This is a genomic window from Pantoea sp. S62, from assembly GCF_016658625.1.
Classification (GTDB): domain Bacteria; phylum Pseudomonadota; class Gammaproteobacteria; order Enterobacterales; family Enterobacteriaceae; genus Pantoea; species Pantoea vagans.
Map to the genome: position 1 here is coordinate 1 of NZ_JACVVI010000023.1, position 55,452 is coordinate 55,452.

The window sequence follows — 55,452 nt, forward strand, 5'->3', positions numbered from 1 at the left end:
CGACCCCCACCATGTCAAGGTGGTGCTCTAACCAACTGAGCTAAGAGCGCAACATGCTGTCAGGGCGACAGCGGGGACGAATATTAACGGCAGCGCAGAAGCCTGGCAAGGGGAAAATAGTTTTTTCGCCATGACTGAGCAGCAACTGTGCTAACCGTCGTTTTTTTCGTCATTGCGGGCTATAAATAGCCCGCTTTTACAGTTATCGCGCCGCGCGCGCCAGGATGATTTCCGCAGATGCCCGCTGTAAGCGTCTGATGCGCCAGAGCATCATGACCGCCGCTGAGGTCAGACCGATAATAAAGCCGCACCAGAAGCCCGCTGGTCCCATCCGGGGCACCAGCCAGTCGGTCAGCGCCAGCAGATACCCGGCGGGCAGTCCCAGCAGCCAGTAAGCGATAAAGGTAATAAAGAAAATGGACCTTGTGTCTTTATAGCCGCGCAGGATCCCGCTGCCAATCACCTGTATCGAGTCCGAGAATTGATAAATCGCTGCCAGCAGCATCAGTTGCGCCGCCAGTGTGACCACTTCGGGGTTGTCGTTATAGAGCAGGGCAATCTGATGACGAAACGTCACGGTAAAAATCGCGGTCAGCGCTGCCATGCTGATGCCCACACCCTGGGCGGTCCAGGCGGCGACTCTTGCCTGCTCGGTAGAGCCCTGGCCCAGACGATAGCCGACACGGATGGTGGTCGCCACACCCAGCGACAGCGGCATCACAAACATCAGTGAACTGAAGTTCAGCGCAATCTGGTGGCCAGCCACGTCAACGATGCCCAGTGGCGACACCAGCAGAGCCACAACGGCAAACAGCGTGACTTCAAAGAACAACGCCAGTGCTACCGGCAATCCCAGCGTCATTAAGCGGCTCAGAATCGGACGCGAAGGCGGCGACCAACGACTCTCCATCCGGATATCGCGCATGCTGCCCATCCGGCGTACCCATAAGCGCATGCAGATAAACATCACCCAGTAGACCGATGCCGTTGCCACGCCGCAGCCGACGCCACCCAACGCGGGCATGCCGAAGTGGCCGTAGATAAAGACATAGTTCAGCGGGATGTTAAACATCAGGCCCAGAAAGCCCAGCACCATGCCGGGTTTGGTTTTCGACAGCCCCTCGCACTGATTTCGCAGCACCTGAAAGAAGAGATAGCCTGGCGCGCCGAACAGCAGGGCATGCAGATAGCCCTCGGCTTTAAGCGCCAGCGCGGGATCGATGTCATGCATCGCCCGGATAAGATAACCGGCGTGCCACAGCAGCACCATAATCAGCAGCGAGACAAAAAAGGCGAGCCAGTAGCCCTGGCGGATCTGTTCGCCGATGCGTTCGCGGCGGCCTGAACCGTTGAGTTGCGCAACGGTGGGCGTCAATGCAAGCAGAAGACCATGACCAAACAGGATGGCAGGAAGCCAGACAGAGGTGCCGACAGCAACGGCGGCCATATCCGTGGCGCTGACTGCGCCGGCCATAATGGTATCCACAAATCCCATTGCGGTTTGGGCCACCTGAGCAAGGATGACCGGAATCGCAAGGGCCAGCAATTGACGCGCTTCTGTTAAATACTTCTGCACGTTAACACCTGACTTATTAAATGAATTAAAAGGGCAGAAAGCCCGGGGAATAGCGCGAACCAGTGTAACCGGGGTAACAGAATTCGCCAATCTTTGTCACACAATGCGTTTTGAACCCCATTAATGGGGTGAGGTGGGGTGAAATCTATCAGCCGACCGGAGCTGTGATAAACTAGCGTAAACTTCGCAGAGGCAAAGACTATGTTTACCGGTATTGTACAGGGCACCGCAGAAATCGTGTCCATTGAAGAAAAAGAACTGTTTCGTACCCACACTGTCCGACTGCCAGAAGAGCTCCTGCCAGGACTGGCGCTGGGCGCATCCGTAGCCCATAACGGGTGCTGCCTGACCGTGACGGCAATAGAAGGTGACCGCGTCAGTTTTGATTTAATTAAAGAGACATTGCGCGTGACTAACCTTGGCGATTTACGCCAGGGCGATGTGGTGAATATTGAGCGTGCAGCGAAATTCAGCGACGAAATAGGCGGTCATCTGATGTCAGGTCATATTATGACCACCGCTGAAATCTGCAGGATTATCCAGTCAGAACACAATCGCGAAGTCTGGTTTAAAATCCAGGATCCGATGCAGATGAAATATATTCTGCATAAAGGTTTCGTCGGCATCGACGGTATCAGTCTGACGGTAGGTGATGTGACGAAGACCAAATTCTGCGTCTATCTGATTCCGGAAACGCTGGAGCGCACGACTCTGGGCGCGAAGACCTTTGGCGACCGGGTCAACATTGAGATCGATCCGCATACACAGGCAATCGTAGAGACCGTTGAGCGGGTGTTAGCCCAGCGCGATGCCGCGGCGGCAATGAGTATGCTGACCGGGCAGCCTGCCTCCGAGAGTTAATAAAGGGCGTGTAAGCGCCTTTGAGAGTAGTGATAGGATCTGAACTGTTTTGCTGTTTTACCGAGCCATCACAGGGAACAGGGTCAGATCGGAAAGACGCAAAATCTGCCATCCATGGCACGCTCGGCCCGCGCGATTACGCACCTCATCCCTGAGGTGCGCCCGTTGCCGGGCCAACGCGTTGCGTTGTTCAAAAACGCTCCCGGCGTTTTTGTCACAGGCGCGGGACGCTTTCCTCTTCTGACCCTGTTCCCTGCGCGTTGAGCTTATTCGTTGCTGTGAGATTCAATATGATTTGGCATTCGCAGCGTTTGCATGACAGAGCACTACCGCGCCACCCGTAATCCACCCTCAACACCGCGACTGAACACAATCTGCCACAGCTGAATATCACGCGCGCGGAAGGCACCCGCACAGGCATTGAGATAATAGGAGAACATCCGCTTAAAGCGTTCGCCATAGTTATCGGCCAGCTCCGGCCAGGCCTGCAAAAAGCGCTCATGCCAGGCCATCAGCGTTTTGTCGTAATCGGCCCCAAAGTTATGCCAGTCTTCCAGAATAAAATGCGGCTCGCTGGCATCCGCCACGTGACGCACTGAAGGCAGGCAGCCGTTGGGGAAGATATATTTGTCGATCCAGGGATCGACGCTCATATCGGTTTTAATCGCGCCAATGGTGTGAAGCAGAAAAATTCCGTCAGGCTTTAAATTACGATCAACCACATCAAAATAGGTGGCGTAATTCTTCGGCCCGACATGCTCGAACATGCCTACTGAAACGATGCGATCAAACTGCTCATTCAGATCGCGATAATCCTGCAACAGAATCGTGACGTCTAATCCGCTACAGCGCTGCTGCGCCAGTTTCTGTTGTTCGGCGGAAATCGTGACGCCATGCACGTTGACGCCATAATGACGTGCGGCAAATTCCGCGAGTCCGCCCCAGCCACAGCCGATATCCAGCAGCGACATTCCGGGTTCCAGCGCTAATTTACGGCAAATCATATCCAGCTTGGCTTCCTGCGCCGTCGCCAGGGTCGTAGCTTCTTTCCAGTAGCCACAGGAATATTGCATATAGGGGTCGAGCATCAGTGAAAAGAGATCGTTACCCAGGTCGTAATGCTCTTTACCGACAATCCAGGCCCGCTTTTTTGACTGCAGATTGGTTAAGCGGGCAGCGGCAATGCGCAGCGTATCTTTAAAGTGATGCGGGAGTTGCTGATCGAGTTTATGTTTCAGCACCTGATGGAAGAAAATATCCAGCCGATCGCACTCCCACCATCCATCCATATAGCTCTCACCGAGCCCAAGCGATCCCTCCTGCAGAACACGCTTAAAAAAGCCGGGATGATTAATATGAATATCCCAGGGACGTGAACCATTAATTTCAATATCCGCTTTTTCCAGCATCTCGTGGACGATGCGATACCAATGGTTTTCTTCAGGGCTCACTGCTTCTGCATAAGATGAACTCATAGCTTTTCCACCACCTGTCCAATCTGAACCTGAACAAAGAGTAGTCAATTTCGTCAGGCATTGAGAAACGGTACGGATGACTCCGCACACCGGTTGACTGTGTGATACAGAGGACTGGACTAGCCTGCAGCAGGTCGGTCTGGGTAAGAATAACGCGCGCGAATACCGTCCCGGCAACAGGGTGCCAATCAGATTATTACGTTATTATATTGTTGATTTATTACAGATTTGTTGACCCGGATGAGTATATGCTCACGCGGGTCAATATTCAATGACTTATTGTTAGGAGGCTAACGAAAAAGTCAGTGTGTCAGTGATTATCCTGGCAGGCAGGTTGCGCGGAGGCAACAACAGTTTGTGCGCTTGCGGTACGCTGTATGACGTAACCCACCAGCGCCAGCAGAATCGTCACCGTCATCATCAGCGTAGTGGTAAACAGTGCATGTGTTAATCCGGCAGAGACTGCCAGGCTTGCAGCGAAGCAGAGTCCTAGCTGTAAAGTGTTCTGCAATGCGGCCGCTTTACCGGTGGCGTGCGGGAAGGGCGTCAGCGCACTGGAAACCACGATTGGATAGATCGCACCGTTAGCCAGCGCCATACCGCAGAACGGCACCATCAGGCTCACCAGCGTGCTGCCGCCTGACAGCGCGACGGCAAACAGCGCCAGAATGCTCAGGCTGTAAATGCCCAGCAGCCACGGTAACAGCTGAGCGCCATTAAAGCGGTTAAGAAGGGCACGACAGCTGAATCCACCAATCAAAAAGGCGAGCGTCTGGGGCACATAACTCAGACCGATATCGGCGGGTGAAAGGCCCAGATCCGCCAGAATAAACGGCGAGCCGGTCAGCCAGGCAAAAAAACTGGCTGAACAGGCGGAGTAGACCAGCACGTTGCCGCTGTAAACCCGTGATTTCAGCAGAGTGAAAAAGCCAGGCTGGGCTCCTTTCTCGCGTGCTTCCTGGCGTACGGTGGGCAGGCGCAGCGTGGTCAGAATCAACGCCACCGCAATCAGCGTCAGCACCAGGAAAATCGAACGCCAGTGGAAATGGCCGATGAGCCAGGCACCCAGCAACGGGGCCAGCGCCGGGGAGAGCGCAACCAGCGGCATAATCGTGGCAAAGACTTTGTTAGCGCGCGCGGCAGGATAGCGATCCACTACCAGTGCCTGCCAGCTCACGGCCGCAGCACAGACGCCAATCGCCTGCACAAAGCGCAGCGCCAGCATCAGAGTGATATCATTCACCCACAGCATGCCCGCACAGCCGATGCCAAACATGGCCAGTCCGGCCAGCAGCACCGGTTTACGTCCAATGCGATCGGAAAGCGGTCCCCAGAAGAGCTGCCCACAGGCGAAACCCGCCAGAAAGAGACTCATACTGGCGCTGATCAGGCCCGGCGAGGTATTAAACGTTTGCTGCATCGCACCAAAGGCGGGCAGGTACATATCTGTGGCTAAAAAGCCGAGCATGCTCAGCAGGGCAAGATAGGGCATAAATCCTTTATTAGACAGCATCTCATTCTCATTTTTGCAGGATAAACGCGGCAGAGTGTAAAAGGTGCGTTTGCCGCTGTGAAACGGTAATATTTGCCGATTGCTGTTAAAATTTTTGAAGGCAGATTATGTGGTCAGAATATGCATTAGAGGTCGTTGACGCGGTCGCCCGCGGGGGCAGCTTCAGCGCCGCTGCTCAGGAGCTGCATCGGGTGCCCTCTGCCATCAGCTACACGGTGCGTCAGCTGGAGAACTGGCTGGCAGTGCCGCTGTTCGAACGCCAGCATCGCGAAGTGGTGCTGACACCAGCAGGCGAACATTTTGTCCGGGAAGGGCGCAGCGTCATCAAAAAAATGCTTGCCACCCGGCGGCAGTGTCAGCAACTGGCCAATGGCTGGCGCGGGCAGCTCAGCATTGCCGTTGACCGCATCGCCAAACCTCAGCGCACCCGGCAGCTTGTTAAAGATTTTTATCGCCACTTTCCCGATATGGAACTGATCATCAGCTATGAAGTTTTTAACGGCGTCTGGGATGCACTGGCCGACGGTCGGGTGGAAGTTGCGATTGGGGCCACCCAGGCGATTCCGGTAGGCGGACGGTTTGCATTTCGCGATATGGGTACGCTCAACTGGCGCTGCGTGGTCGCGCCCGATCATCCTCTGACTCAGGCGAACCAGATCGATGATGACACGCTGCGTAGCTGGCCGTCACTGGTGCTGGAAGATACATCACGCGCACTGCCGCGTCGTATGACATGGACGCTGGATAACCAGCGCAGGCTGGTGGTGCCGGAGTGGCAAACCGGACTGGAGTGCGTGCAGGCAGGCTTGTGTGTGGCGATGGTGCCGGGTCATATGGCCAGACCACTGCTCGACAGCGGCGAGCTGGTCGAACTGACGCTGCCGGTGGCATTTCCGGATAGCCCCTGTTGCGTCAGCTGGGCAGAAGATCGCGCATCACCGGCGACAGGCTGGTTGCTCAGCTATCTGGGTGATGCGCAAACGCTTAATCAGGAGTGGTTAAGCGAGGATTAGCGGCGATAGTCGCGGAACGGACCATCTGCCACTGAACGGCGCTCAATCAGCGTCGGATGGACTTCAATCGTTTGTGACACTTCGCGCTTACTGGTGATGCGGTCAAGCAGCATATCCAGCGCTTTCTCACCCAGCTGGGCTTTTGGCTGATGCACCGTGGTCAGGGCAGGGGCGAAATAGCGGGCGTTGCGCACATTGTCATAGCCGATGACCGAAATATCCTGCGGCACGCGCAGACCCATCTCGTCGGCGGCGCAAATGGCCCCCATCGCCATGATATCACCGCCGCAGAACACCGCCGTCGGGCGCTGCTTCTGCGACAGGATCTGCTGCATCGCCTGATAGCCCGACTCCGGCTCAAAGTCACCCTGTACAATCCACTCGGCACGCGGCTGAATACCCGCTTCTTCCAGTGCCTTTAGGAAACCGGCATGGCGTCCGCCGCCGGTGTTACGCTCCATCTGACCGGGGATAGCACCAATATCACGGTGTCCGCGTTCAATCAGATAGCGTCCCGCCAGATAGCCGCCCTGGAAAGCATTATCCAGCACCGTGTCAGTAAAGTCGGCGCGCGATTCGCCCCAGTCCATCACCACCATCGGGATATTGCGGTTCTCTTCCAGCATCTGCAGCAGATCGTCCGGATACTCAGAGCACATCACCAGCAGACCATCGACGCGCTTCTGCGCCATCATGCTGAGGTAAGCGCGCTGTTTTTGCAGATCGTTATGCGCATTACCCAGAATCAGCGTATAGCCTTTGTCAAAACAGTGGTTTTCAACCGCTTCAATAATTTCAGCGAAATAGGGCGCTTCGCTGGAGGTGGCAAGCAGGCCCAGCGTTTTGGTGTGGTTTACTTTCAGGCTGCGCGCCACAGCACTTGGCGAGTAGTGCAGTTCCTTAATTGCCTGCCAGACCGCCTCGCGTGTTTCTTCAGCGACAAAGCGGGTTTTATTGATGACGTGCGAAACGGTGGTCGTTGAGACGCCGGCGCGTTTCGCCACATCTTTAATTGTTGCCATGAAAATCGGACTCCAGTGCTTACCTAACTCTATGATAAGCGTAATGTTAAACGTTTGCGTCTGCTCAGGGTTTTTTCCGCAAAAATGCGGCTTTTCTGGCCGGTTAACAGGCGGCTGGCGGAGAAAAAACGCCTGAAAAGATGCGCAAACGGAATCAGGGTTGCGCGCGTTGCGCAACAAAGGCGGGATTCTAACAAGGCTGAACGGATAAAACGAGATTTTTACCGGACCCTGTGGGAAAATGCTATATCCCTGCAAAGCGTGTGACTAAGGAGCAAGCAATGAGTACCGATTTGAAACTGGCTTTGATGACCACTGTCGGCTGTCTGCTGATGATTGTGGCCTTTAGTTTTACTGCCATTCTGCACTAATAAAAAAAGCCGGGATTATCCCGGCTTTTTTCTGACTGTTCTGCTGCTCAGCGTATCGTTTTCGGCGTCATCACCCGACGGGCACCAATATAGTGGCGCTGCCAGTAATCTTCCCCTAATGCACTGATCTGAATATCTTTGCCGGTACGTGGCGACTGAATAAACTTGCCATCGCCCAAATAAACGCCGACGTGGTCCGCTGTGCCGCGGCCATTAATACGGAAGAAGACCAGATCGCCTTTCTCCAGCGACTCACGCTTGATCGGCGCGGCGTCACGCAGGTGATACATCTCGTTAGCGGTACGCGGGATCTTAAATTTCACCAGGTCTTTATAGGCATACCAGACCAGACCGCTGCAATCGAAACCGGTATGTGGAGAGGTGCCGCCCCACTGATAGGGTTTACCCAACTGCCCCATCAGCTTGGTCATTGCGGTCTCACGCGCCTTCTGATAGCGCTGGCGGTGGGATTTGCTCATTTTAATCGTGCCTGGCTCGCGGGTGGTGACCTCAGCGGTTTTCAGCTGGCGCTGATGCCCATAGCGTTTCTTCTCTTTATTTTTTTCTTTGCTTTTGCTGATACGGGCGGTTTTGAGCGAGGTCTTCTTAGCAGGCGTCTGTTTAGCAGTGAGTTCGACTTTTTTTTGTTTTTTCGTTTTAAGTTTTTGGTCAGGGCTGAGACGAGTTTTTTTCGTCACCGTTTTTACCGGGCGACGCTTGCGGCGTTCATCGTCGCGCGCACTCTTTTTCTCTGCTTTATGCGTATTGACGTTCACCGGCGCGTGAGGCGACGCAGCGGCGATGTTGAAAAACAGTTGCGCAAAGGCCAGCATAAAAAGCGTAATGATTAAACGCATAGTCCATTAATTAGTTAAGTTGTCAGGGCCACTACGCACCGCGACAAAGTTGAGATTAATCTGATCCAGGATCAGTGCCCAGGCCATTCTAGTCCAGTTCGCTTAAAAACTGTAATGCCTTTTAATGTTAATCTTTGCAGCCCACGTGATTGCACTGAAAATGAACATTTTCAGCATGTTATACCAACGGAATTATTACGAATTATTAAACTGTTACCAGCTGTTAATACCTGAAGTTAAATGTCCTGCGCACGGGACTTAACAATGATGGTCATTTAATCGGGCAGGGAGCAAAATCTCATTTTCAGTCACGCTGTGAAGTCGCTACAATAAACAAACACGAAGTAACGAATTAAGGAAGGCAATTATGAGTACTGTAGAAAAAATTCAGCGCCAGATCGCAGAAAACCCGATCCTGCTGTACATGAAAGGTTCCCCGAAACTGCCAAGCTGCGGTTTCTCTGCACAGGCGGTGCAGGCGCTGTCAGCCTGCGGTGAGCGTTTTGCTTACGTGGATATTCTGCAGAACCCGGACATTCGTGCTGAGCTGCCGAAATACGCTAACTGGCCGACCTTCCCGCAGCTATGGGTGGATGGTGAACTGGTTGGTGGATGCGACATCATCGTCGAGATGTTACAGCGTGGTGAACTGCAGTCGCTGATCAAAGAGACCGCAGAAAAATTTAAAGAAGCAGAATAAAAAAAGGCCGACATTATGTCGGCCTCTTTCATTGTGGCATCCCTTATGCGGATGTCGTGGCGTCTGCGTCGCCCCCGGCGAAGGGCAGAGGCCAGCCACCTAACCGTTTCCAGCGGTTCACCAGCTCGCAGAACAGTGTCGCCGTCTGCTGAGTGTCATAGAGCGCTGAATGCGCCTGCGTACTGTCAAACTCCATTCCCGCCGCAATACAGGCTTTCGCCAGCACCGTCTGACCCAGCACCAGTCCGCTCAGCGCTGCGGTATCAAAGGTGGCAAACGGGTGAAACGGATTGCGCTTCAGGCTGGCACGTTCTGCTGCCGCTGACATAAAGTTCAGATCAAACGTGGCATTGTGCGCCACCATAATGGCGCGATTGCAGCCGCTATCTTTAATGCCCTTGCGCACCATTTTGAAAATGGCGTGCAGCGCCTCATATTCACTCACCGCGCCGCGCAGCGGATTACTCGGATCGATACCGGTAAAGGCCAGCGCTTCCGGATGCAGCAGCGAGCCGACAAAGGGTTCGACGTTGAAATGCAGCGTCTGGTCAATCTGAATCCATCCCTCTTCATCCATTTTCAGCGTGATAGCGGCAATCTCCAGTAACGCATCGGTTTGCGCGTTGAAACCAGCGGTTTCAACGTCGATCACCACCGGATAGAAGCCACGGAAACGTTGATTGAGTGCATTAGGGGAATTCGATTCAGACATCAGGATCTCGTTGCAGAAAAAGGGCAGCGCGTATTATGGCAAAAAACGGGGACGGGTGCAGCAGATGAAGCGCAGAGAAAGGGATTCAGCCCACCGGGTCAGGCGGGCTGAGGGGCAGGTTTAGTTGCCCAGGCCGTTACCGGCATCTTTGTTTTCGATCAGCTCAATTTTGTAGCCATCGGGATCTTCAACAAAGGCAATAATGGTGGAGCCGCCTTTAACCGGGCCCGCTTCACGGGTCACATTGCCGCCATCTTTGCGGATACGTTCGCAGGCTGCTGCTGCGTCATCGACGCCCAGCGCGATGTGACCATAAGCATCGCCGAGGTCATATTTATCAACGCCCCAGTTGTAGGTCAGCTCGATCACCGCACCTTCGCTTTCGTCGGTGTAGCCTACGAACGCCAGGGTATATTTATATTCGGTGTTTTCGCTCTGACGCAGCACGCGCATGCCCAGCACACGGGTGTAGAAATCGATTGAACGTTGCAGATCGCCAACGCGCAGCATGGTATGAAGTAAACGCATAACATCCTCTTTTAAATAAAACGCCATCGCCGGATGACCCAGGCGCTAAGTATAGCGACGAAAATCGCCATTGAATAATGGCTGCCGTCATCGTCCCGGACGGCAGCCCAAACAGATTACAGTGTCGGGTAGTCGATATAACCTTCCGCGCCGCCGCCGTAGAAGCTTTCCGGGCGCTGTGGGTTAAGTGGGGCATCCTGCTGCAGACGCTCAACCAGATCCGGGTTAGCAATGTAATCACGACCAAATGCAACCGCATCGATCAGACCGCGACCAATCAGATCATCCGCTTTCTCAACGGTGTAAGCACCGGCACCAATGATGGCGCCCGGGAAGAGATCGCGCACTTTCTGACGGAAGGCGTCGGTGTAAGGCTTGCCGCCGGCCCAGTCTGGTTCAGAGAGGTGCAGATAGGCGATGTTGCGTTTTGCCAGCTCACCGATGTACCACAGCGCCGCTTCTTCTTCATCCGGACCGTTGTCCAGATTCTGGAAGCTGCCGATAGGCGAGACGCGGATACCAATGCGATCGGCTGACCAGTTGGCGATCACCGCATCGACCACTTCCAGCGCAAAGCGACCGCGTTTTTCGATGCTGCCACCATATTCGTCGGTACGCTGGTTTGAACCCGGTGACAGGAACTGGTGCATCAGGTAGCCGTGCGCGGAGTGCAGCTCGAGCAGGTCGAAGTCTGCTTCACGTGCATTCGCCGCAGCCTGACCAAAATCGGCCACGATCTGCTGGATCTCCGGCACCGTCAGTTCGCGCGGTACAGAGGTGTCTTCGCGATAGACGCTGCCATCTTCAGCACGCAGTGACGTACGCGTACCCGCAGCAATGGCGGATGGCGCTACCGGTGCTTTGCCTTCCGGCTGCACGCTATTATGCGAGATACGACCGGTGTGCCATAACTGTACGGCGGTATGACCGCCTGCCTGATGGACACCTTCGTTAATCACTTTCCACGCGGCAATCTGTGGCTGCGTATGTAAGCCTGGCGCACCGGCATAGCCTTTTGCCTGGAAAGAGATCTGGGTTGCTTCGGTGATAATCAGACCGGCGCTGGCGCGCTGACGGTAATACTCCGCCATCATCGGGGTAGGGATGTCGCCTGGCTCAATACTGCGCAGACGGGTCAGCGGTGCCATAAATACGCGGTTTGGGACAGTAATTGCGCCGACTTTCAGCGGACGAAACAGCTGGGTACTCGCCATAATAGCTCCTGATTAGTAGACCAGTCGTCTACAAACACGTTTTTTAAAAATCAGTGGCTTTCAAGCCACTGTTCGATGGTACTCAGTGCCAGACGCAGTGGCTGCGCCTCGCGGGAAATTTTGCTCTGCAGACTGGCGCCCAGCCATAACAGCGACAGCAACTCTGCCATCTGCGCCGGAGGCTGCGGCAGGCTCAGCGACTCCTGCAGCTCTGCGGCAATCAGCGTCCGGGCATAGAGCGCGGTAATCTTTCCTGCACCCTGCTGCAGTGCGTCTCGCATCGGCTCTGAAAGATCGCAGACCTCAGCAGAAACTTTCACGCCCAGACAACCGACAATGTGTCCCTGCTGCACAAACAGCTCAACCGCAGCACGAAAATGATTTAGCAGACGTTCACGCGGTGTGCCGTCTGTCTGGTTGAGCTGTAACTCAACATCCTGCAGATAACGCGCAAAGTAGCGTTCCAGTAACGCCACGCCAAACGCCTCTTTAGAGCGGAAATAGTAGTAGAAGGAGCCTTTCGGCACCGCCGCCTGCGTCAGCAGTTCGCTGAGGCCCATTCCGGTAAAGCCGCGTTGCAGACAGAGCTGTTCACCTGTCTGGAGCAGGTGTTCGCGGGTTTCATTGCGTTGTAGCGTCTTATTCATGGCAGAGAGAGTAGTAGACCGGTTGGTCTAATGCAACGCTGCACCGTGCATTTGGCACAGAGTGTTAACTCACCCGTGAGAGAAAAGGATAATTCTGACGGGGCAAAGCTTAATTCCTGTGCATCCAGGCTACGCTTTTTACTGGACTGTTTATTCTGTTAATCCGGAGTCATGGTGGCCGAGCAGCTTGAGTTTTTCCCGGTTCCCAGCCCCTGTCGCGGCATCTGCCAGACCGATGCACGTGGCTACTGCCTGGGATGTTTACGCAGCCGCGATGAGCGGTTCAACTGGCTGCGCTTCAGCGATGCGCAAAAGCGGGAAGTCATTCGTCTCTGTCAGCAGCGTCGTCTGCGCCTGCAGCGGCAGCAGAAAGGCGAAGAGCCACCCGAGCCACAACAGCCGGAGTTATTCTGACGACTTTCCGCTTTCCGTTATACTCTCTGACACATTAATTACAGCCAACGCGCAACAGGGAGAACGTCATGTTAGAACCGCAGGCCATCGCTTTACAGGGCCCCGATTTTTCACCGCTGGTTATGGGGTACTGGCGTCTGATGGAGTGGGGCATGTCGCCGCAGGAGCGGGTTGCGTTTATTGAGCACCATCTGAGGCTCGGCATTACCACCGTTGATCATGCGGACATTTACGGCGACTACCAGTGTGAGGCGGCCTTTGGCGAGGCGCTGAAGCTGGCTCCCGGACTGCGCGATCAGCTTCAGATTGTGACCAAGTGCGGCATTGCCACCCGCGCCCGACCTGAACATCAGATTGGCCACTACATTACCGACAAAAATCATATCCTGCAGAGTGCTGAAAACTCGCTGCGCCATTTCCACACCGATCGTCTTGACCTGCTGCTGATCCATCGTCCCGATCCGCTGATGGCGGCTGACGAAGTGGCTGAAGCCTTTATGGCACTTCATCAAAGCGGCAAGGTGCTGAATTTTGGCGTCTCGAATTTCACACCATCCCAGTTTTCACTGCTGCAATCCCGTCTGCCGTTCTCGCTGGTCACGAATCAGCTGGAGATTTCACCCGTGCAGCAAAGCGTGCTGCTGGATGGATCGCTGGATCAGTGCCAGCAACTGCGCATTCGTCCGATGGCCTGGTCCTGTCTCGGCGGCGGACGTCTGTTCAACGATCCTCACTTCCAGCCCCTGCGTAATGAACTGGAGGTGGTGCGGCAGGAAACCGGTGCCACCAGTCTGGAGCAGGTGGTCTATGCCTGGATACTGATGCTGCCGTCGCGGCCTCTGCCGATCATCGGCTCAGGCAAAGCGGCGCGCGTTAGCGAAGCCGCCGGGGCACTGGATTTATCCCTGTCGCGGCAGCAGTGGTTCCGTATTCGCAAAGCGGCGCTGGGATTTGATGTGCCCTGAAGCGTAAAACTGCGTCAATCTTCGGCAAAATAGTGCAACAGCGACCAGACTTATCTCAAACCCTGGGATACAAATGGAGTCAACATGAAAATGAAAGCAGTTGCGCTTTTTGCGCTGATCGCCTGCGGCTCAGCACAGGCTGCCAGCGAGCAGGTTACGATCCATCAGGTTACCGCTGAAGGGATTGGCAAATCGCTGGGCACCGTTAAGATTGACGAGACCCAGTATGGTCTGCAGTTTACGCCGGACCTGCAGGGACTGAAGCCGGGCATTCACGGTTTTCATGTCCATGCTAAAGGCAGCTGTGAACCGGGTGAATCTGAGGGGAAAGTGGTCGCCGCCGGTGCGGCTGGCGGTCACCTGGATCCGGCTAACAGCGGCAAACATCTGGGGCCGTATGCTGAAGGTCACCTGGGCGACCTGCCCGCGATCTATGTTGATGAGAAAGGCAGTGCCACCTATCCGGTGCTGGCGCCACGGCTGAAGTCGTTAAAAGAGATCAAAGGCAAAGCGCTGATGGTGCATGCTGGCGGAGATAATCATGCCGATCATCCTGCACCGCTGGGCGGCGGCGGGGCACGTTATGCCTGCGGCGTTATCTGAATTTCCGGGCGGCAGGCAATAGCCGCCCTTTTTATCCCGCCTGTTTATGAATTGTTATACCATCCCCGTCATTTCCCCCCTATGATATTGATTCAGGTAAGAAAGCGTGATGAGGAAAGGAGCGGGAAAATGAAATTCAAGGGTGCATTACTGCTGTGTCTGCTGCTGGTGGGATGCGATAAACCCAATGATACGCAACTGGTCACTGAAACCGGACGGGAGCTTCAGCGCACCATTGATACCAGCAAGATGCGTGTCACCTGTGAAAAGCTCGCCAAAGGTCGTGAATGGCTCAGTCGGAACATGGTGCGCAAGCTGGAAGCGCAGGGGTGCGATCAGGTTTTTCGCAGCGCCACTGAAACCAATTTCACTGACACCACAATTTATCGCCGCACCATGACCATGGTGTGCGGTGGCATTCACGGTCAGAGTTTTACCGGCACCGAACTGACGCGTCGCTTTATCTTCTCACCTGATGAGAAAGCGCTGGTGATTGAACCGATGACCGAGATGGATAAAACCCGCTTCGAGGGCCATAAAACGCTGCAACAGCTGCAGGATGATTTTAACCGTCAACAGCAGCAGTATTGCCAGTAATCACTCCGGCACAGCCTGCTTCAGCTGTGCCAGCGAACAGCGTAATCGCCAGATAATCCCTGCCAGTTCGCTGGCCTCATTGTTTTCCAGCGCCAGTAACGCGGTAATGGTCGCTTCCAGTTCCGTCAGCATCTGTTCCAGCGAACTGTGTCGTACGCCGCGGCTGCTGATAATCTGCTGTAAATTTTGCAGGCTGTTATCGCGAAATGCCATCAGCGTTGCTGAACCGGCGCGCCATTCACGCAGCTGCCAGACGATATGCGAACAGTTGAGCAGCACCACGCCCCAGCGCAGAAGCCAGACGCGCGCCTGCTCATCCCGGCTATGGCTGAGCTGGCTGATGCGATGATAAATCTGCGATTCAAAGCGGCTCTCGCTGAGCCGGGGTCGTTGCCGCAGCTGATCGAGAAACGCCAGCCGCAGTGCCCGGATATGCCGCCGGCTGCGCCGCGCATCGGAGCTGGGCCGCAGGATCTGAAACGCCAGCCAGGCGAGCAGCACTCCGCAGACTTTGGCGATGTTATCGTTAAAAAAGTCCTGATAATCCCACGTGGGCGGGTTAGTCACCGCGATAAACGAGCCCATAAAGACGATGAACTGCCCCCACATCCCGGCGCGCTGTTTCTGCTGCAGCTTGAAGAGTTGCAGCGTCACCAGCAACGGAAACAGAAACAGTAAAAACGGCCATAGCTGACCGATCTGCACCATCAGGCCAAACTTCATCACAAAACTAAATGCAAACAGCCACAGCAGCGTTTTCAGCAGCAGCGTGACGCTGCCCCCGGGTGAAGGGGCAGAGGCATAAAGCACGCAGGCAATGGCGGTCAGGGTGAGCGCCGAGGCCCCGGAAGACCATTGCGTATTAATCCAGAAGGCGCAGCCCAGTACGATCACGCAGAAGGTGCGCAGGGCGCTCCAGCCCGCTTCGGCACTGTCACTGTCACGCGCCAGCGCCGGAACCGGCGGTGGCTGAAAGCGGGTATCGGCATCGGCGCGATCCAGCAGACGGATCCAGCGCAGCACGTTGAGGTACATCCAGCAGAAGTAGCGCAGCCGCTGACAAAAGGCGCGCTGCCGGTAGTCGCCATCCGCTGCGGGTGTCACGCTGCGCAGGATTTGCGCCAGACGATATTTATCACACGCCGGTTTTGCCAGCTCCGCCAGCAGTTGCTGCAGCGCCTCAAACAGCGCCTCTGGCGCGTCAGGCCAGTTGAGCAGCATGCGGCGCAGGCTGGAGAGCACGCTGGTAAGTCGCAGCTGCTGGTGCAGCACATAGTTCAGGACGTTGTTCTGTCGGCGAAAACGGTAGTGGCTCCAGAACGCCTGAATGCGCAGCAGGTTCATGGTGAGGATCTGGCTGATGACGTTTTCATGTGCGGTGCGAATGGTATCGCTGGCCGAGGGCTGCAGCAGTAATACCGCATGTTCCAGCAATCGCGCATGCATCTGTTTCAGGGAGGTAATCAGCGTTTCGCCATCGGAGGTGCTCGGCAGCACCATCATCATCAAACCGGCGCACAGAATACCGGAGATCACCTCACAGACGCGAGCCTGGGCGATCGTCCACAGCGAGGTGATATCAGTGATGTTGACGCTGCTGAAGGCAATAATAGCGGCGGTGTAACCCGCCAGCGAAAAGGCATAGGCGACATTGTTCTGGTAGTGGTTTGCAATGCCGGTGCAGAGCGCCAGCCAGCCGGCAATCGCAAAGGTAAACAGCCAGGGCTCATTCAGAGTATGTCCGGCAATCAGCAGCGCGGCGGTGGCCCCGAGCAGACTGCCGACGATGCGGCCCAGACTTTTACCGATCGCGCCGCCCACGGTAGGAAAGCTGATCACGGCGGCGGAGGTCATCGCCCAGTAAGGCTCATCAAGATCCAGACCATAGGCGATGCTCAGCGCCAGACACATCGCGATAGCATTACGCAACGCATAGCGCCACTGACCGCCGTTCGCCTTAATCCAGGGCAGTTGATCCCAGGCCAGCCACTGAACATTCATGGCTGGATGGTGATGGTGCAGCTGGTGCCCGCAACCAGACTGGCATCAGCCGGGAGCGGATCGAGACGAATGCGCACCGGCACCCGCTGCGCCAGCCGCACCCAGGGCACGTTGGGTTTGATATCGGGCACCAGACCGCTGTCGGTCTCAATGCTCTGGTCATAAATAGCGCGGCCAATGCTATCCACCTGGCCCTGCAGCCGCATGCCATTGCTGTAAAGCACCACCTGAGCCGCCGCACCAGCGTGAATATGGCGCAGCTTGGTCTCTTCAAAATAGCCTAAGACGTAATAAGAGTGGCTGTCGACCAGCGCAAACAGGGGCGACCCCGCTGTCGCATAGTTGCCGGGACGAAGCGTCAGATTCGTGATCCAGCCATCTGTCGGTGCGGTCAGCGTCGTCTGCTGCAGATTCCAGCGCGCCCGCTCCAGCTCCGCCTGTGCGGCTTTGGCACTGGCGGCGGCGGCTTCCGCGCTTAAGCGTGCCGCATCCAGATCCTCGGCGGAGATGATGTTACGCGGCAGGCTGCTGCGCCGGTGATATTCATGCTGCGCTTTCGCCAGGTCCGCCTGCGCTTTGCTGAGCTGAGCGGCAGCGTTGTCGAGTGCAATCTGCCATGGCACCGGGTCCAGTGTTAACAGCAGCTGGCCCTGATGCACGAACTGATTGTCTCTGACCTTCAGTTGCGTAATCCGGCCCGACACCTGAGGCGTAATATCCACCAGTTCTGCCCGCACTTTTCCGTCACGCGTCCAGGGCGACTGCATGTAGTAGTTCCACAGCCAGCCACCGGCCAGCAGCGCCAGCGCAAACACAATCAGCGTTGAAAAGTATTTTACCGCGTTAAATTTCATATCGATTATCCGTGACCGATGAGCCAGAGTGCGGCGGTAACGCACAGCACAAACAGGGAGAGATCAAACAGGGTGGGATGCCAGACGTCGCCGGAGTAGATCCAGCCGCGCACCAGCGGGTGAATCAGCAGCCAGAAAAAGAAGCCGAGCAGCACCGCTTTGAATATCGGCGGGAAAAAAAGCGAGGCACCCACGACCAGATCGGTTAGCGGTTTAGCACCTGAAAAAGCAGGAGTGAGCACGTGATAACATCCTTCGTTAACCCAGACGGCAGACTGAACGCGCTGCCGCGTAATCGTAGCCTGGTCCGGGATTTGTAATTTGTCCTGTAAACTCGCAGAATAGTGTAAAATCTGGCTTGATAGCTAGCAAGCTAATTATAAGGAGATGAAATGGATACGCCCCTCGGAACGGATTTATCTCGCCTGGTGCGCATCTGGCGCGCGTTGATTGATCAGCGGCTCAAGCCGCTTGAGCTGACTCAGACTCACTGGGTGACGTTGCACAATATTCATCAACTGCCGCCCGAACAGTCGCAGATTCAGTTAGCCAAGGCGATTGGTATTGAACAGCCTTCGCTGGTGCGGACGCTGGATCAACTGGAAGAGAAAGGATTGATTACCCGTTCGACCTGCGCCAACGATCGTCGCGCCAAGCGCATTAAGCTGACGCAGCAGGCGGAGCCGATTATCGAACAGGTTGAGAGTGTGATTGATGAGACGCGGGATGACATTCTGTCCGGCATCAGTCGGGAAGAGATTAGTCAGATGGTGACGCTGATCGCCCGGCTTGAGAAAAACATTCTCGAACTTCAGCACAAAGAGAAATAAAAAAACCGACGCCCGGGCGTCGGTTTTTTGTTTTGCAGCCTTAGCGAGGTGAAACCGTCACCTGGCTGCCGTTGGACGCCATGACAACACGCTGGCCAACGGAGTAACGCGAGGCGGCCTGTTTCTGAACCACCATGATGGTGTTGCCATCATCCTTACGGATTTCCAGCTCAACGCCATCGGTTTTATTGATTGCGCCCTGAACACCCTGGCCTGCTACGCCACCCAGAACCGCACCACCGGCTGTTGCCAGGCTACGTCCGGTGCCGCCACCAATGGTATTACCCAGGAAGCCACCCAGCACCGCACCACCGATTGCACCGATGACGTTGCTTTCATCACCGCCCTGGATTTTCACCGGACGCACAGAGACTAACGTACCGTACGACACGCTCTGCACCTGCTTGGCTTCACTGGCACTGTAGGTGTCACCCGACAGCGTACTGGTATTGCTACAACCTGCCAGCATCGCACCGGCCAGAGCGACCACAATTACACGCTTAATCATTTGAAACTCCTTTAGTCGAGAAGGCGCCACGTTTATCGCTATATCCTGCACACAGTATAAGACACAAAACTGGCAAATTAATCCCTGTCCGAATAAAACACGGTTGGACGAAGCATAGACTATGTAAGATCAACAATAATTCAATCGTCGTTTAAAAATAGTCCCGTAACGTTACTGGTCAGCACGATCGGATAAAAAGAATTTAATCATAGAATTAGCGATCATTATTTGTCAGGCTAACCGCAGATGAATCGCACTTCCCGCCGGAAGTAAGGAATGGTTATGAAATCAGGACGCTATATCGGGGTAATGTCAGGCACCAGCCTGGATGGCGTGGATGTGGTGCTGGCCGCCATTGATGAGAATATGGTGGCGCAGCAGGCGAGTTACTGCCATCCGATGCCACCTGCGCTGCGTCAGGCCATTCTGGCGATTTGCCAGGGTCAGTCCCTGACCCTGTCACAGCTCGGTCAGCTTGATACCCGCCTCGGCCAGCTCTTCGCTGAAGCCGTCGTGACATTAATGAAGCGCGAATCGTTGGAGGCCAGCGATATCACGGCGATTGGCTGTCATGGTCAGACCGTCTGGCATGAGCCCCAGAGTGACGCGCCAAATACGCTGCAGATTGGTGACAATAACCAGATCGTCGCGGCAACCGGCGTCACCGTGGTGGGCGATTTTCGCCGCCGTGACATGGCGCTGGGCGGGCAGGGCGCGCCGCTGGTGCCTGCTTTTCATCAGGCGCTGCTGATGGATGCCGCAGAACGCCGCATGGTGCTGAATATTGGTGGCATCGCCAATCTCTCGCTGCTGATCCCGGGACAGGCGGTGCGCGGCTTCGATACCGGTCCCGGCAATATGCTGATGGACGCCTGGATATGGCGCAATCAGGGTCAGCCTTATGACAAAGATGCGCAGTGGGCGCGCAGCGGCTCGGTGATCCCGGCTCTGCTGGAGGCGCTGTTGCGCGAACCCTGGTTTGCGTTGCCGCCGCCGAAGAGCACCGGGCGCGAACACTTCAATCTGGGCTGGCTGGAGCAGCATCTGCGCTATTTCCCGGGTCTGGCACCGCAGGATGTGCAGGCCACGCTGGTGGAGCTGACCGCCATCACCATTACACAGCAGGTGTTACTCAATGATGGCTGCGATCGTCTGCTGGTGTGTGGCGGTGGCAGTCGCAATCCGCTGCTGATGGCGCGGCTGGCAGCACACCTTCCGGGAACGGAAGTGGCGACCACCGATGCGGCGGGTATCAGTGGTGATGACATGGAGGCGCTGGCGTTTGCCTGGCTGGCGTTCCGTACGCTCTCCGGTCTGCCGGGCAATCTGCCTGCGGTGACGGGCGCACGAGAGAAAAGCGTGATAGGCGCAATTTATCCGGCCAATTCCCTCTACCGGCGTTAAGCGGGGGATTGCGGGGGCCAGTTTGCCCCCGCAGGCGAGCAGGCGGCCGTCAGGCGGCGCCGGAGAGATGCGTCAGATTACGAACCCCGGTAATCACCGTGGCTACCATGGTTTCACGTCGGGTAATGACCTCAACCTGATAAAACCGGCTGCGGTATGCGATGGAATAGATGATGGGATGGTACTTATTACCTTCTCCGTAGCGGGCGTAGTGCGCTTCGAGCGCACGGGTCGCTGCCAGAATATGGGAGGGTTCTTTATCACCGCGGATGATTTGCTTCATTCAGTTCCTCAAATGCTGTCCCTGGAGTCACGTCGCACGCATGGCGCGTAGCGCTGGCCTAAACACTGAACATCTGACTGCTAAACATTTAATCACTGATGGGGTCATGACTGACTGTGACGCGGGAAGATGACAGAAAGATGATCCTCCGGCGCTGTTAATTATTTAGCAGCCGCCGGGTGATCCAGCAAGGCAGGGAGACGTAAAATCATCCAAATCGCAGGAGGTTAAATCAGCTCCGGCCAGGCCACGGCCGCAACGCCATTCAGTTCAGGCTCCGAGAACAGGAACCCCTGGAACTGGGTCACGCCCGCGGCTTCCAGCCACATCCACTCTTCCGGTTGTTCAATGCCTTCGGCGATCACACCGATCTCCAGTGAGGCGCAGCATTTCAGAATGGCGTGGATGATCGCCTGTTTCGGCCCACTTTTATGCACGTCAGAGATGATGGCGCGATCGATCTTAATTTTGTCGGGCTGAATGCGGGTCAGTAGCGACAGCCCGGCAAAACCGGCACCGAAATCATCCAGCGCCAGGCTGATACCGGCCGCTTTCAGCTGCCTGATGGCGGCTTCAAACGCTTCCGGCTGCGAGATGATTTCATTCTCGGTGAACTCAACCATGACCTGCTCGGGCACCAGCCCATGGGCCGCAATCTCATCCAGCAAAAAGGGGACGGCGTCGGGCACTTCTACCAGCGTCATCGGCAGCAGATTGATCGACAGGGTCATCCCCTCAATCCCCAGCTTCTTCGCCTGCGCAAAGGCGATCTTTTTCGACTGCAGATCGACCTGATAAAGCTGCTCGCGTGTCAGTCGGGCAAAGTAGTCGAGCGGCGATTCTCCCTGCGGACCGCGCAGCAGTGCTTCCAGTGAAACGATCTCGCAGGCGAAGGGATCAACAATAGGCTGAAACGCAAAGCTGACTTCATCCGTAGCCAACAGCGCCGCATCGCCTTCGCGCTGCTCTGTCTCATTACGAATAAACGTCCAGCCGCTGGCGGCAGGGATCTCGAAATAGTTCTCTTTTTCGCGCGCTTCAACAAAGGTGCGCAGGAACTGCAGTGCACGATCGGCATAGGTCATCTGATATTTCGTCGTGCATTTTTCCAGCACTGACTCCAGCACGGTTTCCTGATCGTGCAGCCGCAGATCAAAGAGCTCCATACCAACATGACCAAAACGTCGCGCCGGAGCGTAATCGCGCAGCAGTTCGACCAGATTGTGGTGGCGCGGATCCTGGCAAATCCGGCTATAGACCGCCTTAACCGCCGCCTCCGGGCCTTCCAGAAGCTGGAAAAAATGCGTGCCATTGAACAGTAAAATTCCGGTGACACTGGACGATTTGTTGATTTTATTCGCTTTCCGCGCCAAATCATTCAGGGTCTCGAGCTGCACATGTTCAGTGATGTGGCTGCGATAGATGATTGTCGACAACATAAAGGTTTCCGGAATTTTTTATTTTTTGTTAAGGCACCTTACCAGAAGCTTCTCCTTGGGAAAACGAGGGCCAGTATGACTTTCTTGTTCTGACGCTAATATTTTAGTCAACTGGCGGCGTGGTATCGCCTGTTCCCAGAGAACGTTGCATAAAAACGGTATCCAGCCAGCGGCCCTGTTTAAACCCCACCGAGCGCAGAATGCCGGTCATTTCAAATCCTGCTGCCTGGTGCACGGCAATCGATCCCCTGTTCTCGCTGTCGCCGACGTTGGCGATCAACTGGCGGTAGCCTTTCTGCTCCGCCCACTGGATGGTATGCTCCAGCAGACGTGAACCGGCACCGCGCTTCTGAAAGCCGGGGTCGATATAAATCGAGTCTTCCAGCGTATGGCGGTAGGCGTGGCGCGGGCGGTAAGGTGCCAGATAGCAAAATCCACGTACGTCGCCGTCGCTGACAGCGATGAACCACGGCAGCTCCGCCTGGTGTATCTTACGCATTCGCTCGCCCATCTCTGCAGCGTCAGGGGGCACGGTCTCAAATGAGCCGGTGCCGTTAAGGACATGCCAGGCGTAAATCTGCTGAATCGCCGGGATGTGGCGTTCATCTGCATCAAAAATTTCCATCATGAGGTTTGCCCTGATCGTCTGCACCTGTTGAAAAACAACGGTATAGCGGGCGCTCAGAGCGCGCAATATAAATCTCGTGCGCGTCAGCAATTTTAATACGGGCGCTTCCCCCAGGACTATGCCTGGCGAAAAGGGAATACTCATCTCTGCCGGTGAACCCCGCTTCTGAATGGCGGTTAAGCCTATTCTGAAAACAGCGTCAGCCGGATGATCCGCAACGGGGTTAAGGCTATTATCTGTGCCGTTCCGATTGAGTGAGTTAATTGACGGGAGGCGCAGCGTGATGCGATTTGTTGATTTTCTGAATAGTAAGCAGGGGCTGCGTGCAGCACGAAATCACTGCTTCGAATTAAATGGGGTCGTGCTGGGCCATTTTACGGCGTTATTCCTGCAGGATAACCAGATTATTTTTACCAAAGATGGTAAGCAGTGTGCGGTGCCTTATTATCTGGGTCCCGCTGAAGATTTACTTCAGCAAAAGGTGAATCCACGGATTAAAAATATCCGCGCGATCTGAAAAACTTCGGGGCTGCCTTTATCCGTTTAATTATAAAAGTGACATTATTATTTCTGATGAGCCGGGTAGTTCTGTTTTACGCTGTCTGGTAAATAACATTATCAGTTAATTCCCGCCACGATTTATGACGCTGTTTGTAATTGACGGCTTATTTATCTGATGCGTCACTATTCTGCGATGGTGTAATAAATAGCAGGAGCAGGGCGCTGAGCGCAAACAGCGTTAATGCCGTACCGGCACCCAGCGCGGCGTAAAGCTGACCAAACAGCAGCGATCCCGCAACCTGACCGACTGCCAGCATAAAAAACAGGATACCGACGCCTGTCGCGGGCTCTTCAGCCGTGGCCTGTGCTCCCCATACCAGCAACACGCCCGACAACGTCACGTATCCTGCGCCGCAGCAGGCCACCGCAACCCGTAAACCGGTAGATTCACCGTGACTGAAGGCCAGAACCAGCAGTGGCAATGCCATTCCGCAGAGTGACAGCCGGTAAACCGCGTTCAGCCCGATACGGGCAGCGACCGGGCCGGTTGCTGCACCCACAATGCCTGCACCTCCGGCAACCAGCCAGAGTAAACGGGCGGTCTCTGCATCAACGCCGACATGCTGGCGCAGCAGCGCCGACCCAAAGCTCCACCAGGCCGCACTGATCAGACCTGAAACCAGCGCTATGCCCATCAGCCGGCGCATAGCGCGACGGTACAGACGCTGGTGCCAGCGTCGCGCTTTAGTAGCGCTGCCGACAGCATGAACCGACAGCACGCGGATTACCGGCAGCATACAGGCCAGTGACAGCAGGGCGAACAGCATGCAGGCTGCCCGCCATCCGCCTGGCAGCACGCTCAGGATCACCACGGTCAGAATGATACCTGCGCTGGTGCCGGCGTTAATCAGGGTATTGATGCGCGGCTGATCTACAGCCGCAATCCTGTTACTGACAGCCGCGGCCAGTGCAGGCGAGGCCAGCCCTGAACTCAATCCGGCAACAAACAGTCCTGTCGCCAGCAGTAGCGGTGAGGAGGCGCAGGCAAGCAGCAGCAACCCCGATGCGGCACTCAGGGCCGCCAGCAGCGCGGTCAGTCGGGCACCATAGCGGTCTGCCAGTGCGGCTGCGGTGAGAATAGTGAGGCAGTAGGCCACAAAGCTGCAGGCTGACAGCAAGCCTGCCTGCTGCGGGCTGAACGGGATATCGGCTGAGATCGAAGGCAGCATCAATCCCCACGAGAAGCGCGCCATGCCGTAAGTCACAGCAATCAGGCTAAAGCCGGTCAGCGCCAGCGCGGCGGGTGACCTCATCTGACCTCACCACGCTGCAATAACTGGCTGGCGACCTGTGCCGCCTGTCGTACAGCGGCAGGACCGGTAATCAGCGCGGTGGTAATCGCTCCCTCAAAGAGTATCCAGATGGCATCACTCAGCTGCTGATTAACTTCGCCGCCCAGATGCGTCACGCATTGCGTAATGTAAGCGCGCATCGTGGCGCGAAAGGCCAGTGCCTGAGATGCCAGCCCGCTATCCCGCTCGGCATATTCCCCCCAGGCTTTCAGAAAGAAGCAACCACGCGCGCCATTTAACGTCGTCCACTCACCCAGCACCATAAACAGATGGGCGATTGCCTCAGGCTGTTGCGCTGGCAGGAGCGCCGCCATGAAGCGCTGCTCGCGGGCGTCAAGCACCGCGGCGGTAAGTGCTTCACGCGAGGCGAAATGATGATAAAGCGTGCGTGTCGAAACGCCCGCTTCGCGACAGAGTTGGTCGGTACTGGTGGCGTGGAAGCCGTGGGTATAGAAGAGCCGCTCGGCGGCCTGAAGGATATCATCTCTCTTTTTCATTCTTTAAAAGTAAACCGATCGTTTTACTTTTTCAAGCCACTCGCCGTTAATTACGCCCGCCGTTATTGATAAACCCCCGACTCTGCATGGCCCAGCGCTTCGCTAAAAGAGAGACGCTCTGCCGCGGTCACGCTTTTTCAGCCTCAGTTTATCAATACTCATAAGTACCCCTGCGGCGGCTAATGTCGTTTGTTGCGGCTCTAATCATAACTGCCGTAACCTATCTGGCCGTTTACAGCGACAGTCTAATCAACCTTCTGTTTTGTAACGATTAATCTGAATTTCAGTTTTTTATTGATGCATTAGTACCTTAAATGAAAGCGGGGCTGCAAAGCGGGACGGGAACGTTAAGCGCGCTGAATGACTGAAGCGATAATAGAGACCGAAAAGGGCATATTCTCAAAGTCGGTTTGCGTTACGCAATAAAGTGGTTTTAGGGATAATTCTCAGTTAGTTTAATAAAGCTTCAGATTACAAATAAAACCTCTTACGAATTTTGGTTCGTTTTTTTACGACACATACAGCAACTATCAGGATGACTACCATGCTCAAAGCCAGCTATTATTATCTGTGCCCGCGTCCCATGGGTGGATGGATTTTACACAAAGAAGGTTGCGTTAATCTGTCAAAGAACGATAAACGCGTTTTTATTGGTTCGCTTTATACCCGACAGCAGGCGCTGGCGGTGGCGAAAGTCCATCACGCTAATGCCATATTGTGTAATGCCTGCCTGAGCACCTTTATTTGCCCGACCACGACCAGCACGGCAATTAAACCAGCGCGCGCGGCAACGCCAACCCGCCATACGCCAAAGCATTAATTCACTGAAATTAAATGGCAGCAGTAAAAGAGAATAAAGGGAATTTACAGGGCGGGGCGTTCAGAATAAAAAAGGCAGCGTAATACGCTGCCCTGATACTTATGCCTGTTTAGGCTGGCCATTTGAGGCGGTAAGCCCGCCATCAACCGGCAGATTGACGCCGGTAATATAACTGGCTTCATCGCTGGCAATAAAGAGAATTGCACGAGCGATATCATCCGCTTCACCGGCACGACGCAGCGGAATGCGATCGTAAAAACGCTCCAGCAGTTCCTGATCCTTTTTCGCATCTTCGGTCAGATCGGTAAAGGTGAAGCCGGGGCAGATGGCATTGACCCGCACGCCATCCGCACCGTAATCCATCGCCAGCGCACGGGTGAAGTTAGTAATTGCCCCTTTAGCGGCGTTATAGATGCTCATACCCCAGTCACCGCCTAAGCCGGAAACGGAGGAAATGTTGACGACGTTACCTTTGCTCTTCAGCAGCGCTGGCATGAAGTAGTGAACACCGTGGAAAACGCCATCAAGGTCAGTTTTCATCAGGGTTTTCCATGCGTCGAGGTCGACTTCATGGATGCGGCCCTGCACGATAACGCCCGCATTATTTACCAGCACATCTACACGGCCATACTTCTTTAGCACCGTTTCTGACAGCTGTTTAACCTGTCCGGCTTCTGAGACGTCGCAGGCCGCCACCAGATGATCACCCGCCGTCATTTCAGCCAGCGTCTCTTCCAGTTTCTGTCGGGTGCGTCCTACCAGCACCACGGATGCCCCTTCTTCAGCAAAGCGCTTTGCGCTGGCTTCGCCAATGCCGGATCCGGCACCTGTCACAACCACAACCTTCTGTGTAAATCTGGACATTATGCCTCCTTATCAGCATCAATTCTTACTGTTAACAACCGGTTAAGCCTGGCAGCGATTTGCAAAAAAACAAGCGCAGCGCGAAATGCGCTACGCCTGTTGCCTGATTGTTAACCTGTTCAGTGACTAGGGACGTCTGAACAGAGCGAAGCTGCGTCCTTCCAGCTCGAAATCTTTTTCTTTGGTGATTACCAGACCCCGCTTCGCCACATCGCTGGTGGTCAGCTCCAGCACCCAGCCACCTTCGCCAAACTGCGGAATGCGGAACGGCACATTGCCTTCGAACGGGTTAAGCAGCATCAGCACGTCATGCCAGATGCCTTCCTCGGTCTGCAGATCCGGCCGGCCGATATAGACGCCCAGCGTTGAGCCTTCATCCCACTGCTCACTCTGCTGGAAGCCGCCACCGGCGTTAAACCATTTGATATCCATGCCGTCGCGCCAGTTTTCACGACGCAGCAACGGCTGCTGAGCACGCAATGTCAGGATCTGACGGGTGAACTCGCGCAGCGCCTCCGCGGACTCTGGCAGGTTATCCCAGTGTACCCAGGAGATTTCGCTGTCCTGGCAGTAGCCGTTGTTGTTGCCCATCTGGCTGCGGCCAAACTCGTCACCTGCCAGCAGCATTGGCGTGCCGTGAGAGAAGATCAGCGTGGCGAGGAAGTTGCGTTTCTGTCGCTCGCGCACCGCGTTAATGCCTTCGTCATCGGTCGGGCCTTCAACGCCGTAGTTATAGGAGCGGTTGTCGTTGTGACCGTCGTTGTTGTCTTCGCCATTCTCATCGTTATGTTTGTCGTTGTACGACACCAGATCGTTGAGCGTGAAGCCATCGTGGGCAGTGATGAAGTTGACGCTGGCCCACGGACGACGACCGTGCTGGTCGTAGAGATCGCCGGAGCCCAGCAGGCGGGCGGCGAAGTCGGTGGAGACGTTGTTGCCTTTCCAGTAGTCACGCACTGTGTCACGGTACTGATCGTTCCATTCTGCCCAGCCTGGCGGGAAGCTACCCACCTGATAGCCACCCGGACCGATATCCCAGGGTTCACCAATCAGCTTTTTCTGCGACAGGATCGGGTCCTGCATCACGGCATCGAAGAAGCCGCCGCGCGGGTCGAAACCATCCGGTTCGCGGCCCAGAATCGTGCCGAGATCGAAACGGAAACCGTCGATATGCATCGACTCAGACCAGTAGCGCAGCGAATCGAGCACCATCTGCAGCACGCGCGGATGCGAAGTATTCACGGTGTTGCCGGTGCCGGTATCGTTGATGTAGTAACGATGCTGGTCGGGCATCGTACGGTAATAGGAGAAGTTATCGATGCCTTTAAACGACAGCGTCGGACCCAGCTCATTACCCTCGGCGGTGTGGTTGTAGACCACGTCGAGGATGACCTCAATACCGGCGTCGTGGAAGGCGCGCACCATGTCACGGAAGCCCTGAATGCCGCGTGGCCCGAAGTAGCGGGTCGCGGGCGCAAAGAAGCCCAGCGTGTTGTAGCCCCAGAAGTTTTTCAGTCCCTTATCCAGCAGATGCTGATCGTCCGGGAACCAGTGCACCGGCAGCAGCTCGACGGAGGTAATGCCCAGGCTTTTGATATAGTCGACGGTTGCTTTGTGACCCATACCATCAAAGGTGCCGCGCAGTTCCGGCGGCAGTGCGGTGTTGAGCTGCGTAAAGCCTTTCACGTGGGTTTCATAAATGACGGTTTTAGGCCACGGCACATTCGGGCGGTTTTTATCCTGCCAGTCGAATTCATTCGGGTCGATCACCCGGCACTTAGGCGTAAACGGGGCGCTGTCACGAGTGTCGAACGTCAGATCTTTATCGTCATGGTAGAGATCGTACGCGAAGTGCGCCTCGTTCCACGCGATGTCGCCCGCCAGTTCACGGGCGTACGGGTCGAGCAGCAACTTGTTCGGGTTAAAGCGATGACCATTTTCCGGGTCATAAGGGCCATAGACGCGGTAACCATAGAGCGCGCCGGGCTTCAGGCCCGGAATATAGCCGTGCCACACTTCGTGGGTATATTCCGGCAGCTCCAGCCGGGCAATTTCCGTTTTACCGCTGGGATCGTACAGACAGAGTTCAACCCGCTCGGCGTGGGCGCTGAACAGGGCAAAGTTCACGCCCTGGCCATCAAAATTGGCCCCCAGCAAATGGCTGTAACCCGCCGTAATTTCAAAACGCTGACTGTTTGACATTTATGCCTCGTTATTCAGTGAACAGATTGACGCGTAATAAACTAAATTCTTCCCGACACTCACTGTGCCACCAGCATGGCGCACCACTGCGATGCCAGTTCTGTCAGCGGCAGCTTGTCGCCTGCATCAAAGGTTTTACCGCTCAGCACATCCTGATAGCGGCGCTGGCCGAGGGCGGCGGGCAGGGCGATATGGGTATCAGCCCAGCGCGCCTCGGGCGGCTGATCGAGATTCTCCGGCAGTGAGTTAAAGACCCGCCGTGAGACAATCACGATGACCGCCTGATCCTCGCGAGTGCGGGCAAAGGCGAGCACCTTGTCCTGATGCTCACCCTCTGTCGACAGCGCCACATAATCACCGTGGCGGAACAGCTCTGGCTGCTGCTGACGCAGCGTTAACAGCTTCACAATCGCCTGTTGATTGACCTGACCGCGCAGCCAGTGCGCCTCACTGCCGTCCTGCTGCGGCGCGTTAAGCATCGCCGCCAGCGCATCAAAATCGGGTTCGCGGCGGTTATCGGGATCGACCAGGCTGAAGTCCAGCGCCTCGCTGCCCTGATAAATGTCGGGTACGCCTGGTGCGGTAAGCTTCACCACGGTCTGGGTCAGGCTGTTGACCAGGCCGGCGCGCATAAAGGGCTGCAGTGACTGGCAGAAATCATTGAGGAAGGCGCTGTTGCCAGGCGCAAGCAGATGACGGGCATAGCTCAGCACCGCCTCTTCATAGTCATCGTTATTGTCGGCCCAGTCGGTGCGCAGTTTGGCTTCACGCATCGCTTTCTCAACATAGACCACAAAGCGGGCTTCCAGCGCCGCCAGACCTTCCGCATCCTGTGGCTGCAGGGTGGTCGGCCAGACGCCGGCCAGCGCTTCATACAGCATCCACTCCACGGCCGGTTCCGGTGCCGGGCCATCTTTCAGGCGTACGACGTGATCCTTGTTCATCTCCCGCCAGCGGCTGACGCACTCCGCCCAGCGTTGTGGCGCTTCGGTCAGGGTATAGAGCCGCGCACGGGCATCTTCGCCGCGCTTAGTGTCGTGCGTTGAGGTGCCCGACAGTGCATCGGGCTGATGTTCGCGCCGCGCCTGCATCTCTGCATGGAACTGATCCAGTGAGAAGTGGCGTGCCAGCGGTTCAGCGCCGACTTCATTCAGCGCCAGCGCCATGTGCTGGCGGAAGAAGAGGGTGTCCTCGACCGATTTCGCCATCAGCGGACCGGTCAGCTGCTGGAAGCGGGTGCGGAACTGCGTGGCATCGTCGCGGGCGGAGTCGGCAATCTCTGCACGCAGAATGCGGGCCAGGAAATCCAGCGCCTGGGTGTCGGGCGCATGATCGCTCGTTTTAACTTCACTGACGACCTGTTGCAGCAGCGCCGTGTCGGCGGATGTCAGGCCCTGCGGCGTTCCGTAGGTGCGGTAAACCGGGAAGGCCACCAGCAGCTCACGCAGCGCATTTTTCAGTTCCGCTTCCGGCTGAGTCGCGCCGTCGGCGTCAGCAATCTTCAGTGCCAGCTGCAGTAAACGGTTAAATTCACCGGCAAAATTGCGGTTCGCCATCAGCAGCTTAGCGGCACGCAGCTCCGCTTTCATGTCGACGGTTTTGCCAATCACCGCCTGATAGGCTTTACGCAGTCCGCTCAGGCGATCGCTGTCAACCAGCAGATTGGCGAGCGCGGCCATAAACTCATAGCCGGTGGTGCCGGAAACCGGCCACTCATCAGGCAGCTGTTCATTGTCGCCGAGGATCTTCTCCACGGTGAGATAGCAGTCGGGACCGGCCGCCTGGCGTAACTGCTCCAGATAGCCGCGCGGATCGGCCAGGCCATCCACGTGGTCGACGCGCAATCCCTGCACCGCGCCGCTGTGAACCAGTTCGAGGATCAGCTGATGCGCGGCATCAAAGACGGCTTTGTCTTCCACGCGCACGCCCACCAGACCGGTCACTTCAAAGAAGCGGCGGTAGGAGAGGTCGTTGGGCGCGTCGCGCCAGGACATCAGTCGCCACGGCTGCTGGTCGTGCAGCTCGGCGATCTCTGCGGCATCGCGCAGGGCGAGCACCGACTCTTCGCGATCCTGCCAGGTCTCAGGTTTCAGCGGATAGAAATTGTCGAAGTAGGCCAGCGCCGGTTTGCCGGTCTGCGGATCGCGCTGCACGCTGATATCACCGTTTTCCAGCACCGCCTCAAAGGTGTCACCGAGGAACGGCAGCGTCAGGCGGCGAGACCAGTCGATATCGAAATAAGTGGCATAGCGACTCTGTTCGCCATGTTCAATGACGTCGCGCCACCAGGGGTTCTCCAGCGAGGCGGCCATATGATTCGGCACGATGTCGAGGATCAGCTCCAGCCCGGCCGCTTTCAGCGCGGCCACCATGCGGTCAAAACCTTCCCGGCCACCAATCGACGGCTCAATCTGGTTAACGTCGGTCACGTCATAGCCGTGGGTTGATTCAGCGGTGGCGCTGAAGATCGGCGAGGCGTAAAGATGGCTGATGCCCAGCTGTTTCAGGTAGGGCACCAGCGCCGCCGCGCGGTCAAAGGTCATGCCGTTGCGGAACTGGATGCGGTACGTTGCGGTTGGAATAGTCATTCTGCTTCTCTCTTAGCCAGACGCACCACGATAGCGTTGGGAATCAGTTCGGTTGCGGTCTGCGGCCAGGCAAACAGCGTTTCACCCGGCAAATCGGGAATCGGCTGCGTGCTGTCGCCGACGTTCAGCGCCAGTGACAGCGTGCCCTGCGGGAAGTCCCAGCGCACCGCCAGGAAATCGTCTGCGGTTTTCACCACCTGACCGGCATCACCGCCGGCGGTCTGCAGCAGCGGCACGATATGTTCCTGACGCAGCGCCAGCAGATGACGCGTCAGCGCCAGCCACTGCTGACCTTCCGGCGTTTCTGTGCGCTGCCAGTCGAGTTTCGACTGTTCAAAGGTGGTGACATCGTTAGGATCCGGCACCGTTTCGCCGTGACCGGCATGGCCTTCAAACTCCCGGGCGCGACCTTCACGCACCGCTTTAGCCAGATCGCCGTGGAAATCGGTGAAGAACAGGAATGGTCGGGTTTCGCCATACTCTTCGCCCATAAACAGCAGCGGAATGTGTGGCGAGACCAGCAGCATGGCCAGCAGCACCTGTGTCCGCTCTGCACCTGCCAGCGAGACCAGCCTTTCGCCCTGCGCGCGGTTGCCCGTCTGGTCATGGTTCTGGATGAAGTCGACAAAGGCGACTGGCGGCTGGCTGCTGCTCTTCACACCGCGTGCCTCGCCCGACTGTGCTGAGACTTCGCCCTGATAGACAAAGCCTTCTGCCAGCGCCCGCGCTACCCGCTGCGCCGGCTGGTCAGCGAAGTCCTGGTAGTAGGCGTGGGTTTCACCGGTTGCCAGCACATGTACGGCGTTATGAAAGTCATCGTTCCATTCGCCGGTAAACAGCGGAGCATCTCCGTTCTCGTCTCGCGGATGCAGGAAGGTGACGTTTCGGCAATCTTCGGTAGTGAGGTGAATGGGGCGATCGGTAATGGTGGCGCGGATGCGCTCGGCAATCTCAACCAGCACATGCTTTTCGCTGGGATCGTCAATCTGATCGATGGCATCAAAGCGCAGGCCATCCAGATTAAACTCCTGCAGCCAGTAGAGCGGTGCTTCCACGATATAGCGGCGCACCGCATCAACGTCATAGGCGATACCGGCGCCCCACGGCGTCTGGCGCTCTTTATGGAAGAAGTCCGGCGCGAGCAGCGGCAGATAGTTGCCCTTCGGGCCGAAGTGGTTCAGCACGATATCCAGCACCACCGACAGGCCGAGACCGTGCGCCGCATCGATAAAGGCTTTAAAATCATCCGGCGAACCGTAAGCCGCATGCGGTGCATAGAGCAGCACGCCATCGTAGCCCCAGCCACGATTGCCGCCAAACTGCGACACCGGCAGCACTTCAATCATGGTGATGCCGGTTTCGGCCAGCATCGGCAGCTTTTCTATTGCTGCCCGGAAGGTGCCTTCCTGGGTAAAGGTGCCGATGTGCAGTTCATAGACCACTGACTCCGTCCACGGACGACCCTTCCAGCCTGTGTTCTGCCACCGATACGCGTCAGGATCGATCACCAGGGAGGGCCCATTGACCTCCGCTTTCTGGGCACGGGCAGCGGGATCGGGCACGGCCGTGCCATCCGCCAGCACAAAATCATATTCGGCATTCGCCGCCACACCGGCGACCTGGGTTTCAAACCAGCCGTCCGCCTGCGGTGTCATCTCAATGTCTTTACCGGCGAGACGCAGCGTCACGCGTTGCTGACCGGTTGCCCAGAGGCGGAAACGCACCTCGTCACTGGCAACCCGTTCAGCGCCCCAACTTTTAGAAAAAGATTTGGATTCCATTCAGTTGCCTCATTTAGCCTGGAAATACGCGATGGTGACCACCGCGCGAATAGGATGTCGATGACGTAAGCGTCAAAAATCGTAAAGCTATCAGTGAGACCCGGATGCCAGGTGGGCTGGCGCGCCTCTTCAGCCAGGAAGCTGGACTGGTATTCAGCGTGATGCGGCGGGAAGGGAAAAGTGAGACCGCTTCCACGCGGCATACAGAGAGTAATCATAGACTAAGATGTTGCAGTCGCAGGGCGGCAGGCGGTTCAGGCGCATTAATTTGCGTTAATTGTTCTGAATCGGCCTCTGGCTGGGGAGAATCATGGGGGGCAGGCCCAGAAAACCCTGCCGGATGGCGCGGATTCGCTATAAGCTTAAGCGCGATCGCGCAGGTCACGCTGGAGGATCTGCGGCGCTGAACATTTCAAAAGGATATTACGTGAGGAAACGCGTTCTGTTAGTCACACTGCTGCTGTTGATTTCCGCCTGTTCTAACCGGGTCGGACACCGACTGGACAACCGTAATCTGCAGCACATTCATGCCGGTCAGACGACCAAAGCCCAGCTGATTGCGCTGTTTGGTCAGCCTGACAGTGAGACGCCTTACCCGGACGGTCAGCGGTTGCTGAAGTGGACCTACAGTGAGGCGCGCACCCTGAATACCACCGAAGGGCAGACGCTGACCGTGCAGATGAAGAATGACAAAGTGCTGAACTATGCGCTGAGTAAGAGTTAATGACCTGAGCTACCGTGGCGGTGCGGGACCGCCACAGCAGGTCACGGGTTACGGCATGCCGTTTGGCTCTGCATCCCCGCTGACGGGACGCGGCTGCGCCAGACGGGCGAAATCAGACCCGGCCGGATGCTGATAAATCTGCAGTTCAAAGAACCGGGACATGGCATAGATATACTCAAAAATCGCCGCCTGGGTATTCTCATAATCGGCCCAGAAAATGGATGAGGTGAAGCAGTAGATCTCCACCGGCAGCCCATCCGGCGACGGCTTCAGCGGCCGCACCACGATATACATCTCTTTCATAATGTCATCGCGCTGGGCCAGCCAGGCACTCAGGAATTTACGGAACACCATCAGATTGGTGATGCCGTTCTCCATAAACCAGCGGTCGCCGACAGCATTGATATCCCGTCCATCCAGCAGCTCAGTGATCGTTTCGCCCGCGAGGCGGATCTGGCTCATCGCCTGCAGCATCTCCTGATTCACAAAGGTGATCGACTTCTGATCAAGATAAAAGCTGCGCATGATGCGGCGCGCGCCTGAGGAGAACATCGCCTGCCAGTTGGTGTAGGTTTCGGTCAGGAAGTTCTTGGTCGGGATGCGCGAAATGGTGTTATCCCAGTTGCGGATGGTGATGGTATGCAGCGCAATATCGATCACCTCGCCGCTGATGTTTCTGTCCGGCATCTCAATCCAGTCGCCCAGTTGCAGCACATCGTTGGAGGAGAGCTGAATATTCGCCACCAGCGACAGCAGCGTATGCTGGAAGATCAGCATCAGTACCGCGGCCACCGCACCCAGCGAGGAGATAATAATCGCGGGCGACTTGTTGGACATAATCGCCAGAATCATGATCGCGGCGATAATATGCACCAGGATCTTACCAATCTGGATATAGCCCTTGATCGAGTGATTCTTGCGCTTGGATTTGCGCGAGTAGGAGTTGTTAACAATCTCCAGCACTTCGTTGAAGAAGATCGACAGATAGACAAAAAACAGGATGCCGCAGATGGTCTGAATCGCCACTTTCAGATTTTCAGGCAGGCCCGGCATAAACTGCAGGAAATTGTAGACCACAATCACCGGCACAAAATTTGACAGCTTCTGAGAGAGGCGGACATCTTTATCCAGCGGAACGTCTTTTTTATGACTGCTGAAAAAGACCTTCCTGATCACTTTGACGATGAAAAATTTGCAGATCAGGTGAGTGACCATCCCGGCCATAATCAGCAGCAGCAGGCTGAAGCCGATCGACAGCACCCGGTTCCCCTCAATAAAACTCATCAGACTCTGAATGTAATGCATGTTAACCACGTGCTAAAAATGTAAGGGGCGAATTCAACCACAGCACGGGGTCGCTTGTTAAGCGCCGAATGCGTTCAGGCGGCGTCACACTCTTTTTTCAGCGCAGTACGACGTGCTGGCTGCATCCGGCGTGGTGCGGAGAGCAGGCTTCTCTGCGACTGCGCTCAGATAAATCCCTCGCTGGCCGATAACAGCTTTATCTTCTCTGATATGAGTCTGCGGACATGCTTAAAAATCTTAAAATAACTCACGGTATTCTGGCGGTGCTGGCCGTCTTTATTACGTTACTGACCCTGACCGGATTTCTGTTCTACAACGGCGTGTCAAAAGCCGACAAAAACTTCGTGGCGGCCGAGCAGCTGACGCTGCAGCAGCAGCACCTGAGTGATGCGGTGAAAACCCTGATTAAAACCCGCGTCACCATCAACCGCGTGGCGATCCGTTTCCTGAAAAATCAGCAGGACCCTAAATCGCTGGCGGCGATGGCGGCGCTGCTGGAGCAGGCGGGTCAGTCAGCGGAAAAGGCGGATGCAGATTTTAAATCGTGGCAGGCGATGCCGCGTAAAGCAGGACAGAGTGAAGCCCAGTCGACGCAGGTTCAGACTGCTTATCAGCAGATGCGTGACACCATGCTGGCCTCTGTCACCTTTCTGAAGCAGGGCAACTACCCGGCCTATGGCAACCTTGAAGCGCAGGCGGCACAGGATCAGCTCGACACGGCCTATGAGGCCTGGCGTGCAGTGAACATCCAGCTGATGAAAGATACCTCTCTGCACAACCAGCGCAGCCTGACAGATGCACTCTGGGCGCTGCTGGCCATCGGCCTGATCACCGGCGTGATTGGGGTGGCAGTCTGGATGGGACTGCAGAAGCTGCTGATTAACCCGCTGGCCAGACTGACCGCTCATATGCGCGCTATCTCGGCCGGTGATTTAACCTCTGCGATTCAGCATGAGGGCCGCAACGAGATGGGCCAGCTGATTCAGGAGTTGCAGCAGATGCGTGATGCGCTGGTGGTAACCATTACATCGGTCGATGACGCCACTCGCTCAATCTTCACCGGTGCCGCGGAAATTTCTGCCGGCAGCACCGATCTCTCTTCCCGTACCGAGCAGCAGGCAGCCGCGCTGGAACAAACCGCCGCCAGCATGGAGCAGCTCACCTCGACGGTGAAGCTCAACGCAGACAATGCCCAGCAGGCGACCACGGTGTCGAAAGAGGCGTCAGCTACGGCCCTGCAGGGCGGTGAGACCGTTGCCCGGGTGATTGCCAACATGGATCAGATCAGCGAAAGCTCGAATCAGATCGCCGGTATTATCGCCATTATCGACAGCATCGCCTTCCAGACCAATATTCTGGCGCTGAATGCTGCGGTTGAAGCCGCGCGTGCCGGTGAACAGGGGCGTGGATTTGCGGTGGTGGCGGGTGAGGTGCGCTCGCTGGCCGGACGCAGCGCCAGCGCCGCGCAGGAAATTCGTGGACTGATCGACCGCTCAGCAGAGCGCATCAAAACCGGTGCCGGCCATGCTGCGCAGGCGGGCACCGCGATGGAGAGTATTGTGAAGTCGGTGAGTCGTGTGACGCAGCTGATTGAAGAGATTGCGGCATCCTCGACCGAACAGACGCGGGGCATTGAGCAGGTCTGCATTGCAGTCTCAGAAATGGATGGGGTGACGCAGCAGAACGCCGCGCTGGTGGAGGAGTCCGCCACTGCCGCCGCCTCGCTGGAAGAGCAGGCGAGCTACCTGCGTAAAACGGTGTCGGTATTCAAAACCGGCACGCTGCACGCAGCGTTCTCTGCCGCACCGGTTGCGAAGGCGATTGCTGTGCCAAAACGTCAGCCTGTCGCTGTGACAGACAATGAGAACTGGCAGACCTTCTGATAACGGAACGTCTGACGGATCACCGCGCACGCGACTGTGCTACGCTTTCCGGCATAAAAAAAACCGCCCCTGGAGGCGGTTTTTTATTTACTCAACGCATCAGGCCGGAACGGACTGTGCCTTCTGGCTACGGGACCAGACGCGGTGCGCTTTCATCGCCTGCGTGAAATCCGACATCAGCGCGATCTCAGCGGAGTCGCCCTGCACAATGCCTTCTTCCTGATCGGCATCTTCCAGGCCGAACTGCGCTTTAAAGCGGCGCGCGTCGCCCACCAGACCAATCACCTTGAGGTGTTTATAGGCTTCCAGCAGGAAGTAACGGGCATCGCCGCTTAGCAGCAGGGCATCGATATTGCCATTCGGCACGATGACCGCATCAAAGGTCAGAGAAGGCAGACCGGCAAAGGTGGCATCAACCGGCAGCACTGAGCCGTCATCCGCACGCACCTGGCCCATATGCGGTGCCAGCAGTTTGGTGTGCACACCTTCCGCTTTCAGCGCCTGCAGAATCGCCAGCACATCAGCCGCTTTCACGCCATCGCTCAGCAGCAGTGCCACCTGACGACCTTTGATCTCGCCATCCGGGATGGCATAAAGGCTCAGGCTGTCATCTTTAGTCAGGCCGTTCACTGCCGCCGGCGGCTGGATATTACGCTGCTCATCGGTCAGGGCGAGTCCAAGGTTATCCGCCACGCCCTGCGCCAGCTTAGTATCGATGCGTGCCAGATGATCGACTACGCGCTCACGGATATAGGCGCGACCCACTTTACTCAGCTCAAACGAGTAGGCACCAATGATGTGCTGCTGCTCAACCTCTGTCTGGCTGTTCCAGAACAGACGCGGCTGCGCATAATATTCACCGAACGACGGGCTGCGCTCACGCACTTTATGACCTTCAACCCGCTCCTGATAGCTCTCGAAGCCGCCACCGGTTGCAGCAGGTGGGGTTTCGCGCGGCCAGTTGTCGTTGATCGAGTTCGGCTCGTAGTTTGCCGGATTGGTGTCGATATCCTGACGATGCATGCCCTGACGCTGGAAGTTATGGTATGGGCAGGTCGGACGGTTGATCGGGATCTCATGGAAGTTCGGTCCGCCCAGACGACTGATCTGCGTGTCGGTATAGGAGAAGAGACGACCCTGCAGCAGCGGATCGTTGGAGAAATCCAGACCCGGCACGATATGACCTGGGTGGAACGCCACCTGCTCGGTTTCGGCAAAGAAGTTGTCCGGATTACGGTTAAGCACCATCTTACCGACGATCTCAACCGGCACCAGCGCTTCCGGGATCAGCTTGGTGGCATCCAGAATATCGAAGTCGAATTTGAACTCATCTTCTTCCGGGATCAGCTGCAGACCCAGTTCATATTCCGGGAAGTCACCCGCTTCAATCGCTTCCCATAAATCGCGACGATGGAAATCGGGATCTCGACCGGTCAGTTTCTGCGACTCATCCCACAGCAGCGAGGCTTTACCGGCCACCGGCTTCCAGTGGAATCGGACAAAGGTCGCTTTGCCTTCGGCGTTAATCAGGCGGAAGGTGTGGATACCAAAGCCTTCCATGGTGCGATAGCTGCGCGGAATGCCGCGGTCAGACATCGCCCAGATGACGTTATGCATGGTTTCCGGCTGCAGAGAGACGTAATCCCAGAAGGTGTCATGGGCGCTCTGACCCTGCGGGATTTCGTTGTGCGGCTCTGGCTTCACGGCGTGCACAAAGTCAGGGAATTTGTGCGCATCCTGAATAAAGAACACGGGCGTGTTGTTGCCGACCAGGTCAAACACACCCTCTTCGGTGTAGAACTTGGCGGCGAAACCGCGGATATCACGCACGGTATCGGCAGAACCTGCGCCGCCCTGAACCGTGGAGAAGCGGACAAAGACGGGGGTGGTCTGCTCGGGATCGCTGAGGAACTGCGCTTTGGTCAGATTTTTCAGGGAGCGATAAGGCTGGAAATAGCCGTGTGCGGCAGAGCCTCGGGCGTGCACGATACGCTCCGGGATACGCTCATGGTCAAAGTGCGTGATCTTCTCACGCATAATAAAGTCTTCCAGCAGCGTCGGACCACGCGAACCGGCACGCAGTGAGTTCTGATCATTGGCGATGCGTGTGCCCTGGTTAGTGGTCAGAGGGCGGTCGGTGCCGTTTTTGCGGCTGGCTTCAAGCTGATCAAGTTTGGCGTTGTGTGTCTGTGGCGCTTTCAGGCTGCCCGGGGCGGTAGGCTGTTTGCCTGGCGGGGTCGGTTCGGCTGGGGGCTGATGTGAACCATCTTTCGGTGCCAGCGATCCCAGCCCCGGCTCTGATGATTCCGGGCCGGTGGTCGGCGCGCGCTCGCTCAGGGGTTTCTTCTCGGTTTCTTTCGACATTAATCCATGCTCCAGCTGTTATTTTACGTTCGGCGACACTAAATATAGAACAACCTGAACAATGCTGAGGTTAAATCCGCGATTTAAACCACCCCGCAGCGCCTTTTTTGTCGGGTTCAAAACGCGCGCTTATCTCTTCGCCCTCATTATCGCTTCGCTTATTCACGCCTTGTGCCGTCTGGCTTAGCGGCCTGTCAGTCCGCGCCCGCTATAGTGGCAACCCGCTTTGATGCCACGGCAGTTCCGCTTATTACCGGTGAGTGGGATGTACCAGAAGAGGCCCCTGACCATTAAATAAAATTAATGCCGGGAAGTGTTCATCAGAGTTGAATTGTGAAATGTTATATCATAACATTTCTGGCTGTTACATTAATCGGGGATCAAGCTTTGAAAAATCATGCAGGTAAATGGATGGGAATCGTCGGCGCGCTGTTAATGAGTCAGCAGGCGCTGGCACATGGTACGCATGCCCATGGAAAACCGTTGTCAGCGATGGAGCAGAAGGCGGCTGAAGGGGTTTTCGCTGACAGCGATGTGAAAGATCGTCCGCTTTCTGACTGGGACGGAATCTGGCAGTCGGTCTATCCGCTGTTGCAGAGCGGCGAACTGGACCCGGTCTGGCAGAAGAAAGCGCAGCAGGACAACAGTAAAACGGCAGAACAGTACAAGGCCTATTATCGCAAAGGCTACGCTACCGACGTCGATACCATTGGGATCGAAAATGGCGTGATGGAGTTCCACGTCGGCGATAAGGTCAGCGCCTGCCACTATCACTATGCAGGCCACAAAATCCTGACCTATACGTCCGGGAAGAAAGGGGTGCGCTACCTGTTCGAGTGCCAGGACGCCAGCAGTCAGGCGCCGAAATATGTGCAGTTCAGCGACCACACCATCGGGCCGCGAAAGTCCGCCCACTTCCATATCTTTATGGGTAACGAGTCTCAGCAGGCCCTGCTGGCGGAGATGGACAACTGGCCAACCTATTACCCTTACCAGATGACGAACGCACAGGTGGTGAATGAGATGCTGCACCACTGAGTGCCGGGGCGGGGCTGATGACCCGCTGGTCACAGCGGGTTTTCATTATTACCTTTCGCCGCCTTTATCCCACCCACACCGGGCGGCGTGAGGCGGGGATGCCGCGCACCACCCGCTGATATGACTCTTCAACCAGCTGCTGAATCAGGCCTGGCGAGAGACCGTCGCCGGGATACACCGTAATCCAGTGGCGCTTATTCATATGGTAACCGGCAGTGATCGAGGGATAGATCACCCGGTGCAGTTCCGCCTGCTGCGGTTCGCATTTCAGGGTAATAATCGGTACGCCCCGCAGTTCGGTCAGCAGTAAAAACACTTTTCCACACACTTTATAAACCTGATGTTCCGGCCCGAATGGATAGCCTGATTCGGCGGCGGGCAGCTGTTCAGCCGCGTCGATAGCGATGCGCTGGATCGCGTGACCCTGCATAGTCTCTCTCCCTGTCATTATTCAGTCTGTCGCTGTGGCCCGCGACTGGCTGGTCGCCAGAGGCCTGTTACACTTCTGATAAGCATTAATCAGGAGCAGTCATGAAATTAGGCTTTGCATGTAAATATCTCAATAGCGATGGCAAACAGTTCTTCCCGTTTCGCGCGACGACCCGTAAACGATTTCTGAGTTTACCGCACGCTGAACGTCATCAGCTGGTTCATGAGATCACCGTTACTAATCTCAATAATCTCTACCTGACGCTTGAGCATCTGGCCACGTTACCGCCGCCGCTGCGAATGATGCGTATCGGCAGCGATCTGTTGCCACTTTACACGGTGCCCGAAGCGACGCCGCTGTTTGCGGAATTCCTGCCTGAGCTTTATCCGCTGTTTGCCCGCTGTGGCGAGCTGGCACGGACACATGATATCCGGCTCTCCTTCCATCCGGGACAATATACCGTGCTGGCTTCCGATAATCCCGATGTGGTGGTGCGCGCACTGGAGGATGTGGAGTATCACACGCTCTGCGCCTGTCTGATGGGCTACGGTAAGACCTTCCAGGATTTTAAAATCAACATTCATATGAATGGTAAGGCGGGCTTCGACGGCTTTAAGCAGTCGTTTAATCAGCTCAGCCCGGAGGCGCGGCTGATGCTGACGGTGGAGAATGATGAGATCTCCTGCTCGCTGGATGATGTGCTGCAGGCGGCACCCCTCTGTCCGGTTGTGCTGGATATCCACCATCACTGGGTGAAAGAGAGCGAGTTTATTCAGCCGGATGACGCGCGTGTGGCCAGGGTAATCGACTCCTGGCGCGGCGTGCGACCGGTGCTGCACTATTCGATTTCTCAGGAGGGGATTATTCCGCAGGAGGGCTGGCCCGATCAGCAGCAACTGGGCGTGAGCAAAAGCAAACTGCGGGCGCACTCTGACTTCTTCTTCAATCCGACGCTGAATGGGTGGGCGCTGTCGTTTCAGGCTTTCGACATCATGTGCGAAGTGAAAATGAAAAATCTGGCGCGGGAACCGCTCTGGCAGTGGGGCGTCGCGCAGAAGCTGCTAAAGGATCCCCTGGCTGAAGGGGCCAGGGAATCGGCAGACGTTAAATAATCGCGACGCCGCCCGTAACGGCAATGGTGGCCCCGGAAATGTAGCTGGCTTCATCACTGGCCAGCATCACATAGGTGGGTGCCAGCTCAGCAGGCTGACCGGCACGCTGCAGTGGTACTTCACTGCCAAAGTTTTTCACCTGTTCAACCGGCATGGTCGATGGGATCAGCGGTGTCCAGATGGGACCAGGTGCGACCGCATTGGCACGGATGCCTTTCTCCGCCAGCAGGGCTGCCAGGCCGCCAGAGAAGTTAACGATGGCGGCTTTGGTCGCGGAATAGGCGAGCAGTTTCGGTTTCGGCTGGTCAGCATTGATCGAGGCCGTATTAATGATCGAGCCGCCTGCAGGCATATGTTTTGTGGCCGCTTTGGTGATGTAAAACATCGCGTACAGGTTAGTCTTCATTGTCCGATCAAACTCGTCGTCGCCGATCTCATCCAGCGATTCGCGCGTCATCTGATACGCCGCGTTATTCACCACAATGTTAATTTCACCAAAGGCTTCAACGGCTTTATCGACCAGCGCGTTGCAGTGTGATGCATCAATAATGTCACCGGGCACTAAAATCGCTTTCTGACCGGCGGCCTCAACCAGTCTGGCGGTATCCTGCGCATCCTCATGCTCATCAAGATAAGAGATCAGCACGTCAGCCCCTTCCCGGGCAAAAGCAATCGCCACGGCCCGGCCAATGCCGGAATCGCCGCCGGTAATAATCGCTTTTTTACCCGCCAGACGGCCTGAACCCTGATAACTCTCTTCACCATGATCGGGCTGTGGCTGCATCGCGGCGGTACTGCCGGGCCACGTCTGCTGCTGCTCTTCGAAAGGGGGTTGTGGACGCTGAGTGGATGACATGACGTCTCCTCCATAAAAAAGATGGGAAAAACCTGTCAGGGCATCGATCCCTGACAGGCGGGCAATTAAGGTTTCGGTGGCGTGACGCCATCAATCTGCTCTGACTGTGCACCGGAGCCAGGACGGGCGTTGCCCAGCAGCGGCTCATCACCCAGAATCTCGGGCTGCTGCTTCGCGCTGAACTGCCCATGACCATCGTAAGCCGGGCCACTGCTCCAGCGACCTTCCGGCAGCGGTTTATCCAGTGAGGTATTCAGGCAGTAGTAAGAGTGCTCCTGCGCCTCATGTTCCTGCGGGAAGCTGTTCGGGATTGGCAGCGATGCGTTCAGGCCACCCATCTCTTCGATCACCGCCAGCCACTGCTGCTGGTGCATGGTGTCACGGGCGATCAGGAAGGAGAGGAAATCCTTCATGCCTTTATCTTCGGTCATGTTGTAGAGGCGGGTGGCGAGTACGCGGCCGGTGGCTTCTGCGGTGACGTTAGCCAGCATATCGGCCGCCACGTTGCCAGAGGCGTAGATGTGGCTCATGTCGAACGGCATGCCGTTGGCGTTCACCGGCATTGCCGCCAGACCGGAAGAGAGAATATGGCGCGGATTCATGCCGCCCAGAATCGCATTAACGACCGGATCTTTCGCTGACGCTTCCTGGTAAGAGAGCGGTGCGCCTTCAAGGTTAAGCGCTACGGCGTAGCCCAGCATTTCGATATGGCTCAGCTCTTCGGTGGCGGTAGAGATCAGCAGATCCCGAATCCGCGCATCACCCCGCGCGCCCATCGCCTGGAAAAAGTATTGCATCGCTACACGAATCTCACCCTCGACGCCGCCGATAGCCTGCTGTAACAGCATGGCAAACTCTGGATCGGGCTTCTCTACACGAACCGGGAATTGAAGTTTTGATGAATGATGAAACATGATTATTTTCCTCGTCTGTGTTTGCAGTGGATGCAGAAAAAGCCTGGACACAGATATTGGATAAATAAAGCGAACCGAGAGCAATTAATCGCAATTTAAGGTGAAATAAGCGGCAAAAACGGTAAATAGTAGCGCTATATGTGGTCCGGCAGGGGAGGCTATGCGGGAGGTAAAAAAGAGGCGGGTGATGCAGTGCAGCAGCAATAAAAAAGCCCCTTTAAAAGGGGCCGATTCCGTAGTGGAAAAGCATCCGTGCTAATTCGCGTTCCGTCATAACAGACACAGGTTTTTAGCTTTCGCTGGTAGCTGTTGCACGCTGCAGAACATGTTCAAGAGCCTGACGGTAAACATCCTGCTTAACCACGTCGCGCTCGCTCTCCAGGTGGTGAATCAGGCCCAGCACGATGTCTTTATCGGAGACATGGGCTTTGGCTCGTGCGAGTTCAGCATGGACCGCGGCGATAACCTGTTTTTCAGTCGTCAGCGCTGTACCAGAGTTCATGAAGTAATCAGAAATCTGAGACTCTGTATTCATCGTTGTTTGCATGTCAGGCCTCATAAGAAATTGGGGAGGAATGCGTCGATTCAGAGCCGGTAACCGGCTGACGCAAAAAAAATTGCATCTGAAGGTGGAAATCCACAACACCTTCAGATGCGGTGCAAAGCACACTCGTTACAAGTGATTTAACATCACGAGACAAAGTTATACAAGAATGGCAAAGTTGTACAATAAAATTTGACAAAAGATCACTGGTCAGAGGTGTTGAGGGGCAGGCAGACAACGCAAGCGTATCGGGCTTTCAGGCTTTATCTGAGTTAATTCAGGCTGTTAAAAGATTTTTTTCGCAGGATGATAGTGTCCGCTGGTGCGTAACGCCTCTTTTTTTTAGCCGTGCGAAAACGATACAATAGCCGTTCAGCCAGATATTTCAGCAAAAAACCTGTACAGGCCGTACAGGTTTTTTGCGCAGGAAAAACGGACAACGCAACACGACTGCTGCAATCCTGTCCGCCTGACAGGTCATGCCACATAATTCACTTCCCACACCTGATGCAGAAGGCTAAGGTTGAGCCCTTATTCATCACAAGGAAATGATCATGGTTCACGACTATTTTGCGATTCCGCCTGCGGGCGTGACTCAGGAACAACATAAACGTTCAGTGGCTGTAGCAGCGGCGCTGTCAGTGGCAAAGGAGTCCGTCAGCGCTTCAACGTCAGCAACCGGCTCAAAAGCCTCCTGGGACCTGCAGGCCGTGGCGAATGAAATTGGTAATCTGGCCGATGCGATTCAGGATGCGCTGGAGAGTGATAGCCAGGCGTAAATACTAACCCGGGGACGGGGCAGGTCAGGGGATGGCAGTGTTCAGGAGCCGGTAACGTCCGGTGAGCGGACGCTGCCGGAAAGCCCTATTCCATTGCGGGTGGCTCATATTTAATATACTGGCGCAGGGCGTCATGGATTGCCTGATTGTTGCCTTCCTCCAGACCGCGTTCGGCATATTCTTTTGCCAGGGCGGCCAGCACATCGTCAAACTTCCCTTTGTAGTTGAGATTATTCAGCGCAATTTGCTGACCGAGTATCGCTTTTAATACCGTGGTCTCAACCGTTAACTGTGCAACTGCCTCTTCCAGATGTTTAATTCGATCGTCGTCTGCCATAACCCCTCCAGGCCTTAAAAAAGGCAGAATAACCAGCCCGCGTTGAATATTCAAACCTCAGCGAATGCCACAGAGTCGTTGTCAGATTTTCCTTAAGTAAAAATAATCAGCGGGTGAATTTATAAGATTAGTTACTGAAAGAAAAAAACGCTGATATTCCCGTACTGCGGCAAAAGTAACCCGTTTCTGCTTACTCTCACAGCAGTGAGAAAAAAGAGGGTTAAAAAAGTGCATTACCATCAACTCCTTTGCCTAAAAATGTTCCGTGTCACTTGATTAAATGGGGGATTAGCTATTACTGTATTTATATACAGTAATCTGAGAAAGGAGTGAAATTGTGGAATTCATTAAACCTGCGGACATTCGCGCCGTTATGCCTTTACCGCTTTATATCGAACGTGTGCCGTGTGGATTTCCCTCCCCGGCGCAGGATTATGTCGAACAACGTATCGATCTCAATGCGCTGATGGTGCAGCATCCCAGCGCTACCTATTTTGTCCGCGTCAGCGGCGAGTCGATGATTGAGGCGGGCATTAACGATGGTGACATGCTGGTGGTCGACAGCTCGCTCACCGCCTCACATGGCGATATCGTGGTGGCCGCCGTCGACGGTGAATTTACCGTTAAACGTCTTCAGCTTCATCCCTGCCTGCAACTGATGCCGATGAATACCAAATTTAAACCGATCGCTATCCAGACCGAAGATGCGCTGGAGGTGTTTGGTGTTGTGACCTTTGTTATTAAATCGACGCACTGACCATGTTCGCGCTGGTCGATGTGAACTGCTTTTATGCGTCGTGTGAAACCGTTTTCCGGCCCGATCTGAAAGGCAAACCGGTGGTGGTGCTGTCGAACAATGACGGCTGTGTGATTGCGCGCAGCGCCGAGGCAAAGAAAGCCGGCATTAAAATGGGCGCGCCCTATTTTAAAATGCGCGAAGAGCTGACGCGTCACGCGGTACAGGTCTTCAGCTCAAATTACGCGCTCTATGCCGACATGAGCCATCGGGTGATGACCATCCTCGAAGAGATGGCCCCCTCGGTAGAAATCTACTCGATCGATGAGGCGTTTATGGATCTCACCGGCGTGCAGAACTGCATGGCGCTGGAGACCTTTGGCCGTCAGGTCAAAGAACGGATCCGCAAAGAGACCCATCTGACCGTCGGCGTCGGCATTGCACAGACCAAAACGCTGGCCAAGCTGGCGAATTTTGCGGCCAAAAAGTGGAGCAAAACCGGCGGCATTGTCGATCTGTCGGACCCCGAACGACAGAAAAAGCTGCTGGCACTGATCGATGTGGCTGACGTCTGGGGCGTGGGGCACCGGATCGGCAAACGACTCAACGCCATGGGCGTTATGACGGCGAAAGATCTGGCCGATCAAAGCACCGAATCTATTCGCAAACAGTTCAGCGTGATGATGGAGCGTACCGTCAGGGAACTGCGTGGCGAATCCTGCCTGGAACTGGAGTCAGTGACACCGGATAAGCAGCAAATCATGTGTTCGCGTTCGTTTGGCAGCCGCATCTCCGATTATGACCAGATGCGCGAAGCCGTCTGTGCCTATGCGGAGCGCGCGGCAGAGAAACTGCGTCGTGAGAACCAGTATTGCCGTCAGATAGGGGTATTTTTGCGCACCAGCCCGCACGCAACTGACGAACCCTTTTATGGCAATCAGTCTATAGAGACGTTGCTGATCCCGACGCAGGACACCCGCGACATCATCAACGTAGCAATGGCGTGTCTGGATAACATCTGGATTAAGGGATATCGCTATATCAAGGCGGGCATCGTGCTGGGGGATTTTTTCAGTCAGGGCGTGGCCCAGCTTGATCTGTTTGATGAGCATCAGCCACGCCGCAACAGCCAGGAGCTGATGCAGCTGATGGATAAAATTAACAAAACCGGCAGCGGAAAGCTGTGGTTTGCCGGGCAGGGGATCAACAAGGCCTGGGCGATGAAGCGCGAGATGCTGTCACCTGCCTATACCACACGGGTAGCGGATTTGCCTGTGGTGGCGGTTAAGTAGGTGCGGGTCCGGCTCCCTCTATTGCTGACGTAGCAGCGTCTGCTAAAAGCTTTTTTTATCACGCGATTAAAGTGACAGAAAGTTATGCTTTACCTGGCCCGATGTGCAGTTTTTCATCGGGCATTTTAAAAAAATAACCAGGTAAATATAATGGATTTCAGAGAATTTGAAGCCAGAGTAATGCTCTGGCCCGCAATACATTTCACAGCAATCATTCAATCCCGCCATTACGACGACTATGAGATTTATGCGGTCGACGACAACAGCAATATCAAAACCCGACTCTTTTTATGCTTTGCTGACAATGAGAGCCACGCCAGCCTGCTTATTAAGCAGTTTATGTTATGGCTTATCAAAATAAACGCCCAGCAACGCAGGCAGCAACGGGCAGATCGCCGCAAAGAGACTGCGTTATTATCTGAATGAGTCGTGACCGGTCTGCCCTGTAACCTTTATCGGGTTGCAGGGCACAACCGGTTATTTCCCTCGATCATCGGGCGACAGAAACGGACATCCGTCAGTGTCAGGCCGCTGGCCGATCGCCGCTATCTATACTTGTTACCCGTGCCTGGGATAGAATCCGGGCTGATTCTGACAGGAACGTACCTCCCAGACCGGTAACAATGATCACGACATCGACAGCGCATAAAAACAAAGAGCGGGGACGTCCCAGAGAGTTCGATATTGAACAGGCTCTGGATCACGCCATGATCGTTTTCCGCCAAAAAGGGTATCACGCCACATCAATAAGCGATCTGGGTGAGGCGATGAACCTCTCCGCAGGCAGCATCTATAAGGCCTTTAAAGATAAGCGCTCGCTCTTTCTGCTGGTGTTTGAACGTTATCTGTTGCTCAGAAATACCGAGCTGCGCCGTCGTCTGGCACCCTGTACCAGCGGACGGGAAAAAATAACCGAGCTGTTGCAGTTCTATCTCGACTCGGCGCGTGCTATCGAAGGGCGGCGCGGCTGTCTGGTCGTCGCCAGCGCCATTGCGCTGCAGACGATGGATAAGGCGCTGGCGCAGCGTATTGATGAGGTGATTCAGCGTAATCAGCGCTTCCTGGTCTCGCTGCTGGAGCTGGGGCAACGGGATGGTTCAATCGATAACACGCTGGACAGTGAAGCGGCAGCCGGTTTAATCCTCTGCATTGCATACGGTATGCGGGTGGCAGGCAAGGTCAGCGATGTGAGCAACGAACAGCAGACGCTGGCGCTGGCATTAAAAGTACTGGGGTAATCGTTACGGGGCGGGTCAATCAATAAGCCGGCATTTCTCCGCCCGCATTTTGTCGGACAGAGAAAGTCTGCAGTGCGCTTTTCCCGGCGCTGTTTATGTGCCAGGCTTTTACGTTTTATTCTGTAGCGTAATAATTAAGGCCTGCTTCGTGAAAACCTCAATCTTACTGACACTCGTAGCCGCTATTGGCTGCTCTGTTTTTGCTGCCGAGGGGGGATTTGAAACCCGCGCAGCGAAACATCCGCTGCAACAGCAGGTGACGGAAAGCGGGGAACCGCTGACGCATTAACAGAAGTCGCTGGCAGAGAGCGTCCGCTGCTTAACGGCCAAACAGCAGGCTGATGAGAGCACGGTAGTGGCGCTCATCTTCCAGCGTAGACGCTGTTTCCAGCCGTCGAAGAAGTTTGGTGCAGATCGCTTTACGGTTTACGTTCCCGCCCGCATGCAGAATTTCCACCACCACCTGGCCCAGCGTTTCCTGCTGTGAGGGCAGGCTTGCCGCATTAAAATAACGGGCAATATCGTCTGCCGTCCGCGGCAGTCTCTGGTTCGGGTACATGGGTGATTTCCTGTCAGGTGATGGAAAAACGATCGGTTCGTGGCAAAGTTATACAAAAAAAGCGAGCCTGTATAGCTATTTCAGCGCAGAAGAGGGGGTTTTTGTGCTATCTGCATAGCGTTCAGTGATAAACAGGAAAAAGGCAAAAACTGGCGTGGTGCAGGGAAAGGCGGAAGGGCACCAGGCGAGGCCTGGCACCCTGAACCGACAGCGCCATCATTCAGCGCATTAACGATAATCTTTGAGGAAAACCGGCGCCTGTCCAGTCTCGACCAGCCAGTTTAATTCGGCGCGGTCACGCGTTGAGGCCTCGATAAAGCCTTTGAGCCAGTTGCGTGCATCAGCAATCTGTGCGACGCGCTCATCGCTGCGTTCGTTTTCAGCCATTGCACCCAGCTGGCGAATCAGTGATACCAGCGTAATCTCCTGCTCTTCAAACGCCAGATTGATTGCGGCTTCACCAAGAATCCTATGACCGATTGTTTTATCATGGTAAACCATCAGCGACCTCCTGATTGAATAACGATATGAATAGTCTAGTTAAAGGCAATCCGGACTAAAAGGTCGGAAACCGCCGATAAACGCGGTTTAAATGTTTAAAAATAAAATGAACCTTTAAGCCAAGCGATAAGTCTCTAATAAAAAACAATAAAAGCAAACGTCTGTTTTACGGGTAAAACAGTCTGAGCTATTAAGCTGGTAAAAAAGGATAGTGTTGCCTGAAATTCAGATAAGCAACAGGCAGGTGAGTCACGGTTATTGCTATGCTGCCTGCCATATTATTGCCAAAGCATGACGGATATTTCTGATTGGAATCGGCAGGTGGCAGAGAAATTCGGTCGTGCCACATGCCGTACTAAGCGCAGGCAAAAATAAAGCCGCCCGTAGGCGGCTTTATTAACTAGACGAGCGTGCCCGGTTTATTTCTTCGGTACTTCAGAGACCGCTTTAACGTCCGCTTTATTAATCTGTTGCTTCACGCCATTGGCGTCAGTGTAGGCCAGCAGGCCAGCATCTGACTCAGAAGGCTTGCCATCACTAATAATGGTGCGTCCATCGTTAGTCTGAATCGCATAACTGGTACGGGTGCAGCCGGTTAATACGGTCATACCAATCAATGCGGCGAGAGGTAAAATCAGCGCTTTTTTCATCTTATTCACCTTATATTAGTTGTCGAGTTCACTCATATTACTGATCTCATTGCGATTGATCTGCTCAGTTTTTCCTGTCTGAGCATCGCGATAAGAAACCAGGCCAGTATCTGAATCGATCTGCGGTTTACCATCAGTGACAATGGTGCGGCCATCAGTGGTCTTAATCGACTGATTCGAGGCGCAGCCTGCCAGCGTACCTAAAGAAAGAGCCAGCAAAGCAATGGCTGACAGGGATTTCATTTTCATTTTTTTCAACTCCATGAAGTATAACCAGACGTTTACAGCATAGACGGCTTTATAGAGTTTGCTGGTCCTGTCACGCTTTGCTGCCGGTTTTTTAGACAAAAAAAGGGGGGTGTAGCGATTATTCTGGGGAATGACGGCAGGGAATAGCATTTATTGCAAATGTGCACGGCTGTTTATGCCGTTTTAGCAGCGGCATTACCGGGCCGTAATAAACGTGACGCCAATGCAGGAAATAAGCACGGCAGCCGAAGCCGATATTCTTTGTTAAAGTCAGAGTCGTCCCAGGGGTAATCGTCTGCACCAGCGTTAACAGCTGATCATGTCCGCAGGCCCGATATCCTGATGACTATCGGGCCAGTGAGGAAAGGGATCAAAGAAGGGAGTCTTCGCCAGCTTTGGCTGCCGCTTTTTCCGCTTTCATAGCGCTGACCGGATCGGATGCGCTCAGCCAGCGGTCAAATTTCTGGTAGGTGTCGATAAAGGTTTTAAAGTAGCTGCTGGCAACGGTGGCATTCTCTTTGTGGTTCATAAACGCCACGGCCAGCTTAAATGCGTCTTCGTTATCAAATTTCATGTTTGTTTTCCTCGCTTAAGATCTATAGAGCGTAGCCTGAGAACGCGGCCTGTGCATTCAGACAACCGCCTGAAAACGCGCAATAATTCAGGCTGCCTGACAGCATCCACCAGATTGGCGTGGATTCCCACTTACTTCGCGCCAAATCCTTCTTATAATGCCAGCTTCACTCGTGAAGGAGACCCGCTTATGTTGAAAGGATTAACCGTTGCCGCGGTGCTGCTGCTCTCGGGCTGTAGCCTGATGCATAAACAGCCACCGTCGCCGCAGACCCTGCACTATCGCTGCGGAACCCTGCCCCTGACCGTGACGCTGGATGAGGCGAAAGAGCAGGTGAGCTTTATTATGGATGGCCAGCCCCTGACGCTGAAGCAGACGGTATCCGCTTCCGGCGCGCGCTACAGCGACAACACCTATGTGTTCTGGTCCAAAGGAAACGGCGCATTTATCGAACGTAATGATAAAATCGTCGTGAACGATTGTGAGCTGCAACCTGCCAGCTGACTCTTTATCTGAATAGGCGAGCATTATGAGCGACAGCGAAACGCTACACACCATTGCCCATCTGCGGCGCGAATATACCCGCGGCGGATTGCGTCGTAAGGATCTGCCGGATGATCCGATAGCCCTGTTTGAACAGTGGCTGAGCCAGGCGTGTGAAGCAAAACTGCCCGATCCCACGGCAATGACCGTGGCCACCGTGGATGAGCAGGGCCAGCCGTGGCAGCGCATCGTGCTGCTGAAACACTTCGATGCGCAGGGCATGGTGTTTTACACCAACCTTGGCAGCCGCAAGGCGCTGCAGCTGGCGCACAATCCGCGCATTTGCCTGCACTTCCCGTGGCACTACCTGGAGCGTCAGGTGATGGTACTGGGTGAAGTGGAGAAACTGTCGCCGCTGGAGGTGCTGAAGTATTTCCACAGCCGTCCGCGCGACAGCCAGATTGGGGCCTGGGTGTCGAAGCAGTCGAGCCGGATTTCGGCCCGTGGCATTCTGGAAGGAAAGTTCCTTGAGCTTAAGCAGAAGTTCCAGCAGGGCGACGTGCCGCTGCCCAGCTTCTGGGGTGGCTACCGGGTGAAATTTCACACCGTGGAGTTCTGGCAGGGAGGCGAACATCGTCTGCACGATCGTTTCATCTATCAGCGCGATCACGACGGCTGGAAAATCGACCGTCTGGCACCCTGAATCTGCATGATTTCCCCCTATCAGCGCTGGCACAGAAGGCGTCAGCGCTTTATGCTATAGCCCTCATTTTTTTCGATTCCGCAACTCAGCGGAAAGCTGTGTACCAGCATAGGTGCAGTCTGATCAATTTGGAGTCAGTAATGACCAGCAGTAACCTGATACAACAATTGCAGGAGAGGGGCCTTATCGCCCAGGTGACGGATGAAGACGCGTTAACAGAGAAACTGGCGCAGGGGCCAATTTCGCTCTATTGCGGCTTTGACCCCACTGCTGACAGCTTGCATTTGGGCCATCTGGTACCGCTGCTCTGCCTGAAGCGTTTTCAGGATGCCGGCCATCAGCCGGTGGCGCTGGTCGGGGGTGCAACCGGCCTGATTGGCGACCCGAGCTTTAAAGCCGCAGAGCGTAAACTTAATACCAGCGACACCGTCAACGAATGGGTTGAGAAGATCCGCCAGCAGGTGGCGCCATTCCTGGACTTCGATTGCGGCAGCAACAGCGCCATCGCCGCCAATAACTATGACTGGTTTGGCAGCATGAACGTGCTGACCTTCCTGCGGGATATCGGCAAACACTTCTCCGTTAACCAGATGATCAATAAAGAAGCGGTGAAGCAGCGCCTGAACCGTGACGATCAGGGTATCTCCTTTACCGAGTTCTCCTACAATCTGCTGCAGGGCTATGACTTTGCCTGCCTGAACGAGCGTCACGGCGTATCGCTGCAGATTGGCGGTTCCGATCAGTGGGGTAACATCACCTCTGGTATCGACCTGACCCGTCGTCTGCATCAGAACCAGGTCTTTGGCCTGACCGTTCCGCTGATCACTAAGTCTGACGGTACCAAATTCGGTAAAACTGAAGGCGGCGCAGTCTGGCTGGATGCGAAGAAAACCAGTCCGTATAAGTTCTATCAGTTCTGGATCAATACCGCGGATGCTGACGTCTATCGCTTCCTGAAGTTCTTCACTTTCCTGAGCATTGAGGAGATCAACGCGCTGGAAGAAGAGGACAAAAACAGCGGCACCGCGCCACGTGCGCAGTATGTACTGGCTGAGCAGGTAACGCGTCTGGTGCATGGCGAAGCGGGTCTGTCGGCGGCAAAACGTATTACGGCCAGCCTCTTCTCAGGCTCCGTAAGCGACATGACCGAAGCCGATTTTGAACAGCTGGCGCAGGATGGGATGCCCACTATCGTGCTGGGCGCTGACGACGATCTGCAGCAGGCGCTGGTGAAAGCAGAGCTGGTACCGTCTCGCGGTCAGGCACGCACCATGATCGGCTCCAATGCCGTTTCTCTGAATGGTGAAAAGCAGTCTGATGCGGAATACCGCTTCAGCGACAGCGACAAACTGTTTAACCGCTTTACGCTGCTGCGTCGCGGCAAGAAACATTACTGCCTGATTAACTGGCAGTAAGATTTCAGGGCCGGTTTCCGGCCCTTTTTTATGGCAAGGCAGGACAGGGCAAACAAGTGAAAAATATTTTAGCGATTCAGTCGCACGTTGTTTTTGGTCACGCCGGTAACGCGGCGGCTGAGTTTCCGATGCGCCGCTTGGGGGCAAACGTCTGGCCGCTAAATACCGTGCAGTTTTCCAACCATACGCAATATGGCCACTGGACCGGCACGGTGATGCCTGCAACGCATTTAACCGACATCGTTAAAGGTATTGCGGATATTGACCGCCTGAAGACCTGTGACGCGGTGCTGAGCGGCTATCTGGGTTCGGCAGAGCAGGGCGAGCAGATTCTGCAGATTGTTCGGCAGGTCAAAGCAGCTAATCCGAATGCCTGGTACTTCTGCGATCCGGTGATGGGTCACCCCGAGAAAGGCTGCATTGTGGCACCCGGCGTGGCGGAGTTTCACTGCAAAATGGCGATGCCGGCCAGCGACATTATCGCCCCGAATCTGCTTGAGCTGGAGATGCTGAGCGAACGCACCGTTACCGACGTCGACGCGGCAGTCGACGCGGCGCGGGCGCTGATTGCCCAGGGACCACGCGTGGTACTGGTGAAGCACCTGGCGCGCGCCGGTCGTCGCAGCGATCGCTTTGAGATGCTGCTGGTAACGGCGGAAGACGCCTGGCACATCAGCCGTCCGCTGGTCGATTTTGGTGTGCGTCAGCCAGTCGGCGTGGGCGATCTCACCAGCGGTCTGCTGCTGGTGAATCTGCTTCACGGCAAATCATTGCAGGATGCGCTGGAACACGTCACTGCGGCGGTCTATGAGGTGATGCTGAAAACCCACCAGATGGGCGAGTATGAGCTGCAGCTGGTGGCGGCCCAGGATGCCATCGCCAGTCCGACGCAGCATTTCGCGGCAGAAAAGCTGTAAAGCAAAAGGGCCGGTCAACCGGCCCTGTTCACTCAGGCTAAGCCTTCCGCTTTCAGCGCCGCCTGCACCGCAGGACGTTCGGCAACGCGATCAAACCACGCCTCCAGCGCCGTAAAGCCGGACAGATCCAGTCCCAGCGCTTTTGCCCAGCGCGTTACCACAAACAGATAGGCATCCGCCACGCTGAAATGCAGCCCCATCAGCCACTGTCTGTCGCGCAGTGACGCAT

Annotated in this window: 61 protein-coding genes (1 of these 61 only partly in view); 26 read left to right on the forward strand and 35 right to left on the reverse strand. The window is 55.5% G+C overall.

Annotated elements, in window-relative coordinates; translation table 11 throughout:
• Positions 1–202: 202 nt before the first annotated feature.
• Complete coding sequence (locus IBT54_RS22715) at positions 203–1,576, reverse strand: MATE family efflux transporter (protein ID WP_201253136.1); 1,374 nt, start codon at positions 1,574–1,576, stop codon at positions 203–205.
• Positions 1,577–1,777: 201 nt separating this feature from the next.
• On the opposite strand from IBT54_RS22715, the gene IBT54_RS22720 reads away from it, so the two are divergent.
• Positions 1,778–2,437: a riboflavin synthase subunit alpha gene (locus IBT54_RS22720; RefSeq protein WP_107319619.1), complete on the forward strand. Its 660-nt coding sequence runs from the start codon at positions 1,778–1,780 to the stop codon at positions 2,435–2,437.
• Positions 2,438–2,763: 326 nt separating this feature from the next.
• Here the strand turns inward: IBT54_RS22720 and cfa are convergent, their stop codons facing one another.
• Both cfa and punC read right to left on the reverse strand, forming a co-directional pair.
• Positions 2,764–3,912 carry a cyclopropane fatty acyl phospholipid synthase gene (cfa, locus tag IBT54_RS22725; protein WP_033782942.1) on the reverse strand — a complete coding sequence of 383 codons (1,149 nt, stop codon included), beginning with the start codon at positions 3,910–3,912 and terminating at the stop codon, positions 2,764–2,766.
• A gap of 310 nt (positions 3,913–4,222) precedes the next feature.
• Positions 4,223–5,425, reverse strand: coding sequence for a purine nucleoside transporter PunC (gene punC, locus IBT54_RS22730; RefSeq protein ID WP_201253137.1), 1,203 nt, complete (start codon positions 5,423–5,425; stop codon positions 4,223–4,225).
• A gap of 107 nt (positions 5,426–5,532) precedes the next feature.
• Between punC and punR the strand changes: the two genes are divergently transcribed.
• Entirely contained in the window at positions 5,533–6,438 is a 906-nt protein-coding gene (gene punR / locus IBT54_RS22735; protein WP_201253138.1) for a DNA-binding transcriptional activator PunR, read from the forward strand.
• Here the strand turns inward: punR and purR are convergent.
• A complete protein-coding gene (gene purR / locus IBT54_RS22740; protein WP_013357708.1) occupies positions 6,435–7,460 on the reverse strand; it encodes an HTH-type transcriptional repressor PurR in 1,026 nt (341 codons plus the stop codon). The two genes, punR and purR, sit on opposite strands and share 4 nt — an antisense overlap.
• A 281-nt stretch (positions 7,461–7,741) precedes the next feature.
• Between purR and IBT54_RS22745 the strand changes: the two genes are divergently transcribed.
• Positions 7,742–7,831 (forward strand): YnhF family membrane protein, encoded by a 90-nt coding sequence (locus IBT54_RS22745; RefSeq protein ID WP_095707274.1) that lies wholly within the window; start codon positions 7,742–7,744, stop codon positions 7,829–7,831.
• Between the two features lie 47 nt (positions 7,832–7,878).
• On the opposite strand, the gene IBT54_RS22750 is transcribed toward IBT54_RS22745, so the two are convergent.
• The gene (locus IBT54_RS22750; RefSeq protein WP_013357710.1) at positions 7,879–8,688 is read right to left on the reverse strand and encodes a C40 family peptidase; all 810 of its coding nucleotides are present in this window, start codon (positions 8,686–8,688) and stop codon (positions 7,879–7,881) included.
• A 364-nt stretch (positions 8,689–9,052) separates the two neighbouring features.
• Here IBT54_RS22750 and IBT54_RS22755 point away from each other — a divergent pair, with 364 nt between their 5' ends.
• Entirely contained in the window at positions 9,053–9,388 is a 336-nt protein-coding gene (locus tag IBT54_RS22755; RefSeq protein ID WP_179291196.1) for a Grx4 family monothiol glutaredoxin, read from the forward strand.
• A gap of 43 nt (positions 9,389–9,431) precedes the next feature.
• Here the strand turns inward: IBT54_RS22755 and rnt are convergent, their stop codons facing one another.
• The 4 genes from rnt to IBT54_RS22775 all read right to left on the reverse strand — a co-directional run bounded on the left by rnt (position 9,432) and on the right by IBT54_RS22775 (position 12,489).
• On the reverse strand, positions 9,432–10,100 hold the full coding sequence (gene rnt / locus IBT54_RS22760) for a ribonuclease T (RefSeq protein WP_013357711.1): 669 nt from the start codon (positions 10,098–10,100) through the stop codon (positions 9,432–9,434).
• Between the two features lie 120 nt (positions 10,101–10,220).
• Positions 10,221–10,628 carry a lactoylglutathione lyase gene (gene gloA, locus IBT54_RS22765; protein ID WP_010245580.1) on the reverse strand — a complete coding sequence of 136 codons (408 nt, stop codon included), beginning with the start codon at positions 10,626–10,628 and terminating at the stop codon, positions 10,221–10,223.
• A gap of 116 nt (positions 10,629–10,744) precedes the next feature.
• Positions 10,745–11,842, reverse strand: a complete 1,098-nt coding sequence (locus tag IBT54_RS22770) for an alkene reductase (RefSeq protein ID WP_201253139.1) — start codon at positions 11,840–11,842, stop codon at positions 10,745–10,747.
• A gap of 50 nt (positions 11,843–11,892) precedes the next feature.
• Entirely contained in the window at positions 11,893–12,489 is a 597-nt protein-coding gene (locus tag IBT54_RS22775) for a TetR/AcrR family transcriptional regulator (protein WP_107319622.1), read from the reverse strand.
• Positions 12,490–12,663: 174 nt separating this feature from the next.
• Here IBT54_RS22775 and IBT54_RS22780 point away from each other — a divergent pair, with 174 nt between their 5' ends.
• The 4 genes from IBT54_RS22780 (at position 12,664) to IBT54_RS22795 (ending at position 15,068) form a co-directional block, all read left to right on the forward strand.
• Complete coding sequence (locus IBT54_RS22780) at positions 12,664–12,903, forward strand: DUF1289 domain-containing protein (protein ID WP_107320176.1); 240 nt, start codon at positions 12,664–12,666, stop codon at positions 12,901–12,903.
• A gap of 68 nt (positions 12,904–12,971) precedes the next feature.
• On the forward strand, positions 12,972–13,868 hold the full coding sequence (locus IBT54_RS22785) for an aldo/keto reductase family oxidoreductase (RefSeq protein WP_013357716.1): 897 nt from the start codon (positions 12,972–12,974) through the stop codon (positions 13,866–13,868).
• Positions 13,869–13,952: 84 nt separating this feature from the next.
• On the forward strand, positions 13,953–14,471 hold the full coding sequence (sodC, locus tag IBT54_RS22790; protein ID WP_013357717.1) for a superoxide dismutase family protein: 519 nt from the start codon (positions 13,953–13,955) through the stop codon (positions 14,469–14,471).
• Positions 14,472–14,600: 129 nt separating this feature from the next.
• Positions 14,601–15,068, forward strand: coding sequence for a hypothetical protein (locus IBT54_RS22795; RefSeq protein ID WP_201253140.1), 468 nt, complete (start codon positions 14,601–14,603; stop codon positions 15,066–15,068).
• On the opposite strand, the gene IBT54_RS22800 is transcribed toward IBT54_RS22795, so the two are convergent.
• From IBT54_RS22800 to IBT54_RS22810, 3 genes are read right to left on the reverse strand one after another with little or no spacing between them, the layout of a single operon-like run.
• Positions 15,069–17,069: an FUSC family protein gene (locus tag IBT54_RS22800; RefSeq protein WP_095707269.1), complete on the reverse strand. Its 2,001-nt coding sequence runs from the start codon at positions 17,067–17,069 to the stop codon at positions 15,069–15,071. It lies immediately after the preceding gene.
• Complete coding sequence (locus IBT54_RS22805) at positions 17,066–17,923, reverse strand: HlyD family secretion protein (protein WP_201253141.1); 858 nt, start codon at positions 17,921–17,923, stop codon at positions 17,066–17,068. The genes IBT54_RS22800 and IBT54_RS22805 overlap by 4 nt, the downstream gene beginning before the upstream one ends.
• A 5-nt stretch (positions 17,924–17,928) precedes the next feature.
• The gene (locus IBT54_RS22810) at positions 17,929–18,165 is read right to left on the reverse strand and encodes a DUF1656 domain-containing protein (protein WP_013357721.1); all 237 of its coding nucleotides are present in this window, start codon (positions 18,163–18,165) and stop codon (positions 17,929–17,931) included.
• A 150-nt stretch (positions 18,166–18,315) separates the two neighbouring features.
• On the opposite strand from IBT54_RS22810, the gene slyA reads away from it, so the two are divergent.
• Positions 18,316–18,753 (forward strand): transcriptional regulator SlyA, encoded by a 438-nt coding sequence (gene slyA, locus IBT54_RS22815; protein ID WP_010245551.1) that lies wholly within the window; start codon positions 18,316–18,318, stop codon positions 18,751–18,753.
• A gap of 40 nt (positions 18,754–18,793) precedes the next feature.
• Here the strand turns inward: slyA and slyB are convergent, their stop codons facing one another.
• On the reverse strand, positions 18,794–19,261 hold the full coding sequence (gene slyB / locus IBT54_RS22820) for an outer membrane lipoprotein SlyB (protein WP_013357722.1): 468 nt from the start codon (positions 19,259–19,261) through the stop codon (positions 18,794–18,796).
• Positions 19,262–19,543: 282 nt separating this feature from the next.
• Between slyB and anmK the strand changes: the two genes are divergently transcribed.
• Positions 19,544–20,665: an anhydro-N-acetylmuramic acid kinase gene (gene anmK, locus IBT54_RS22825; protein WP_110331854.1), complete on the forward strand. Its 1,122-nt coding sequence runs from the start codon at positions 19,544–19,546 to the stop codon at positions 20,663–20,665.
• A gap of 49 nt (positions 20,666–20,714) precedes the next feature.
• Here the strand turns inward: anmK and IBT54_RS22830 are convergent, their stop codons facing one another.
• The 3 genes from IBT54_RS22830 to IBT54_RS22840 form a co-directional block, all read right to left on the reverse strand.
• Complete coding sequence (locus IBT54_RS22830) at positions 20,715–20,948, reverse strand: DUF4060 family protein (protein WP_013357724.1); 234 nt, start codon at positions 20,946–20,948, stop codon at positions 20,715–20,717.
• Between the two features lie 227 nt (positions 20,949–21,175).
• Positions 21,176–22,387: a diguanylate phosphodiesterase gene (locus tag IBT54_RS22835; RefSeq protein ID WP_013357725.1), complete on the reverse strand. Its 1,212-nt coding sequence runs from the start codon at positions 22,385–22,387 to the stop codon at positions 21,176–21,178.
• Positions 22,388–22,490: 103 nt separating this feature from the next.
• A complete protein-coding gene (locus tag IBT54_RS22840; protein ID WP_201253157.1) occupies positions 22,491–23,012 on the reverse strand; it encodes a GNAT family N-acetyltransferase in 522 nt (173 codons plus the stop codon).
• Between the two features lie 286 nt (positions 23,013–23,298).
• Here IBT54_RS22840 and IBT54_RS22845 point away from each other — a divergent pair, with 286 nt between their 5' ends.
• Positions 23,299–23,532 carry a hypothetical protein gene (locus IBT54_RS22845; protein WP_041456831.1) on the forward strand — a complete coding sequence of 78 codons (234 nt, stop codon included), beginning with the start codon at positions 23,299–23,301 and terminating at the stop codon, positions 23,530–23,532.
• Between the two features lie 148 nt (positions 23,533–23,680).
• Here the strand turns inward: IBT54_RS22845 and IBT54_RS22850 are convergent, their stop codons facing one another.
• Together IBT54_RS22850 and IBT54_RS22855 are read right to left on the reverse strand one after the other, a co-directional pair.
• Positions 23,681–24,829 (reverse strand): MFS transporter, encoded by a 1,149-nt coding sequence (locus IBT54_RS22850; RefSeq protein WP_201253142.1) that lies wholly within the window; start codon positions 24,827–24,829, stop codon positions 23,681–23,683.
• Complete coding sequence (locus IBT54_RS22855) at positions 24,826–25,365, reverse strand: TetR/AcrR family transcriptional regulator (RefSeq protein WP_201253143.1); 540 nt, start codon at positions 25,363–25,365, stop codon at positions 24,826–24,828. The genes IBT54_RS22850 and IBT54_RS22855 overlap by 4 nt, the downstream gene beginning before the upstream one ends.
• Positions 25,366–25,909: 544 nt before the next feature.
• Here IBT54_RS22855 and IBT54_RS22860 point away from each other — a divergent pair.
• A complete protein-coding gene (locus tag IBT54_RS22860; protein ID WP_033732518.1) occupies positions 25,910–26,185 on the forward strand; it encodes a hypothetical protein in 276 nt (91 codons plus the stop codon).
• 99 nt (positions 26,186–26,284) lie between these two features.
• Here the strand turns inward: IBT54_RS22860 and IBT54_RS22865 are convergent, their stop codons facing one another.
• The 4 genes from IBT54_RS22865 to treZ form a co-directional block, all read right to left on the reverse strand.
• Positions 26,285–27,049 carry an SDR family NAD(P)-dependent oxidoreductase gene (locus IBT54_RS22865; RefSeq protein WP_013357731.1) on the reverse strand — a complete coding sequence of 255 codons (765 nt, stop codon included), beginning with the start codon at positions 27,047–27,049 and terminating at the stop codon, positions 26,285–26,287.
• 126 nt (positions 27,050–27,175) lie between these two features.
• Positions 27,176–29,251 (reverse strand): glycogen debranching protein GlgX, encoded by a 2,076-nt coding sequence (gene glgX / locus IBT54_RS22870; RefSeq protein WP_033782962.1) that lies wholly within the window; start codon positions 29,249–29,251, stop codon positions 27,176–27,178.
• Positions 29,252–29,310: 59 nt separating this feature from the next.
• Positions 29,311–31,839, reverse strand: a complete 2,529-nt coding sequence (treY, locus tag IBT54_RS22875; protein WP_201253144.1) for a malto-oligosyltrehalose synthase — start codon at positions 31,837–31,839, stop codon at positions 29,311–29,313.
• A complete protein-coding gene (treZ, locus tag IBT54_RS22880) occupies positions 31,836–33,620 on the reverse strand; it encodes a malto-oligosyltrehalose trehalohydrolase (protein ID WP_201253145.1) in 1,785 nt (594 codons plus the stop codon). The genes treY and treZ overlap by 4 nt, the downstream gene beginning before the upstream one ends.
• A gap of 427 nt (positions 33,621–34,047) precedes the next feature.
• Here treZ and IBT54_RS22885 point away from each other — a divergent pair, with 427 nt between their 5' ends.
• Positions 34,048–34,344: a hypothetical protein gene (locus IBT54_RS22885; RefSeq protein ID WP_033733000.1), complete on the forward strand. Its 297-nt coding sequence runs from the start codon at positions 34,048–34,050 to the stop codon at positions 34,342–34,344.
• Between the two features lie 48 nt (positions 34,345–34,392).
• Here the strand turns inward: IBT54_RS22885 and IBT54_RS22890 are convergent, their stop codons facing one another.
• Positions 34,393–35,649 (reverse strand): mechanosensitive ion channel family protein, encoded by a 1,257-nt coding sequence (locus tag IBT54_RS22890; RefSeq protein ID WP_013357736.1) that lies wholly within the window; start codon positions 35,647–35,649, stop codon positions 34,393–34,395.
• Between the two features lie 224 nt (positions 35,650–35,873).
• Between IBT54_RS22890 and IBT54_RS22895 the strand changes: the two genes are divergently transcribed.
• On the forward strand, positions 35,874–37,532 hold the full coding sequence (locus tag IBT54_RS22895; protein ID WP_201253146.1) for a methyl-accepting chemotaxis protein: 1,659 nt from the start codon (positions 35,874–35,876) through the stop codon (positions 37,530–37,532).
• A gap of 99 nt (positions 37,533–37,631) precedes the next feature.
• Here IBT54_RS22895 and katE read toward each other — a convergent pair whose 3' ends face one another.
• The gene (gene katE / locus IBT54_RS22900; RefSeq protein ID WP_107319629.1) at positions 37,632–39,896 is read right to left on the reverse strand and encodes a catalase HPII; all 2,265 of its coding nucleotides are present in this window, start codon (positions 39,894–39,896) and stop codon (positions 37,632–37,634) included.
• A 387-nt stretch (positions 39,897–40,283) separates the two neighbouring features.
• Between katE and zinT the strand changes: the two genes are divergently transcribed.
• Entirely contained in the window at positions 40,284–40,934 is a 651-nt protein-coding gene (zinT, locus tag IBT54_RS22905; RefSeq protein ID WP_370584630.1) for a metal-binding protein ZinT, read from the forward strand.
• Between the two features lie 64 nt (positions 40,935–40,998).
• On the opposite strand, the gene IBT54_RS22910 is transcribed toward zinT, so the two are convergent.
• Entirely contained in the window at positions 40,999–41,364 is a 366-nt protein-coding gene (locus tag IBT54_RS22910) for an MmcQ/YjbR family DNA-binding protein (RefSeq protein ID WP_013357741.1), read from the reverse strand.
• Positions 41,365–41,465: 101 nt separating this feature from the next.
• Here IBT54_RS22910 and IBT54_RS22915 point away from each other — a divergent pair, with 101 nt between their 5' ends.
• Positions 41,466–42,476, forward strand: coding sequence for a UV damage endonuclease UvsE (locus IBT54_RS22915; RefSeq protein WP_201253147.1), 1,011 nt, complete (start codon positions 41,466–41,468; stop codon positions 42,474–42,476).
• Here IBT54_RS22915 and IBT54_RS22920 read toward each other — a convergent pair.
• From IBT54_RS22920 to IBT54_RS22930, 3 genes are all read right to left on the reverse strand, one after another.
• Positions 42,469–43,332 (reverse strand): glucose 1-dehydrogenase, encoded by an 864-nt coding sequence (locus IBT54_RS22920; protein ID WP_013357743.1) that lies wholly within the window; start codon positions 43,330–43,332, stop codon positions 42,469–42,471. The genes IBT54_RS22915 and IBT54_RS22920 overlap by 8 nt on opposite strands.
• A gap of 65 nt (positions 43,333–43,397) precedes the next feature.
• Positions 43,398–44,246, reverse strand: coding sequence for a manganese catalase family protein (locus IBT54_RS22925; protein WP_013357744.1), 849 nt, complete (start codon positions 44,244–44,246; stop codon positions 43,398–43,400).
• 289 nt (positions 44,247–44,535) lie between these two features.
• Positions 44,536–44,793: a biofilm development regulator YmgB/AriR family protein gene (locus tag IBT54_RS22930; protein ID WP_201253148.1), complete on the reverse strand. Its 258-nt coding sequence runs from the start codon at positions 44,791–44,793 to the stop codon at positions 44,536–44,538.
• A gap of 551 nt (positions 44,794–45,344) precedes the next feature.
• Between IBT54_RS22930 and IBT54_RS22935 the strand changes: the two genes are divergently transcribed.
• Complete coding sequence (locus IBT54_RS22935; RefSeq protein WP_033732545.1) at positions 45,345–45,569, forward strand: hypothetical protein; 225 nt, start codon at positions 45,345–45,347, stop codon at positions 45,567–45,569.
• An 85-nt stretch (positions 45,570–45,654) separates the two neighbouring features.
• On the opposite strand, the gene IBT54_RS22940 is transcribed toward IBT54_RS22935, so the two are convergent.
• On the reverse strand, positions 45,655–45,906 hold the full coding sequence (locus IBT54_RS22940; protein WP_033779254.1) for a hypothetical protein: 252 nt from the start codon (positions 45,904–45,906) through the stop codon (positions 45,655–45,657).
• A gap of 337 nt (positions 45,907–46,243) precedes the next feature.
• Between IBT54_RS22940 and umuD the strand changes: the two genes are divergently transcribed.
• The 5 genes from umuD to IBT54_RS22965 all read left to right on the forward strand — a co-directional run bounded on the left by umuD (position 46,244) and on the right by IBT54_RS22965 (position 49,461).
• Positions 46,244–46,663, forward strand: a complete 420-nt coding sequence (gene umuD, locus IBT54_RS22945) for a translesion error-prone DNA polymerase V autoproteolytic subunit (protein WP_013357748.1) — start codon at positions 46,244–46,246, stop codon at positions 46,661–46,663.
• 2 nt (positions 46,664–46,665) lie between these two features.
• Positions 46,666–47,934 carry a translesion error-prone DNA polymerase V subunit UmuC gene (gene umuC, locus IBT54_RS22950; RefSeq protein WP_201253149.1) on the forward strand — a complete coding sequence of 423 codons (1,269 nt, stop codon included), beginning with the start codon at positions 46,666–46,668 and terminating at the stop codon, positions 47,932–47,934.
• Positions 47,935–48,084: 150 nt separating this feature from the next.
• Complete coding sequence (locus IBT54_RS22955; RefSeq protein WP_201253150.1) at positions 48,085–48,360, forward strand: hypothetical protein; 276 nt, start codon at positions 48,085–48,087, stop codon at positions 48,358–48,360.
• Between the two features lie 197 nt (positions 48,361–48,557).
• Positions 48,558–49,172, forward strand: coding sequence for a TetR/AcrR family transcriptional regulator (locus IBT54_RS22960; protein ID WP_201253151.1), 615 nt, complete (start codon positions 48,558–48,560; stop codon positions 49,170–49,172).
• A gap of 148 nt (positions 49,173–49,320) precedes the next feature.
• Positions 49,321–49,461 (forward strand): hypothetical protein, encoded by a 141-nt coding sequence (locus IBT54_RS22965; RefSeq protein ID WP_230299962.1) that lies wholly within the window; start codon positions 49,321–49,323, stop codon positions 49,459–49,461.
• A 30-nt stretch (positions 49,462–49,491) separates the two neighbouring features.
• Here the strand turns inward: IBT54_RS22965 and ycgZ are convergent, their stop codons facing one another.
• From ycgZ to IBT54_RS22990, 5 genes are all read right to left on the reverse strand, one after another.
• Positions 49,492–49,731 (reverse strand): regulatory protein YcgZ, encoded by a 240-nt coding sequence (gene ycgZ / locus IBT54_RS22970; RefSeq protein WP_013357752.1) that lies wholly within the window; start codon positions 49,729–49,731, stop codon positions 49,492–49,494.
• A 228-nt stretch (positions 49,732–49,959) separates the two neighbouring features.
• Positions 49,960–50,232: a hypothetical protein gene (locus IBT54_RS22975; protein WP_201253152.1), complete on the reverse strand. Its 273-nt coding sequence runs from the start codon at positions 50,230–50,232 to the stop codon at positions 49,960–49,962.
• A 419-nt stretch (positions 50,233–50,651) separates the two neighbouring features.
• Positions 50,652–50,882 carry a YgdI/YgdR family lipoprotein gene (locus tag IBT54_RS22980; RefSeq protein ID WP_010245445.1) on the reverse strand — a complete coding sequence of 77 codons (231 nt, stop codon included), beginning with the start codon at positions 50,880–50,882 and terminating at the stop codon, positions 50,652–50,654.
• A gap of 15 nt (positions 50,883–50,897) precedes the next feature.
• Positions 50,898–51,131, reverse strand: coding sequence for a YgdI/YgdR family lipoprotein (locus tag IBT54_RS22985; RefSeq protein ID WP_010245442.1), 234 nt, complete (start codon positions 51,129–51,131; stop codon positions 50,898–50,900).
• A 370-nt stretch (positions 51,132–51,501) separates the two neighbouring features.
• Positions 51,502–51,705 carry a hypothetical protein gene (locus IBT54_RS22990; RefSeq protein ID WP_013357757.1) on the reverse strand — a complete coding sequence of 68 codons (204 nt, stop codon included), beginning with the start codon at positions 51,703–51,705 and terminating at the stop codon, positions 51,502–51,504.
• Positions 51,706–51,894: 189 nt separating this feature from the next.
• On the opposite strand from IBT54_RS22990, the gene IBT54_RS22995 reads away from it, so the two are divergent.
• From IBT54_RS22995 to pdxY, 4 genes are all read left to right on the forward strand, one after another.
• Complete coding sequence (locus tag IBT54_RS22995) at positions 51,895–52,209, forward strand: MliC family protein (RefSeq protein ID WP_013357758.1); 315 nt, start codon at positions 51,895–51,897, stop codon at positions 52,207–52,209.
• A 25-nt stretch (positions 52,210–52,234) separates the two neighbouring features.
• Positions 52,235–52,891 (forward strand): pyridoxamine 5'-phosphate oxidase, encoded by a 657-nt coding sequence (gene pdxH / locus IBT54_RS23000; protein WP_013357759.1) that lies wholly within the window; start codon positions 52,235–52,237, stop codon positions 52,889–52,891.
• Between the two features lie 140 nt (positions 52,892–53,031).
• On the forward strand, positions 53,032–54,306 hold the full coding sequence (tyrS, locus tag IBT54_RS23005) for a tyrosine--tRNA ligase (protein ID WP_033732557.1): 1,275 nt from the start codon (positions 53,032–53,034) through the stop codon (positions 54,304–54,306).
• Positions 54,307–54,362: 56 nt separating this feature from the next.
• Positions 54,363–55,223, forward strand: coding sequence for a pyridoxal kinase PdxY (pdxY, locus tag IBT54_RS23010; protein ID WP_061062385.1), 861 nt, complete (start codon positions 54,363–54,365; stop codon positions 55,221–55,223).
• 32 nt (positions 55,224–55,255) lie between these two features.
• Here pdxY and gstA read toward each other — a convergent pair whose 3' ends face one another.
• Positions 55,256–55,452, reverse strand: partial view of a glutathione transferase GstA gene (gene gstA / locus IBT54_RS23015; RefSeq protein WP_195857028.1) — the 3' end only. 409 nt of this gene lie beyond the right edge of the window; only the last 197 of its 606 coding nucleotides appear in the window; the start codon falls outside the window, past its right edge; the stop codon is at positions 55,256–55,258.

Bases quoted from the DNA above. Each gene is read 5' to 3' on its own strand.
- IBT54_RS22720 (WP_107319619.1), top strand. From the start codon at position 1,778: ATGTTTACCGGTATTGTACAGGGCACCGCAGAAATCGTGTCCATTGAA.
- cfa (WP_033782942.1), bottom strand. From the start codon at position 3,912: ATGAGTTCATCTTATGCAGAAGCAGTGAGCCCTGAAGAAAACCATTGG.
- punC (WP_201253137.1), bottom strand. From the start codon at position 5,425: ATGCTGTCTAATAAAGGATTTATGCCCTATCTTGCCCTGCTGAGCATG.
- punR (WP_201253138.1), top strand. From the start codon at position 5,533: ATGTGGTCAGAATATGCATTAGAGGTCGTTGACGCGGTCGCCCGCGGG.
- purR (WP_013357708.1), bottom strand. From the start codon at position 7,460: ATGGCAACAATTAAAGATGTGGCGAAACGCGCCGGCGTCTCAACGACC.
- IBT54_RS22745 (WP_095707274.1), top strand. From the start codon at position 7,742: ATGAGTACCGATTTGAAACTGGCTTTGATGACCACTGTCGGCTGTCTG.
- IBT54_RS22750 (WP_013357710.1), bottom strand. From the start codon at position 8,688: ATGCGTTTAATCATTACGCTTTTTATGCTGGCCTTTGCGCAACTGTTT.
- rnt (WP_013357711.1), bottom strand. From the start codon at position 10,100: ATGTCTGAATCGAATTCCCCTAATGCACTCAATCAACGTTTCCGTGGC.
- gloA (WP_010245580.1), bottom strand. From the start codon at position 10,628: ATGCGTTTACTTCATACCATGCTGCGCGTTGGCGATCTGCAACGTTCA.
- IBT54_RS22770 (WP_201253139.1), bottom strand. From the start codon at position 11,842: ATGGCGAGTACCCAGCTGTTTCGTCCGCTGAAAGTCGGCGCAATTACT.
- IBT54_RS22775 (WP_107319622.1), bottom strand. From the start codon at position 12,489: ATGAATAAGACGCTACAACGCAATGAAACCCGCGAACACCTGCTCCAG.
- IBT54_RS22785 (WP_013357716.1), top strand. From the start codon at position 12,972: ATGTTAGAACCGCAGGCCATCGCTTTACAGGGCCCCGATTTTTCACCG.
- sodC (WP_013357717.1), top strand. From the start codon at position 13,953: ATGAAAATGAAAGCAGTTGCGCTTTTTGCGCTGATCGCCTGCGGCTCA.
- IBT54_RS22795 (WP_201253140.1), top strand. From the start codon at position 14,601: ATGAAATTCAAGGGTGCATTACTGCTGTGTCTGCTGCTGGTGGGATGC.
- IBT54_RS22800 (WP_095707269.1), bottom strand. From the start codon at position 17,069: ATGAATGTTCAGTGGCTGGCCTGGGATCAACTGCCCTGGATTAAGGCG.
- IBT54_RS22805 (WP_201253141.1), bottom strand. From the start codon at position 17,923: ATGAAATTTAACGCGGTAAAATACTTTTCAACGCTGATTGTGTTTGCG.
- slyA (WP_010245551.1), top strand. From the start codon at position 18,316: ATGGATACGCCCCTCGGAACGGATTTATCTCGCCTGGTGCGCATCTGG.
- slyB (WP_013357722.1), bottom strand. From the start codon at position 19,261: ATGATTAAGCGTGTAATTGTGGTCGCTCTGGCCGGTGCGATGCTGGCA.
- anmK (WP_110331854.1), top strand. From the start codon at position 19,544: ATGAAATCAGGACGCTATATCGGGGTAATGTCAGGCACCAGCCTGGAT.
- IBT54_RS22830 (WP_013357724.1), bottom strand. From the start codon at position 20,948: ATGAAGCAAATCATCCGCGGTGATAAAGAACCCTCCCATATTCTGGCA.
- IBT54_RS22835 (WP_013357725.1), bottom strand. From the start codon at position 22,387: ATGTTGTCGACAATCATCTATCGCAGCCACATCACTGAACATGTGCAG.
- IBT54_RS22840 (WP_201253157.1), bottom strand. From the start codon at position 23,012: ATGGAAATTTTTGATGCAGATGAACGCCACATCCCGGCGATTCAGCAG.
- IBT54_RS22845 (WP_041456831.1), top strand. From the start codon at position 23,299: ATGCGATTTGTTGATTTTCTGAATAGTAAGCAGGGGCTGCGTGCAGCA.
- IBT54_RS22850 (WP_201253142.1), bottom strand. From the start codon at position 24,829: ATGAGGTCACCCGCCGCGCTGGCGCTGACCGGCTTTAGCCTGATTGCT.
- IBT54_RS22855 (WP_201253143.1), bottom strand. From the start codon at position 25,365: ATGAAAAAGAGAGATGATATCCTTCAGGCCGCCGAGCGGCTCTTCTAT.
- IBT54_RS22860 (WP_033732518.1), top strand. From the start codon at position 25,910: ATGCTCAAAGCCAGCTATTATTATCTGTGCCCGCGTCCCATGGGTGGA.
- IBT54_RS22865 (WP_013357731.1), bottom strand. From the start codon at position 27,049: ATGTCCAGATTTACACAGAAGGTTGTGGTTGTGACAGGTGCCGGATCC.
- glgX (WP_033782962.1), bottom strand. From the start codon at position 29,251: ATGTCAAACAGTCAGCGTTTTGAAATTACGGCGGGTTACAGCCATTTG.
- treY (WP_201253144.1), bottom strand. From the start codon at position 31,839: ATGACTATTCCAACCGCAACGTACCGCATCCAGTTCCGCAACGGCATG.
- treZ (WP_201253145.1), bottom strand. From the start codon at position 33,620: ATGGAATCCAAATCTTTTTCTAAAAGTTGGGGCGCTGAACGGGTTGCC.
- IBT54_RS22890 (WP_013357736.1), bottom strand. From the start codon at position 35,649: ATGCATTACATTCAGAGTCTGATGAGTTTTATTGAGGGGAACCGGGTG.
- IBT54_RS22895 (WP_201253146.1), top strand. From the start codon at position 35,874: ATGCTTAAAAATCTTAAAATAACTCACGGTATTCTGGCGGTGCTGGCC.
- katE (WP_107319629.1), bottom strand. From the start codon at position 39,896: ATGTCGAAAGAAACCGAGAAGAAACCCCTGAGCGAGCGCGCGCCGACC.
- IBT54_RS22910 (WP_013357741.1), bottom strand. From the start codon at position 41,364: ATGCAGGGTCACGCGATCCAGCGCATCGCTATCGACGCGGCTGAACAG.
- IBT54_RS22915 (WP_201253147.1), top strand. From the start codon at position 41,466: ATGAAATTAGGCTTTGCATGTAAATATCTCAATAGCGATGGCAAACAG.
- IBT54_RS22920 (WP_013357743.1), bottom strand. From the start codon at position 43,332: ATGTCATCCACTCAGCGTCCACAACCCCCTTTCGAAGAGCAGCAGCAG.
- IBT54_RS22925 (WP_013357744.1), bottom strand. From the start codon at position 44,246: ATGTTTCATCATTCATCAAAACTTCAATTCCCGGTTCGTGTAGAGAAG.
- IBT54_RS22930 (WP_201253148.1), bottom strand. From the start codon at position 44,793: ATGCAAACAACGATGAATACAGAGTCTCAGATTTCTGATTACTTCATG.
- IBT54_RS22935 (WP_033732545.1), top strand. From the start codon at position 45,345: ATGGTTCACGACTATTTTGCGATTCCGCCTGCGGGCGTGACTCAGGAA.
- IBT54_RS22940 (WP_033779254.1), bottom strand. From the start codon at position 45,906: ATGGCAGACGACGATCGAATTAAACATCTGGAAGAGGCAGTTGCACAG.
- umuC (WP_201253149.1), top strand. From the start codon at position 46,666: ATGTTCGCGCTGGTCGATGTGAACTGCTTTTATGCGTCGTGTGAAACC.
- IBT54_RS22955 (WP_201253150.1), top strand. From the start codon at position 48,085: ATGGATTTCAGAGAATTTGAAGCCAGAGTAATGCTCTGGCCCGCAATA.
- IBT54_RS22960 (WP_201253151.1), top strand. From the start codon at position 48,558: ATGATCACGACATCGACAGCGCATAAAAACAAAGAGCGGGGACGTCCC.
- ycgZ (WP_013357752.1), bottom strand. From the start codon at position 49,731: ATGTACCCGAACCAGAGACTGCCGCGGACGGCAGACGATATTGCCCGT.
- IBT54_RS22975 (WP_201253152.1), bottom strand. From the start codon at position 50,232: ATGGTTTACCATGATAAAACAATCGGTCATAGGATTCTTGGTGAAGCC.
- IBT54_RS22980 (WP_010245445.1), bottom strand. From the start codon at position 50,882: ATGAAAAAAGCGCTGATTTTACCTCTCGCCGCATTGATTGGTATGACC.
- IBT54_RS22985 (WP_010245442.1), bottom strand. From the start codon at position 51,131: ATGAAAATGAAATCCCTGTCAGCCATTGCTTTGCTGGCTCTTTCTTTA.
- IBT54_RS22990 (WP_013357757.1), bottom strand. From the start codon at position 51,705: ATGAAATTTGATAACGAAGACGCATTTAAGCTGGCCGTGGCGTTTATG.
- IBT54_RS22995 (WP_013357758.1), top strand. From the start codon at position 51,895: ATGTTGAAAGGATTAACCGTTGCCGCGGTGCTGCTGCTCTCGGGCTGT.
- pdxH (WP_013357759.1), top strand. From the start codon at position 52,235: ATGAGCGACAGCGAAACGCTACACACCATTGCCCATCTGCGGCGCGAA.
- tyrS (WP_033732557.1), top strand. From the start codon at position 53,032: ATGACCAGCAGTAACCTGATACAACAATTGCAGGAGAGGGGCCTTATC.